Genomic DNA, 57,671 nt, shown 5'->3' with positions numbered 1-57,671 from the left:
AAGCGCTCATCATCACAGTCATACGAAGTAGCTGAGTCAGATAGCAATATCACGCTAAAACCCATATCTGCGAGTCGTGCCAAATTGGCGTTGATTGAAACGTTCCGTGATGTAGCATTGGCTGACAGTACCTTTGCAGCGCTCATTATGCCCACACTGTTCACCTTTACGCACTCGGCAGGCAAGATGGAGCGTCATGCGTGCTTAGTTGCCGTCACACGGTTATTGCATCGCTATCCTGAGCTATCTAAAAACCTGCAGCCAGTGGTCTCTGCTTGACGGCTTTGGCAAACAGATATAGATAAAAGATACTTAAAAAAATATGACGTCACCTCAACTGAGATAACACCATGAAAACAATAACACTCCCCTATTGGGGTCAAATCATTGGCTTAGTCAGTAAGGCCAACAGCACCCAAGCGGCAACTCAAAAGACAACCAAGCAAGATGGGCGCAGTCTTTTTATTACTCGCCAGCAGCAAGCATCTGCTACGGTCTTATACGTCCTTGATCAACAAGGTGAGCAATTTAGCTTATCGACAACAGCGCTGCCTTGTGCGATGCAAGCCATCACCAAAATAGATGACAGCACTATTGTTATGATTGGTGATGATGGTCATCTTTATCAAACGGATTGGCAAGCCAAGAAAGTTAAGAAGACCAGTGCCAAATCCTTGCTCGATGCACCTGAACATAATAATAATGATATAGGCCGTGCCGTAGCAATGGCACCGCTACAAGATGCACTGGCTATTCTATACCCCAAACACCTCGTGGTATGGCCTTATCAGGACAGTCAAGCCAGCAGTACTGTCATCATTAAGCCTTACTCGTCTTCTATAGCAACATCAAGTAAAGAATCCGCATTAACAGCGTTAGCAACGTCAAGTGATGGCTCGTGGTGGCAGATAAAACGGGAGATGTTAGTAGCTATCAATGGACCTCAGATAAAGCTCAGCTCAATCTAAGTAGCCGCAAACAGCTCCATCAAGGTAAAGTAAATGCGCTTTGTTTTGAGCCAGTCGGGCAGTACTTCTTCTCAGCAGGCGCAGATAAGTGCTTGTACCGTACTCATGTCCAAGGCGATCTGCATCCTGTTGATAGAGCCAAGTCTAGCCAACACAGCGAAATGATCACAGCGCTTTGTATCTCAGACACACGGTTATTTACCGCAGCAGATGACAAGAGCATCAAATCATGGGCATTTGATAAAGGTCAACCAAACAGCTGTAAGGAGGATCTAACCAAGGCTCGACAGATCGTCTTATCTTCTTACGCTGAACAACCAACGCTCATCGTCGTCAGTGCCGATCAGAGCCTACGTTTCATACCTATTGACCATACTCAAAGTACGTCACAGAATAGCACCTCACAAAATAGTACGGCAAAAAATAGCAAGCTACTGCCAGTTACTTATATCATCAAAGATGGCTATCAGAGAATCAGCCAGTTACTGACAGATACGTCAAACAATAATGATGTGTCGTTTAAAGAAGGCTTGGCCCTGCTACAGGCGCAAGCAGATAACCAAACGTTAGAGCTGGTTAAAAAATTACTTGCTGATAGTGACACACTTACGGCCAACCAAGCGTTGCAATTGGTACAGTGGATTGCTACTACTAATCTTGATAAAACTGCACACGTTTTAGAGCAGCAACTAAGCTCGGCGCACAGTGCAAAAGTACGCCTTGCTGCTTTTCATGCCTTGGCCGACCGCGCAAGTACGGCGAAGCGCCCGCTGCATTATTTAGAAGAAGCCTTTAAAAACCGTTACTACGAAGAGGTGGTGGCTTCTGCGTTACAAGGTTACCTAAAGGTCGCGATGAAGGATGCCACAAGCCAGCGCCGCATCTTGCCTATTTTAAGAGACGCTTTGTCACACAGTTTTGCGAATATTCGCAAGCAAGCATTGGCCTCACTTGAGACCTTATTGCCAGAGAACAGTCCGCAAGCAGATTTGATGGCATTAGACTGCAATCAGTCGGACATTGTCCAATCAGGGTTAATTCGTCTGTATCAGCGCGGCATGCTAAATCACCTTGAAGTCTCGCGTCAGTTGATGCTGCTACAGAATCATCGTAATACAGAGATTAGGCAAACGGCATTTTATGTCTCATTACTGTCTCAACCCAAGTTGATAGAGGCGTTAAAACAGCAAGGCGACACGCAAACATTGCGTACCCTGACTGATTTTGATGACTTTCGCTTACTACGCGGCACGCTACTAGATAACGCTAGTAGTACAGCGGCGAATAATAATGTTAAACAATCCGATGAGGCGATCCGTTTAACCTTATCCACGCAAGATTTTATCTCGCAAGTAGATAGTGCCCAAGCATCTAAGGGTAAGGCTAAAACGGCAAAATTCAAGAAGCCTGCTACTGAATCTATAAAGCTAAGCAATGACACGTTAGAGCCCTTATTACAAAGCTTAAGCAATAGTCATGAAGATATCAGTTTTCGAGCGGCTTATGCGCTGGCTTGCTTGCAAGACAAACGGGCGTTTGGCACCCTGATTAGTCTGATGAGCCATGATGACAGTGCCATCATCCGTGCTGGTGTCGCCACTGCGCTTGGCCACTTAAATATAGAAGACGCCAAAGCAGTCCTACCGACATTACTAGACGATAAGGACGCTGGCGTGCGCCAAGTGGCTATGCAAGCCTATGGCAAATTGGCAGACAATGCATTGTCTTGGGCAGCGACGGGTTTTGCTTCTAAACATCAAGATATTCACGAGCAGTCTTTAGCACTGTTTTTAAAGCATGTTGCAGCAGATAGCTCAAATAGTGGTAATAGCAGTGACAAAAGCGCTCAGATGTCGTCAGAGATGACAGACATACTGCTACAGGCATTGAATAATCCTTTTACCAGCATTCGGTTAGAAGTGGTTAAAGTTCTATTAAACCGCCAATTTAAGCATTCATCTGACAATATTTCTAAAAACACTTCTGACAGTGCCATCGTTGACATCATTGAGCTATTGCAGCAAAGCCTCTTTGAAGATGTGCATCAAGTTGCGATCGAAGAATGGCAACGACTGTTGCTGTCGATGACATCGAAGCATAAAACAAATAAAGTTGAAGAAACTGATAGTCAAAAGACCAATCAAGCTGTTTTAACCTTGTTTTTTGCAGATACGTTTGCCGCTATCCGTAAGCAAGCCTTTGATATCACACTTAAGCAAAGCAAGCATTTAGGGTTTGCTGACGTAATGCTGAACGCGCTTGCCAGCCCTTATGCGGATACCAAGCAACTGGCCCTTACGACAGTGCAAGCCAAAGCCAATACGACTCAGCTAACACAACTGATGCCAGCTATCGTGGCTATGTTCGCTGATGACAGTATTGAGCTACGTAAACAAGCTTTGACGGTCGCTTTGGCGCTGACAGACTTACAGCCTACTATTTTAGCGGATTACAGTAGCCTAGATGATAGTAGCACTGATGATCAACCGAATCATCACGAAGCATTGATTACCGCGGCCCTCAACAGTCCTTATCCTGATATTCAGCTGACAGTCGCTCAACTGCTGGCCAGCCAATCACGCTTATACACTGACGAAGAACAGGCAAAGCGAAGTGATGAGCAAGCGTACCAAGTCTTTAAGCATTACTTAGATCTACCAATACCATCTCAGGACAAAAAAAGTGAAACATATACTCAGTGGTACAGTCATGTAGGCCAAGCATTATTTGGTTTATCAAAGCTAGCTTATCCCTCAACATACAACGCGCTTAACTGGTACGATAAATATTTACACCACCCTGACGCCGATTTTAAATCACTTGCTCCAACACTCACGCTCATGGTGACTGTAAACGATATTGATCTGCTGCTCAAATGGCAAAAAGATGAGAGCCCCATTATTTGCCATTGTGCCAATTTTGGTTTGGCTATCCTAGGTGATACGCGTGGGCAGGCTTTGTTGACTCATGATATTTATGGCAATATCGACAATAGCAATCTGGTAGCATCAAAAATGCCTGTTTATTGGCTTCAAGCGCAGCACGGTTTAGGTATTACACATGCACGACAATTACAGCCTTTGTTTGAGTCAGAGTCCTATGCCCTAGCAGCCAGACTGTTATTGATATTTAATGATTTACAGAATGGCTTGCAAGGTGGCAGGCAAGCTCCTGAAAAGACCGCTACCAGCACTGTCAGGCCCAATCGACTGATAGAAACATTAAGCTTTGCTGATAATGACACGGCAGTAGTCTACGCCAATATACTCGCTCGTTACCCGAATGACGTACAACAACGCAATAACCAGCAAGCACTATCGTCAACGTGGCAGTACCTAAGTGATTATTTGTCACGTCAATTAGGCAGTATTTTATCTTCTCACTCTGAAGTCATTACGATGATGATAGATGCCATGCCAAACACGGCATATAAAGGTGGTGTTAAAGGACAGTCGCATAATACATCCTCTATCCGAGCAAGTATCCTGACAACCGTCAGTACCGAAAACTTACAACAGCTCGCCAACCTCAGTCGACATCAGCAGCCATTGGTACGCGCGCAAACCATTAGTGTCATTTGCCACTTATCTGAATTACTCGCCCATGACTACTATGACGATGAGGACGATGTTTTTGAGACATTACAAAAATGGCAACGCAGTTTACAGGCATTGTTAAGTGCTCACCCAGTTACGGCCACCGTTAATATGGCAGGCAATGCGCAAACAGTCGGTAGCTCTCCTACTGAACAACAAGATAGTCAGGAAGTGCATTATCCTTATCAGTCTCTTGCCTTTGGCGCTTGGATTGGTGTCATACGTGCAGGCGACGATTATTATGCTAATAGCAGCACCACAGACCAAGCCATTCGAGGGCTAATGTGGCTTGCTACTCAACCATCGCAGCTGAACACCAATAACAACACTAATAACGATGAGGACTGGCGAGACAGTACCAGTCGCGTGTTGTTGCCACTACTGAACCATAGTAGTTTTGACACTCGTGAGTTGGCTTGGGCATGCTTGTATAAGCTGGACATGCCTGCCAAAAAGCTGGCTGACTATGCAATGAGTACGCCCTACCGTGATATGGTCAAACGCGGCTTGGATCTATTGCTAAATACCGCAAATAACAATGCCGTACAGCAGCAAAGCAAACCATCGGATACAGCTACTGTCAGTAGTAGCGCTGATCAACAACTCATTGATTTGTTAAAAACCAATAATCACACCTTAGCAGAAGAGACCTATCAGCTGTTAAAAGGCCGACTAGGCCATCTGCCAGCCAGCTTGCTTGGGCTACAGACTTATTGTCAGTCGTTACTGCCTCAGATCGTTGCTGAATGGAAACAAGTCATCGTCACGCCCTTTGCAAACAGTCAATCGCCGTCAGTGCAGTGCCAAGAAAAGCTGACGTTTTTGCTGCATGCTGTGAAGAGTGATGATTGGAATGCAAAATATCAAGCACTGAGTCAACTGATCGAGTTTCATGACGTACTCTTTGCGGACAGCACGCTATTTGATAGCTTGTTTGATTTTGCTGAAGACGCTCAGTCCAGTAATGAGAGATATCGTAGCTGGAAATTACTTACTGAGGCACTCACGTCGTACCAATTCATCAATAAGAACACTTTAGAAGGTCAGTTAAAGAGTAGCTTTGATATTGCGACTGCTGAACAAGTTGCTAATGAAGCGCACTTACGATTATTAGCCTTACTTGACGATCCCCATATCAACAAACCCAAACAAGTTATCTACTCAGATATCGCTGACCTACGTAACACGAATCTCGTGGCGCCATTGCTACAGCGTTTAGAAAGTCTGTTTGAGCACACGCCGCAAAAAAATAAAGAAGAGCGTAAATATTTATTTGATACCTTAGTAAAAATCAGTGGTTACGATCAAAAAATTGAGGATTATTTGGACGAGCGTGAAGACACGCGCTGGTTACAACGTCAGCATCCTAGAGACTCGCAAGTCTTGTTATCACTGTTTACTACGCTTATGAATCATAGTGATTATGCGCTTGCCGCACAGCTATTACCGTCACTGACATGGGTACAATCGGGCGACAGCGATTTATCCTCGCGCATTGATACCGCTTTAGCGCTAGCCTACGAGCAGATACCAGCTAACTATACCTTTAAATTGGTAGAGGCACTGGCATATCGAGCCAAAAGACGACATAGCAGCATTACCTCATTACAAAACGCCCTGCGTAATAAAGACGCCGATGTGCAATTTGCCGCGGCTGAAGGATTGGCTAAGTGTGGTAACGCTGATGGGGTCAATATCTTGATGGCCACGATCGATTATAACCCTGATGCTGAATTCCGCAGCTGCAGTGTGTTAGCCATTGGCGAGCTACTAGGCAGCAATAACAATCAAAATGCTGACACGCCTAATGCTAGCTCGCCTGCGGACAACGCTGATAAAAACTTACAGGTTCATACCTTATACAAAGCCTATGATAAGTTAATCAAACTGGCCGAGGACGACGAGCACTACTTACAAGACGTGGCCAGTGAAGCCTTAGGTCGCCTTGCACAAGGTGGTGACTTTGAGCACAGTCCACATATCTTTGAGCTACTAAAATCACATCTGTCAGACCCCGCATTGACAACAACCAACCCGGCCATTATCCATTGGTTAAATGGACTGCGCTGGCTCAACACAACGCCTGCTTGGGAACAAATCCGCAGCTATATACGCCTTCATCTTGATAAAGCCATATTTTTCCGTCCGCAAAGGCATGCGGTATGGCTACTGCAGATGAATGATAGCGATGCCAATAAAGCGTTAATGTTAGATATCTTAAAGACAAGCAATCTAGACCGTGCTGTGCTTATGGCGGCTTACACTGCGGCGCAAAAAACTTGGGGCAGCCTTGCATCGCAGATTTATCCTTATGATTGGGCAGCCATTCAAAGCCATAATAATGACTTTGTAGAAGAAACTGAGCATTTGAGTCTAAAGCGTATCATTGATAATAGCAGCATCGATGATCTGGCAGCATTTATCACCCAGCATGGCGCGCACTTGCCAGCTGACACCTTGATGGCGCTGCAAAATGCCATTATGGCCAAGCAAGAAATGCCAACATCGCAGCTTACCGCATTGATTAGCAGTAGTAACACACTGACACAGCATATTGGACTGTGTTATCTGACCCAATATCCAACTAACTATTTAGACAAAGAAATGGTTGCGACGTTACAGCAGCGTTTTGATACAGCTAGCGAGCAATGGCACACGCTTATCGACACCATCAACCGCAGTCCAACGACCATCAATAATAGTCAGTGGATTGATATGGTTGAGCAAGTACGTACTACCATCTCGCAACTGGTGTGGTTAATCATGCGTCATATAGCCATTACAACTGCTAAAGGTGCTACCGATAAAGCGGCTACTAAGCAAATCTCGGCAATGCTTGATTGGCTCAATAATGCGCGTCAACCATTGACCATCACTTCCGTCCCACTGCTCTCTACGACTGTTAGCGGTTGGTGGCAGCAAGCGTTGTTGGCACTACTGGCTAGACCTGTCGCTGAAGATAAGGTGCTATCAAGTATCTTGCCAACGTTGAGCACTGTATCAGCTACAGCTCAACCGCAGCTCGCTTATGATAATCAGACTTTGTTAGAAAATTTGATTGCTCGTATTGAACAAAGCGATACATCTACCCAAAAATCCATAATAACTGTAGTAAGAAATGCGTTGAAAAACAATGCGCTAAAACCTAAGGGCTCGTCTACCGAGATACCAATCAATCAACAGCTGCTACAGTGGATCAAAGCAAAAGACGCTGACGCACTCTATCATTGTGCGAGTAATGACAACATGGAGCTGACGGTTCGTATCCGTGCCATCGAAGCGCTTGGGCAGCTACATGATCCAAATATTGAACAATGGCTGACGACGCTCATGGCACATGAAAACTCAGACATTCAGAAGCTTGCTTATAAAGTACTACGCCGCTGGCAACGTGCCATGATACGAGCACAGCAAAAGCGTCCGTTGTCATCTGGCAATATGGAGGCGCAACCTGGCTCGACCATCGCAGCACAAAATAGTCAGGACAGCAGTCAAAAAAGCAATCAGGGTGAAGGAGACAGTCAATGACTATAGACAATCAATTAGACCAAGCATCAGAAACAGAGTCAGAAGTAGCAAACACTGATGGCCTGATGATGCAGTTGGACTACGCCGCACCCAGCCAAATCAGTCAATCACTTTCGGAGGCGCAAACGACCGAACACACTCAGCATGTGGCACTATTTGCTCAGCTAAATCGATCGGAGGTTAACTTCCACGGTAAGGTCAAGTCTCCCCTTGTTTTTCGTGACAGTTTGCTAGCGCTGTTTGATGTGGTGAGTAGTGATTATCGCTATGTACCAAAAGACCGCTCAGCATATACGGTATTTATGCAGATGCGCCGTGCCAGCAGCAATAAAAACCTGTTTACTGCGCAGCGTGATTATTTCACGTGGCTATTCGATAACGACCCACTTGCCTTTTGTATTTTGGATCCGATTATTCAGGTGCATGAGCAAGGTGTCAGCTTTGAGGTATTTAGCCGTGATGAAGGCTGCTATGCTCAATTGACATTGACCAATGAGATGTTTGAGCAAAATACCAAACCTACCCTTGGTACGACAAGCATTGACTATAGTGCGGCCTTGTTTAACGGTATTGAGAAAATACGAGATCATCAACAAACGATATTAGACATTGGTCATGAAGCGGTCGGCTTACAATTACTCGAAACCATGCCAGAGACAGCTGAAGCAGATACTGACAGTACAGTAACCACGCCCACCGTAAAAAAACAGATCATAGAAAAGCGCATCAATGTGCCCAAAAGCTGGGTCAGAGCATTGCTACAAGTTCAATCCGCAGGTCAATTACCACAAGATACCATCCATCTTGATCCAATCGCATTGTATAACGTGCTATTTGAGCTGCGCATGCATGCTGATATCAAAGGCAAACGCCGTGGACTATTAATTGAGCTTAGACCGCAGCAGCTGCCGGTGATTATATTAGAACCTTTTGATATTACTGTCACCAGCCAAATTAGCCAACAGCAAAAGCCTTATCAAGGTCAACAAGCAAAGCTGATTCGCTTATGGGGTCGCCGTCGTCTCAGCCTATTAAAATGTCTATTGCCACATACTGACAGCGTTTCGGTGTCGCTACTGGGGCAAGGCATGCCAAGCTACTGGACACTAAAAGGCAAAGGCTTTCATTTTACCTTTGCTATGACAGGCTTTAGCCAAGCCAACTGGTCACAGTCATTAAACTTTGACTTGTTACTGCCAAAGCGCCCACTGCAAAATACATTAGCTGCTATTGAAGGGTTATCAGACAGTAGTAAAGCAACCTTAGATGATAGTAATAATGATAATAACGATGAGCATAATGGCTTGTCTGTATTAATTAAGACACTGGAAAATACCCCTAGTACGCTAGAAGATTTGGTAAAGTCGCTATCAGCAGATGCTTCATTAACGTCTGTGCCTGTTTCTCACTCACAAGTACAGCAGTGGTTACTGTCAGGTACTCAGCAAGGCTTAATTCGCTATGATGTGGCGACGCAGCTGTATCATTACAGACCATTGACCCAAGTGCCGCTTGATATGGCACAGTTCGCTTATCACAACGAAGCAGAAAAGCAGGCTTTTGATTTGATTGGCCGTACAGATGCTGTGCAGAAATTCACAGTTGAGACTGTCGCTGTCAAAGGTATTACTATTCGTGCAGATATTCATGTCGAAGAAGACAGACGTACTTATCACAGCCAGCTGCAATTAGGCGATGAAGGGCTAGTTACCAAGGCGGAATGTAGCTGTCCGCAGTACTTGCAACATCGTCTCACTCATGGCGTGTGCGCGCATCTTATTGTGCTACGACTTAGATATAATCAATACGACCCAAACAATACGGGCAATGATAGTTGGCATGACACTCGTGTCTTGAGTAAACGCGTACCGAGTAAGCGCTTTAATCAACCTAAGAATAAAAAAGAAAGCGTACAAGTAGCAGCCCATAGCTCGTTAATGACATTACCTGTTGCAACGACACTTGATTTGACGGCCTTAGCTCAACCAGTTGCCCAGTCACATGCAACTGCAACTGCAAGCGATAAGACACAAGCGTTAACCGCACAAGAGACCGCTATTGCTTATGTTTACATCACCATTGCCCATAAGAAGATTACCATTGAACAAACAATAGGTGACAAGGATACGCGCCAGCAGCTGGTGTTCAATCAGCCTGCCCAAGCCAAAGCCGCATTTTTACAACATATTGCCAGATTTGAAGCCAAAGGCTTTATCGAAAACCAAGGGATGTAATGTATGACCACACACACAGCCAACAATAACGATTACATCAGCCCTGAGCCAGTACCCACTCCTTTTGAGCGTCAGTGGCAGCAACTATGGCAAGATATTGAGCTGGCGGGCGGACGTTACCAATATGTTCAGCAGCAGCTGGTCAGTCAAGGCTTTATGGTCGATCGTCAACCTGTCGACAATATGAGCCCAAAAGAACGGGATCGCTATAAAAGAGCCTTAAAAAAGGAAGCAGCTGAAGAAAAAAATCTCAAAAAAGCTGCTTGGCAAGCATATAAAGCGCATCACATGGTTTACCTTGGTCGTCATGTATATTGGACGGACGATACCAGTATCGATAAGTGGGACGTAAAAGACGCGGCCAATCGGCTGATTGAAAACAAGCTGCCACTGCTGCGTAAACATAATGAGTTAGCAGAAGCGGTTAACCTTTCCATTCCGCAGTTAAAAGGATTGTGCTATCAAAGGGACGTCGCAACCAATCTGTCTTATTCGCATTTTACTATTGCCAAACGCAATGGGACAGCACGTCAAATATGGTCGCCGATACCACGTTTGAAGTTTGTACAACGCTGGATTTTGCATAATATTTTGAATAACTTAACGACGCATGGTGCCGCCCATGGCTTTGTACGCGGCAAATCTATCGTGACCAACGCAGCAGTACATAGCAATAGCGAGCTCCTTATTAAGCTTGATGTCAAAGATTTCTTCCCTAGCGTGAGCTGGCGCCGTGTCAAAGGCGTATTCCGTCATGCCGGCTACCCAGAGCAAATTTCGACATTACTGGCATTACTCTGTACGGAGTCGCCTAGGCAAGTGGTACAGCAAGATGGCATCACCTATTATGTGGCATTGGGTGATAGAGCCTTGCCACAAGGCGCACCCACCAGTCCAGCATTAACGAACATCGTTTGCTTAAATCTGGATCGCCGCTTGACAGGATTGGCAGAACAATTGGGCCTACGTTATAGCCGTTATGCCGATGACTTGACCTTTAGTGTGCCCGCTATTGAAGTCACTACACCCAAATCGAAGGCTAAAACAACGATTAAATCCACGACCAGCACTGCAAAAAAACAAGCCGATACGCAGCACAATAAGCTAATCGGACAACTGCTCGGCTCAGTCCATAAGATATTACGCGAAGAAGGTTTTGCGTTAAATAACGACAAGACACGTGTGATTCGTAAAGGCAATCAGCAACAAGTGACAGGCATGGTGGTCAATGGACAAGGCGTACCTAGGGTATCTCGTCAGATCAAAAAAATGTTACGAGCAGCCGTTCATAACTTAGAGGCAGGCGGCAAATTACGCGCGGATGAGACTTTAAATACGTTGTCAGGATATGCCGCTTGGATAGCCTCGGCAGAGCCGGAGCTAGGACATGCTTATCTAGATAGAATTGAGCGTTTGCAGGTGCAGCAAGAGACATCTGTATAGATATTTATTTATATTTATAAAAAATGAGTATTAGAAAACCCCATTTCTAATACTCATACTTATTTTAATGACGCGTACTAATATAAATATATTTCTATTATATCAATAAAAACGGTGCAGTACGGCTGTCTTTTGAGTGGGCAACGTCATATGGCGTACCTTGAGCGATGATTACCCCGCCCGCATCCCCTGCTCCTGGCCCAATATCGATAATCCAATCGCTATTGCTAGCTACTTGCATATCGTGTTCAACCATGATGACGGTATTGCCCGCATCGACAAGACCGTTCAGCTGCGTCATAAGCATAGACACGTCAGCAGGGTGTAGGCCAGTGGTTGGCTCATCCAATATATATAGCGTGTCGCCTCGTTGCACACGCTGCAGCTCAGTGGCAAGCTTAATACGCTGTGCCTCACCGCCTGATAACTCAGTGGCAGGCTGACCCAGACGTAAGTAACCAAGTCCAACTTGTAGCAACGCCTCTAATGCACGCAAAATAGGTGCCTCATCAGCAAAAAACTCATGTGCCGCTTCAACTGTTAAATTCAAAACTTCAGCGATGTTTTTGTCTCGATAAGTGATTGCTAGCGTATCCTCGTCATAGCGTTGACCATGACAAACCTGACAAGGCGCATAGACGCTTGGCAGAAATAACAGCTCAACACTGACAAACCCTAACCCTTCGCAATTTGGGCAGCGGCCTTTGGTCGTGTTAAATGAGAACCTGCCAGCATCATAGCCATGAGATTTTGCTTGCTTAGTCGCCGCAAAAATCTTACGCACATCATCAAACAAGCCAGTATAGGTTGCCAAATTAGAGCGCGGTGTACGTCCAATTGCTTTTTGATTGATATTAATAAGGCGACGGACGTGCTCCATACCAGCGACAATTTCACCGCCAGTTACTGACTCAAGCTCTTGCTCAAGTAAATCTGCTTCACCGACAGGCGCTTCTGTGACTGTCTTTTGCCCCAACGCTTCATTGATAAGCTCTACCAACGCTTGACTGACGAGACTTGATTTGCCTGATCCTGATACCCCTGTGACGCTGGTCATGACCCCAAGCGGAAACTCAACATCTAATCCTGTAATATTATTTCGCTCAATGTTGGCAAGTTTGAGCCAGGCTGCCGGCTGCCTTGTATTAGATTTTGACTGTGCGTTAGACGTCGCATTGGCAAATAGGTATTGACCAGTATGCGACTGCGCTACCTCACGAAGACCATCTACAGGACCACTATAGACAATCTCGCCACCATGCGTACCTGCCTTTGGTCCGACATCGACTATCCAATCAGCATGTCTAATGACACTCACATCATGCTCAACAACAAACACAGAATTACCAGCTGCAATCAGCTCATCCAAAGACCCTAGCAATGCTTGAGTATCAGCAGGATGCAAACCTGCCGATGGCTCATCAAGGACATACACCACGCCAAACAGCTGCGAGCGAATTTGAGTGGCCAAACGCAGTCGCTGTAGCTCGCCAGGAGAGAGAGTCGGTGTGGTACGCTCAAGCGAGAGATAGCCTAACCCTAATCTTGTCAACGCTTCAACACGAGAGAGAATATCACTGGCGATACGCTGGGCGACGATGGCTTTTTCGCGGTTTGGTGTGTTATCGGCTACCTTGGTACAAGCGGTTACTTCTAATTTTTCCGCCATTTCTGTTAGCGTTAGCTGTGATAGCTCGCCTATATCCAATCCTGCAAACTTAACCGATAGCGATTCTTTCTTTAGTTTTTTTCCGTGACATTCTGGGCACTCAGATATTTGCATAAATTGCGAGACACGTTTTTTGGTACGCGGGCTTTGGGTCGTGGCAAAAGAGTGCAAAATGAAGTTTTTGGCACTGATAAAAGTACCCATATAATTTGGTTTCTCACCGTTTTCTATCGCATCGCGCGTTTGCTCAATATTGTATTCAGGATAGACAGGCACTGTCGGCGTATCATCTGTAAACAAAATCCAGTCGCGTGTTTTTTTAGGTAGTGTGTGCCATGGTTTATCAATATCATAGCCCAATGTGGTCAATATACGACTGAGGTTTTGACCTTGCCACGCTGGTGGCCACGCTGCAATCGCACGCTCACGGATGGTCTTGGTATTGTCTGGCACCAACAGCTTTTCAGTGACTTCAAAGACACGGCCGATACCTGAGCAAGTCGGACAAGCGCCATCTGGGGTGTTGGGAGAGAATGCATCAGCGTATAGAATCTCTTGATCTGCGGGATACTCTCCTGCTCGTGAGTACAGCATACGCAGACCATTGGATATCGTCGTTACGCTACCCACGGACGAGCGCACTGAAGGCGTACCTCGCTTTTGCTGCAAGGCGACTGCTGGTGGCAACCCTTCTATGGTATCAACATCCGGCTCATCGACCTGATCAATGAGTCGTCTGGCATAAGGCGATACAGAATCAAGATAACGGCGTTGTGACTCGGCAAATAGTGTACCGAATGCTAATGACGACTTGCCTGAGCCTGAGATACCGGTAAAGACCACCAATGCATTACGAGGTAAGTCAACATCAACGTTCTTCAAATTGTGTACGCGCGCACCTCTGACCTGAATATTATCTTGGTCAGGGTTATAAAGGGTATTTCTCACTGTGCTTGTTTTACTTGTTTTTTCTTCTAATTTTTCTGAATTTGCCATAGCGTTATTGTTCCTATCGAATCGTTGTTTATTCCTAACGTGCTTAGTTTTCTTTACTTGATTAGTTGTCTTTATTTAATTAGCAGAAAGGTTAACACGTACTCATGTGTGGCCATGGCTAGGCTTACATATCAATAGCATAGATAGACAAAACGATAACTCAAGTCACCCAATCATTAATAATAAAAAACCCGCATCAAGGCGGGTTTTGTTTAGCAAGAACTGAAAATTTAGACATTAAGACACAACCAAGCGCATCAATTGGGTGCTGATATAACCACCAAATGTCCCTACTGCGTAACCTAAAATACCCAAGAACACGCCAACAGGCGCTAGCGATGGATGAAAAGCTGTGGCGACAATCGGTGCAGAAGAAGCACCGCCCGTATTGGCATTAGAGCCAACTGCCAAAAAGAAGAACGGTGCTCGAATGATTCTAGCAACGGCAAATATGATAACGACATGGATGCTCATCCATAGTAAACCGATAAGCAATAGTCGCCACTGTGAGACGATTCCAGCCAGATTGATTTGCATACCAATAGCAGCAATCAATATAAAGATAAATACGGTGCCGATTTTTGATGCACCCACATGGTCAAGCCGACGAATCTTAGTAAATGAAAAGATGACGCCTATTAAAGTGATAATCACCACCATCCAAAAGAACGAGCTGGCAAAGCTATACTGAACGGCCCAACTATAAGGGGCAAAGAAATCTGCAATCTGGCCACCGACAAAGTGCGCCACTCCGACCATGGCAAAGCATAAACCAAACATCACCATCAAATCATTAATGGTTGCTGGGCGGGCATGATCACGCTCATAGCTTTCAACTGCTTTGACTACTTTATCAATACTACTCGTATCAGCTCGCAAAAAGCGGTCTATCTTATCGCTATGTTTTGCCATTAACAAAATAGCCAGCAGCCACAATGAGGCATTGGTAGTATCAACCAAAATCATCATACCAAACAAATCATCACTGACCCCAAACAGCTCCTTCATCGCTGCTTGGTTGGCCGCGCCGCCTATCCAGCTGCCTGCTACGGCCGAGAACCCACGCCATAACGTATCATCGGTAAACATCGCAGGCGATATCCACTTAGCGACTCCCAAACTGATCGGGCCACTGATGACGATAGCAATACTGGCAGCAAAAAACATCGCGATTGCTTTCCAGCCTAAGCCCAGTATTTTAGGCACATCCATGGACAAGGTCATCAACAGCAAACTTGCTGGCAGTAAGTAAGTGGCAGTAAAACCATAAATCTGCGAACCAATACCATCGGCAAACACGCCTAAGCTATTTAGAGTGGCTGGTATAAAGCAGCAAAGCACAATACCAGGCAATATGGCATAAAATCGACGCCAAAATTTACCCGGTAATCCTTGGGTATAAAAAACCAGACCAATAATGGCCATGATGATGCCAAAGGCTAATGGCAAATTATCAATTGCTAAGTTTGAGGTGGCAGGCATCAAGGCGCTCCAAGAGTTACAACGGGCAAAAGTAAATCAGTATAGACAAGGCAAAAAACTCCTGCAAGCAGCCATCGACTATTAGCTAGGATTTGCCGAGTAGTATTTGACGGAATAAATAGCAAGGTAACGGTTAGGCAAGTAAGGGCATAAAGTAATCATGGCGCCATACAAAACAAGTAAACGCAAAAAAGCCAGATAACAAGTATCTGGCTTTTTTAGTGCTATCTTTAGACGATTAATGAATCAATGATTTTAATCGTCAAATATAGCTGTATTACGAGTTGTTACCACGGTTACCGCCGTTTGGACGACCTTGACCACGGCTGTCAGAACGACCAGCTGGACGGCCTTGGCTGCCGCTTGGACGACCGCGACCAGTTGCAGCACGCTCACCACGTGGAACGCCATTGCTATCACCGCGGCTTGGGCCACCAGTGCGCTTACCTTGATACGGCTTACCACCTGAACGCTCATTTGGTTTGCCAGATGAATCACGTGGCTTACCTTGATAACCACTGTCGTTGCTAGCGCGTTGACCAGTTGGAGCGCTGTCGCTTGAACGACCGCGGCCTTGACCACCACCGCTAGATTTACCAGCATAGCCACCGCCTGAACGACCACGGCCTTGACCGCCACCGCCGTTAGAACGACCACGACCACGGCCACGACCATTACCTTTGTTTTCGCTAGGTACGTAAGTTTTCTTAGGCTCCATACCTTCGATAACACATACTTCCATTTTGCGATCTAAATAACGGTTGATAGCGTTAAGCTGTGGACGATCATCCATGCTACATAGGCTGATAGCAACACCAGTACGACCAGCACGACCACAACGACCGATACGATGGACGTAATCTTCAGTCTGACGCGGCAAGTCATAGTTGATAACGTGCGAGATAGCTGGGATGTCTAGACCACGAGCAGCAACATCAGTCGCTACTAGGATTTTTACTTTACCATTACGCAAGTCTTGAACGATACGGTTACGCTTGCTCTGTGGCAAGTCACCATGTAGGAAGCTTGCTTTATGGCCTGCTTCTTGTAACTGTTTAGCCAGTTTTTCAGTGCTACGTTTGGTAGCAGCAAAGATAATGATCTGTTCCATATCTTGTTGGCAAACGATTTTGTCAAGTAAACGGTTTTTGTGATCAAAATCATCACAGTAGTACACTTTTTCTTCGATGTGTGCAGATTCTACTTTGATTGATACGCGCTCAGGGTTCTTAGTGAAACTGGCAGCGATTTTACCTACTGGGCCATCCCAAGTTGCTGAACACATGATCGTTTGACGATCGATTGGCGCTGCACGAAGGATGTCACTGATGTCATCAGCAAAACCCATGTCTAGCATACGGTCAGCTTCGTCAAGTACCAATACTTCTAGGTTTGACAAATCAACGCGACCTGCATTGATATGGTCAAGTAGACGACCAGGAGTTGCAACGATTACTTGAACGCCCTTTTTCAAAGCAGTGATCTGACCGTTGTATGGTGCGCCGCCAACTAGTGGTACACAAAATAGACCGCGCATATCTTTAGAATAAGTGCGAACGCTGTCATGTACTTGCTGAGCAAGTTCACGCGTTGGCGTTAGGATAAGTGCTTTGGTTAGTTTGTCAAAGCTAGTAGCACGGCTCAAACGGTCAAGTACAGGGATAACGAAAGCCGCTGTTTTACCACTACCCGTTTGCGCTGACAATAAAAGGTCACGACCAGCTAGAGCAAAAGGAATGGCTTGTTCTTGAATAGGGGTTGGATTGGTATAGCCACTGCGATCAAGCGCAGTAAGAATTGGCTTAGCAATGCCAAGATCAGTAAAAGTGATTTTGTTTTCTTCAGTGGCGTCAGTAGCAGCCGCTTGAGTATTGTTATCAGTATTTGGAGTGTCAGTGCTTTCGATGATGCCGTTTTCAGCGGCGATTGCAGATAAGATGTCAGTCATAAGAATCCTTGGTAAGTATAAGTTGCTGTAAATTCAGCAAACTTGATGCATACCACTGATAACCGTTCACCACGCTGCTCTTATTAGCATTACCGAGCAATATAAAATTGTCGATAATTAGAAACCAAGCCAATAGAGCTTAGCGTCTTTATAATAAATGCGTTCGTGCTGTCTGACGTATTTTGGTGGTAGTGCCGAGTGTCTTATCCTTGCTTGATATACGCTCATTATCAATGCTTTGTCCAAAGCAGATAAAGGCAAACAGCAACCAATCTAGACCCTAGTTATAGGCCAGTAGATAAGATATGAGTCAAAAATAACTGATATTTTTAAAGGTTATTTAAGTACACAAAATCATCGGCAACAATTACTTATGGTCATCCTAGACCCAAAATCGCAGGCGATGTTATCAATCTCATAATTCACGAAAGCCTAAGCTAACGTGGCGACGCAGTATAGCACAATAAAAAAATATATGTACCTATTTCTTCAATTACTGAGTAAATAAGCACTAACAGTGTTGATAATAAACAAGTTTAGTTGTTTTATTTAATAACTACAGCAGAATTGAATAACTAAAGCAAATGAGCTATTCACTATTTATCTATCGTACTACTTTGACTTCTGTTACATAAGTAGGTAGCTGCCATGCCCCGCCCGCCTCGATTAAGCGGCAAAGTCCAGTGGTGCTTTCATGGCTTTTTTCAAATGCACGGCCCGTCCATAGCCAATCGGTTTTGCTCATGCAATCACCGATGCCGCGACCTTTTTGTACAGAGGTAAGCTTGCCTTTATCGTAGCCAGTAGCATTGGTCGTAACCAACGTTGGCTTATAAGGTTTACTATCATTGAGCACCCAAACCCCTGCTCCAGCGTTATAAGCGCCTGTCCAGCACTCATGCTGTGCCAACAGCTGAGAGCCATTTAGACGACTGATACGCCAAGGTGATTTGTCTGAAAGGTTGGGACAAACGCTGTCTGCATCTTTCATTGTGCCTTTTACCAACGCTGCCAACTGAGAGGACCTCATTACAAACTTTTTGTCATTACCATCGTCCGCTTTGGCGCTTGGAACGATGAACTGCAGTACTGGCGCGGCTTTGGGAGGTAATATACCACCACTAGATTTAGCAGCATCGTCATTTTTGATAAAAGCACTGGATGTACCAACGCGACCTTGGAACTCATCGGCTTTTAGCATAGCAGCACTGGCACCTTTGTCAGAGAGCTGCCAACGTGAATTGCGCAAGGCCAACGTAATCTTGCTAGATTTGGTCAAAGCTTCTAACAATGCAGTTACCTGCGCTTGAGTAAGCTCAGCGTTACCTGCAGCGGCTGAATATGGCTTCGTCTCACCATAATCCTTGTCATTAATAAACAACGAGATGCGATGACGATTACCAAGCTGCATTAAGGCTTTAGACGAGCTGTCCTTTGCTCCGCCAAGCTTTACTTTACCATCCACGCCAGCATTCGCACCTGCGCGGCGTACGAGCAATATAGAAACCGGGAACTCGCTGTTATTCTCTGCTTGATACCCTGCCAGCCGGCACGTACGCGTATTATCACAAGCGACTTGCCAGTCTTGACTGGTAAACTCAGTCGATGTACTGGCCATACTGGTGGTACTAAATAAAGCGGTACTAAGCGCTACAAGTACAGGCAGTAATATTTTATTTTTTATCATATAGGTGGGTTGTTCTTTTATTTTTTTAGGTATGTTTTCTGAATAATGCTCTACAGTGATGTTTTTGGGATCTTTATTAGACTGGGCACTATCTTCATAGCTATTGTCATCATAATTATTATCGTCATAGATAATGCCTGACCTACTAACACCAGTTAAATCAGCGCCTCTTGATAGCGACATATCGTTTATATAATTATTGTCTTTCATAATCATCACCTTTCAGTAGAAGAAGTATAAACACCTGTCTATTGTAATGGTGCTCGGCTATCTTAACGCACTAGTGTTTCTATCTGTTGTACTAATGTATCATTGTGTAAAGACAAAGGGAAGACCTAGCATACGTTATATTCATTTTTATGAATATATAAAAAGGCTGATAAGCTATTTGCTTATCAGCCTTGCTGCTGTGTTTAAGGTTTATTTATGCTTAAAATGTACTGTTAGATCTAAACTGTATTGAGTACTTAGTTTAGTCGATTGGTTTTAGCTCTAGCGCTACTGCACGTTTGACCGCAGGACGTTCAGCGATTTTCTTAGCCCAACGCTGCAAGTGTTTGTAGTCTTCTACTTGTAAAAATTCTGCTGCATCATAGAGCTTACCTAGTGCCAACTGGCCATACCAAGACCAGACAATCATATCCGCAATGTTGTAATCAGATTCATTATTGCCGCATAGGTACTCATGATCTTTTAAATGCGTGTTTAATACATCGAGCTGACGCTTGGTTTCCATCGTATAGCGGTTGATTGGATACTCTAAAGGTTCAGGCGCATACGCATAAAAGTGACCAAAGCCGCCACCTAAGAAAGGCGCGCTACCCATTTGCCACATAATCCAAGACAGACAATCTGCTCGCGCTTTGCCAGTAGCCAGTGGCAGAAATTTATCAAACTTTTCTGCTAGATACATTAGGATAGCGCCTGACTCAAAGAGTGCTATCGGCTCCCCCGCTGTATCAGTAGAATGATCGACCAAGGCTGGAATCTTTGAATTGGGGTTTATCTCTACAAACCCTGAGCCAAACTGCTCGCCTTTAGAAATATCGATTTTGTAGGCATCATATGCTGCCCCATCAATACCAAGCTCTGCCAGCTCTTCTAATAGTATGTTTACCTTGACACCATTTGGTGTATTTAACGAGTACAGCTGTAACGGGGCATCACCAACGGGCAGCTCTTTATCATAGCGAGCTCCAGACGTTGGACTATTAATACTAGCAAACTTGCCGCCGTTGTCTTTATCTTGCGTCCAAACTTTTGGTGGTACGTATTTATTATTATCTTGACTCATAATTTATCCTAGGTTTGTATTTATGACTGCCGCGAAGGTTTACTATAACGAGAACTCGTAACGATATTAAAGTCCTCTCTTGTAATCAATGTTGTGTTTCTACTGCTAAAGTAAAAAGAGACGAGCTATTAGCACGCATCGAATTTCTTGTCTTATTTCGCCTCTTTTCCTTTTTAGCAATCCTTCGCATCGTTGCTCTTATATAAGTTATCTTATATCAGTTACTTTGAGTCACTTTTATTATGAGTTAAGCTTTCTTATACTACTCAGCTTGCATAGTGATCTGTTCGCAAATCCGCTATTTTCTTACTTCATAACGAGACGTTCAATGGGACTCACATGGTAACGCTCACCCCGACTCAAGATAAATATCTGCCTTATGTACTAGCGGTAGCGCTATTTATGCAAATTTTGGACGCCACTATTTTAAACACCTCGTTGCCACAAATGGCACAGGCGTTGGGTGAGTCGCCACTAAAGATGCAGTGGGCTGTCATCAGCTATGCATTGACCTTGGCGATTTTTATCCCTATCAGTGGTTTTTTAGCGGATAAATATGGCACACGCCGCGTATTTTTATCCGCGATCATCATTTTTTGTATTGGCTCATTACTGTGTGCTACATCGCAAACGCTAGATTTTTTGGTTGCCTCACGTGTGGTACAGGGTATCGGCGGTGCCATGATGACGCCTGTCGCTCGTTTGATATTGGTTAAGTCTTATCCGCGCAATAAACTGCTCACTGTGATGAATTTCGCTGTGATACCTGCATTGGTTGCACCATTAGTCGGTCCAGTATTAGGCGGCTATATCGTGCAATATGCCAGCTGGCATTGGATATTTTTGATCAATATACCGATGGGCGTGGCAGGTTTTATTATGGGCAAAAAACTGGTGCCAGCGCTATATGAAGATACTAAGCGCCTTGATTGGACAGGGTTTGTATTGTTTGCCGCCGCTGCTTGCGGGTTCACACTGGCTGTCGAGTTTGGTTCACAGACAGGTCGCGGGGTTTATGGGCTATTACTCGGGTTGGGCGCAAGTCTATTGATCGGTGCGTACGTCTGGCATGCCAAACGGCGAGCAGCTCCACTATTTCCACTGAGCTTGTTTGATATTCGCACTTTTCGAATTGGTATTACAGGCAATTTGTTCACGCGGCTTGGTATCAGTGCAGTACCATTTTTGCTACCTCTACTACTACAGGTGGTATTTGAATACTCACCTTCGCAGGCAGGTTGGCTACTTGCCCCGATTGCAGTGGGTGCTATAGGCATCAAACCTTGGGTTAGCAAGATTATTCAACGGTTTAGCTATCGCAAAGTACTGGTCTACAATACCTTGTTTATGGGTTCGCTTATCATTGTACTAGCGCAGTTTAACGATGCGTCGCAGTGGCTATGGTTTATACCCATCTTGACCGTCATGGGTGCCTGCAACTCTATGCAGTTTAGCGCGATGAATACGATTACTATTGGCGATTTACAGGGCACACAGACTAGTAGCGGTAATAGCTTAATGGCGGTCAATCAGCAGTTGGCGATTAGCTTTGGTATTGCGTTCGGTGCTGCTGTGTTGAATCTATTACGTGAGCGTCTACAGATGGATACGTTAGTGGCGTTCCAAACCACTTATTGGATATTGGGCATTTTGACCATTCTCTCGGGGCTGTATTTTTTACGTCTAAAACCTGAGGATGGCCGCGGTTTATACTAGGGTGTGTCTTCAATCGAGATAAGCTTTCTATTGAGTGAGATTTTACGTACGGCAAGTCTCTATTCTGTATAGCCAAGATGTTAGAAATGTCTTATCTATAGACAGAAAAAAGCCAGTATGCGATTGGATTATCAATCTCATACTGGCTTTTTTTATTATGACTTACATTAATAGCAAATACTATTATGCGTCATCATCACTCATTTGCGATTGGATGTAGCGTTCTACACCAATACTTTCTATCAAGTCTTGCTGCGTTTCTAACCAGTCTTCATACTCTTCATTGCCATCTTTTAGCGTGACTAATAGCTGGCGGGAGACATAGTCAGACTTTGTCTCACATAAGGTGACAGCATCAGTAATAATATCGAACTTTTGTCTCTCAAGACGTAGATTGCACTCAATGATTTCTGGTACATCTTCGCCAACCAATACTTTGCCCAGTTCCTGCAAGTTTGGCAAGCCGCCCAACAGTAAAATACGAGCGATCAGGTCGTCTGACCATTTCATCTCAGCAATAGATTGCTTATATAATGAGTCATTAAGCGCTTCTAGCCCCCAATGACGTGCAATACGGGCATGCAAAAAATACTGGTTGATGGCAATCAATGACTGCCCAAGTACTTTGTTTAACGCGCGAATAACTTCTTTATCCCCTGTCATTACCTTTCTCCCTTAATCTCTGTTATTTATGCTAAATACTGTGAATGCTACTTATATGTAGGATGATATCAGACAATATTAGGAGTGACTTCAGCCATTTGGCTTTGTAGGTAATTCGGTAGACCAATCATGTCGATGAGACGGAGCTGCTGCTCAAGCCAATGCGCATGATCTTCTTCGGTATCTTTCAACTGCTCGACCAACATCTCACGCGTGACATAGTCATGCTCTGCTTCGCAAAGTGCGATGCCTTCTTTTAGATGCTTTTGTACTTGGTACTCTAAATCTAGGTCAAACTGCAACATCTCAGGGACAGTCGCACCAATATGGATAGCGTCGACCGACATCTTTGGCGTGCCACTCAACATCAAGATACGGCGAATGATATTCTGTGCGTGTAGCGTTTCGTCTTCCATTTCATGATGGATACGGTCGTATAACTTGCCATAGTGCCACTCAGCGTACATCTCTGAATGAATAAAATATTGGTCACGAGCGGCAAGCTCACCACCTAGTAAGAAATTCAAATAATCAATGACTTTCTGGCTACCTATCATAACGCGTACTCCCCTATTTATTTTTACCGATCACCATACATCCACAATTTATCATATAAAGATAGCATAATTGGCAAACTGATCAGTAAAATCAAAATCAATAAAATGGCTTCTAATCTTAGGTAAATATAGTAGCATACAGGCGCAGTATAGGGTGTAACGTTATGAACTAAGAATAAGATGCTAATTGAGAATCATAATTAGCTACAACTAGTATTGATATGTGTTATGTAACATGTTGGCGTTTGAGTGAGATTATATGGACGCTTGCACCCGACCCTTTAGGTATAATAAAGTTAGATGCAGAATATTGAATATATTTTATCGTATTATATTACAAGGTATATAATTGATAACATTTAAACAGCGTATGCTAGATTGTCGAGTTTTGCATGGTGTTCGTCTAGGTAGTCATTGACCATCGGCTCACAACAGCCACAGCACGTTGCTACATCGAGCGTATCTTTTAGACCATCGAGCGTATCAACACCTGCAGCAATAGCTGCTTTGATTTGCTTTTCTTTTACGTTGTTGCAGATACATACGTACATGGATTGGCTCCTCGGAATACCACTATTCGATAATGACGGCATACGACACTTATATAAAAAACTTTTGTGATAAGTGTCATTGATAAACGGATAATTTACTGTTTTCTAGCAATTGAAAAGTAGTCGTTGAAATCACGTTTATCGCTTGCAGTATAATAACGATAATTATTATCATTTTCAATAACATTCGGAATATTTTTTGGTAGAAAGATTACTCATATATCACAAGCAGTTCATTTGTGTAAGTGGATATAAGAGTGCGTGTAACCGAATATTGTCAAAGGTAGTAAATTGACGATGAACTGTAAATTTGCTTATTTTTTAATCGATTTTATAGATGACTGCTGTTATATTGAACCCCTATTAACGAAGCCCATTGGAATTCTCCTATGTCTGATAATAATTTTACGATACGACCTATCGATTTATTCAAAGTCCTATCTGATCCGACACGTCTAAAAATATTTCAAATTCTTTTTAAAAAAGAAGCACGTTGCGTGGGTGATTTGGTAGATATGCTTGACCAGCCACAACCGACAATATCACGCCACCTAAACCATTTGAAAAAACTGGGTATTTTGAGCTGTGTACGTGATGGTACTTGGATGTGGTATGAGGTCGCTGATGATTTACCAGATTGGTGTCAAGATATCTTAGACATCACCTACGAGCAAATCACTCCTAGAGGCACTAGTAGAGATGTATCGGATCTTGCTTAGAAGCTATTGTCCGCTTGGATTTTTAGCTCTTTGACTGCGCTTTATAAAAGGCGCTTGAGACAATAGATCTGCGGCAATGCTCCAGACCAAAAAAGACCTACTTTCGTAGGTCTTTTTTTTGCTCAACTATTGATAATTCGACCTAAATTGCGCTAGGTCAAATACTTATACAAGATCTAAGAAGTCACTAATAAAGGCATTGGCTGGCTGGTGTATCAGCTCCTCTGACGTTCCTACCTGCTCTACTCGGCCCTGATTCATCACGACGATCTCATCTGATACCGCACGTGCTTCTTCTTGATCATGCGTTACCATGATACTGGTGATACCAAGCTCGTGGTGGATGTTCTTTAGCCATGTGCGCAGCTCTTTACGGACTTTGGCATCTAGTGCACCAAACGGCTCATCTAGCAGTAGTAGCTTTGGTTTAACAGCTAGTGCACGTGCTAGTGCTATGCGCTGGCGCTGACCACCTGATAGCTGATGTGGATAAGCATTGGCAACTTGTGGTAGCTGTACAAGGTCTAAGAGCTCTGCCACACGCTTATTAATATCAGCCTTGCTCGGGCGTTCGTTTTTTGGCAATAAGGTCAATCCAAAGGCTACATTGTCCGCGATGTTCTTATGGCGAAACAAGGCGTAATGCTGAAACATAAAGCCAATATGGCGCTTTTGAACTGGGGTATTGGTCACATCCAGCTCATCAAACAATACCTGTCCCGAGTCAGCATACTCTAGACCCGCGATAATACGTAGCAAAGTGGTCTTACCGCAGCCTGATGGACCTAGTAACGTCGTCAGCTTGCCAGTTGGCACAGTGATATTGATATTATCTAAAGCGGTAAAATTGCCGAATTTTTTATTAACGTTGCGAATCTCAATGCTCATAATCGTATCTCTTATTATATCTTTTGTCGTATCGTGGCAAGTAGCTGAGTAGCGACTGCATCCGTAGTATTAACATCATTTATTAGCTAATGGCAGTTATACCTTGCCAGTACTGTCCGCACTCGTCGATTCAGTGGCGGCAGTGGCATTAGCACTCACTGGCAGCTCAGGTGCGCTGGAAAGCCGCTCAGACTTGGCAAATTTACGCTCTTGTATCTTGGTCATGACTTGCTGAATCAGTAGCGTCACTAAGGCAAGTGCAGCCAATATGCTCGATAAGGCAAACGCAGCGGTAAAGTTATAATCGTTATAGGCAATCTCAACCAATAGCGGCATGGTGTTAGTCTCGCCGCGAATGTGACCAGATACCACGCTGACCGCACCAAACTCACCCATCGCGCGAGCATTGGTCAAAATCAAACCATATAGCAGCGCCCATTTGATATTAGGCAATGTCACATGCCAAAAAGTCTGCCAACCAGTCGCACCTAAGGTTAACGCTGCTTGCTCTTCAGAGTCGCCTTGAGTCTGCATCAATGGGATCAGCTCACGTGCAACAAAAGGAAAGGTCACAAACAACGTTGCCAAAATGATACCAGGTACTGCATATATGACCTGAAAACCCATACTCTCAAGCCAGCCGCCTATAGTAGAGTTTAGTCCAAACAGTAGCACAAACATCAAACCTGCAACCACTGGTGATACCGAAAATGGCAAATCAAGCAAAGTAGTGACCAGCTGCTTACCTTTAAACTGGTAACGCGTGACCAACCATGCAATTGCGATGCCCATTACCATATTAATCGGTAAGACAATGCCTGCCGTGATAAGCGTCAGCTTGATGGCTTGCAAGGCTTCAGGGTCTACTAATGAAGCAATATATAACTGCCAGCCATTTTTAAAGGCTTCGTAAAACACAGCCAGTAATGGAATGACCAACATGACAATCATAAATAATACTGCAATGGCAATAAAGGTGCGACGTATCCATGGCGTATCTTTGGTCGCGGCGTTGCTTTGGTAGTCGTAGCTATTAGATATTTGCATATTAGCGAGCTCCTACACGGCGCGACAGTTTCCACTGCATGATATTGATGGTCAACAAGATAACAAATGATATGAGTAGCATAAATAGTGCAACCGCAGAAGCCCCTTGAATATCAAACTGCTCAAGCTTACTGATAATAATGAGCGGCAAAATCTCAGACTGCATCGGAATATTGCCTGCGATAAAGATAACTGAGCCATACTCGCCAGTGGCACGGGCAAACATCATACCTGCACCCATCAACAAGGCTGGCAATAACTCCGGCAAAATCACTTTACGAAAAGTCGTCAAACGATTGGCGCCCAATACTGCAGCGGCTTCTTCAAACTCTACTGACAGCTCAGCAAGTACTGGCTGCACCGCACGGACAATAAAGGGGAAGCTCACCACAACCAGTGCTAGCCAAATACCTATCGGCGTAAAGGCAACCTGAATATCGAACTTGGCAAACCATTGACCAATCAAGCCATTAGGTGCATATAAAGTGGCAAGCGAGATACCTGTAACGGCCGTTGGTAGTGCAAATGGCAAATCGACTAAGGCATTAATCAGTGACTTACCCCAAAACTCATAGCGGACAAGTACCCATGCCACCAACGTACCAAATACCATATTGGTCAGCATCGCCAAAAACGACATCCATAAGCTTAGCTTGATAGCAGTAGTGACTTGCGGCTGGGTAATGGTTTCCCAAAAGCCCGTCCAACCCATCTGCGTCGTGGTATAGGCCATCATGGCAAACGGTAGTACCACCAATAACGACAAGCTAAAGACAGTAATACCCATGCTCAGACCGAACCCGGGTAACACATTGCGCTGACGCAAACGGGTCAGCCAACCTTTTTTGTTGCCGGGCTTACTGGCAGAAGAAGATGTTGCACTCATAGTGATGTCCTATTGCCTAACTGATGGTACTTAGCGAGGGTGCTCACTGTAAGACCATTATTACCATTGTTATCAAAATTATTATTGGTCGGCTTATGATATAAAGGACATAGTGCGTACGACCATGTCCTTTATGGGGTGCTTCATGACTGACTGTACGATTAACTGAGTTAATCCGTTTCAGTGTTTAGCGCAGTAGCTAATCTAAGTACTCAGCAAGTGATTACTGAGGCGCGTTAATTGCTAATTGGTCAAATACACCGCCATCACTGAAGTAAGTGCTCATGATCTCATCCCATGTGCCAAAGGCATCGTTCGGGCGGAAAGTCTCAACAGGCGGTAACTTGTCACCGTTTTTGTCAAGCACGCTCTTAACGCTAGGACGTAGATATAGATTGGCCGCTAGCTGCTGAGCAGGCTCACTCCATAAGTAATCAAGATACGCTTTGGCAGCGTCTGTAGTGCCTTTTTTGTCTGTTACCGTCTTCACAACTGCCACAGGGCTTTCTGACTTAATTGAGTATTTTGGATAAACGATGTCTACTTGACCAGCACCAAAATCAGTTGCTGCAAGGTTGGCTTCGTTCTCAAACGTGACCAACACATCGCCGATACCGCGCTGTACGAAAGTCGTTGTCGCGGCACGTCCGCCGTTTTCATAGACTTTGACATTTTTTAGCATGTCTTTTACGTAGCCTTTAGCTTTCGTTTCATCTTTATTAAAAGCATGTAGACCGTAACCGTATGCACCTAAGAACGCATAACGACCGTTACCTGTGACCTTTGGATTGGCCATGACGATCTCAACACCATCATTGGTCAAGTCTTCCCAGTCTTTGATGTTTTTTGGATTGTCTTTACGTACCAAAAATACGATCGTACTGGTAAACGGAACCGCATTGTCTGGGAATTTACTTTCCCAATCTGACTCAACCAAGCCTTTTTTCTCAAGCAGCTCAATATCAGACCCTTGGTTCATAGTGGCAACATCGGCTTGTAGACCGTTGGCAACAGACAGTGCCTGTTTGCTTGAGCCGCCATGTGACTGTTTGATTAGGATATTGCTGTCTGGGTTTTCAGCTTTGTAGTGCTCAACAAACAACGGGTTGTAGTCTTTATAGAAGTCACGTGCCACATCGTATGAGACATTAAGTAGCTCGATATTTTGCCCTTCTGTCGTCGCTGAACCATCAGCTGCGGCCTCAGTAGTCTCACTGTTGCTACAGCCAGCTAGACCCAATGTCAAAGCAACGCTAGCAATACTCAAGGCACTAAGAGTTTTACTTTTCTGTTGATAACGAGCTACGTCTGTCATAAATACCTCAAAGATGTCTGTTGTGTAATGCAAGTATGCTAACAGCGCCATCTTATTATGTTTAATGATGAATATGCGTATGTTATTGCCAAAAGGGAATAACCAGTAAACAAAGCCAGATATATCAATAAGTTGTTAAAAGAATCTATATGTATAACTGACTGTTTGTTTATTGATGGTTTTAATACTGGCATGCGCTCTATCTATCTTGTCCGTGTTTTACTGAAAGCAGCTAAGATAGATAGTTTTATAAATCAAAAACCAATGGCTACTTTGTGCTTGCCAGCTGATCGAAACGGCCACCATCTACAAAGAAAGCATCCATAATCTCTGCCCATGAGCCAAACACTGCCACAGGTTCAAACGTCTCAATATCAGGCAAAGTATCTTTATGAGCAGCTAAAATTTGCTCATCACTTGGACGCATATACATTTTTGCCATGAGCTCTTGGGCAGGCTTGTCCCATAAGCCTTTCAGATAAGCATTAGCTGCTTCTGTCTTACCAGATTTTTCAGTCACTGCCGTTACGACCGCTACTGGGTTGGCAATCGTAATTGAATAGCTCGGATATACGATGTCGACGTTACCCTTTGCAAATTGCTCTGCAGTCAAATGTGCTTCGTTTTCGGTCGTGATCAGCACATCACCTAGACCACGTTGAGTAAAGCTGGTCGTTGCGGCGCGTGCGCCATTGTCATAAGTGACCACATTTGCCAGCAACTTCTTGATAAAACCATTGGTTTTTATAGGGTTTTCATTACTGCTTTCTTTGAACTGGTGCAAGCCGTAGCCATAAGCACCCAAGAAGGCATAACGCGCCGTACCACTGGTTTTCGGGTTTGGGATGACCACATCGATATCATTACGGGCCAAATCCGACCAGTCTTTGATATTTTTTGGATTACCAGCGCGAACCAGTAGCACCATGGTACTGGTGTATGGCACGGCATTATTTGGTAGTGCTTGTTGCCAGTCAGCAGCGACTAAGCCTTTTTCCACCAACAGATTCATATCGCTCTCTTGGTTAAAGGTCACCACATCCGCTTGCAAACCATTGGCAACAGAGAGCGCCTGCTTACTAGAGCCGCCATGTGACTGATTGATATTTACTTTGCTGTTTGGGTGAGTCTTCTGATAGTCGGTACTAAATAAAGTGTTGTAGTCTTTATAAAAGTCGCGAGACACATCATAGGAAACGTTGAGTAAATTTACATCTTGCGTCTCGCCACTTGCATTATTCGTCGCGTCATCTTGCGTCGCTTCTGTTGGACTGCAGCCTGTCATTATCATCGCTGCTGCGAGCATGCCGCTGGTGGCAAGTACACGCGCTTTTACAGGCTTGTTATTAGTTGATTGAATGCTAGCAATGCTGATTTGTTGGAATTTTTTTTGCATGATGCTCTCGATAAAAGTATTAGAAGCGTTTTGTCAAAATCTTGACCATCATCACAGAGCCTACAATCTTTTGAGTTCGGTTGTCGGGATGATGCAAGCTATGCTAGCAGCATAAATAGCAAACGCTTAGTGACGAATTAGCTTATCGACTAGTGAAGTTGGCATAAGTGATAGGAGCAATCGTTTTGCATCGTTAAGAATAAAAAGAGTTGAATAGTTGCTGACAGGTTTATTAAGTAGACTATGATTTGGGTAGGCTGTACCATTATTTTTACGTCATAAAGTTTGCTGTATCAATGATACTTTCATTATTACGATACTATGCAAACCTTACCCTCCTACTTGACCAAAGGCCCTTATATGAATACTTCATACCATCAATTTCGTTCTATTGTAGGGCTAATAATGATGACCTCTACCCTAGCTGCTTTAACAGGCTGTAATAGCATGTCGCCTACTTCGAATAGCGCTAACCACAGCACGGTTAAATCAGTTGCCAGTACAACATCTGCTTTGTCAGCTATTCAAAATAATGATTTTGGTGATAATGTCTCAGCAGACAAATTTTCAACAGATAAGGTTTCAGCGGATTACGCTACTGCCGACTACGACAAACGAGCACAAGGCTATGATTGGGTTGGCGTGATGGTAAGAGCAGATGGTGATCGACAGATTGACATTAAAGTTCGCTCACGCAGCGATATCAAAAAACCTACTTGTCATTTCGATGGTAAGGCAACACTCATGGGACAAGATACTGCTCACGGTACGATTTTCCAGGCAAAGGTAAATGATAGCACTGCTTTTTTCCAATTTAAAGACGACTCCCTCATCATCGACAGCCCAGATAAGTATGCACTGAACTATTTTTGCTCAGGTGGCGGCTCGCTTGCTGGAGAATATAAAAAGCTGGCAACAAATTTGGAGATTTAATAGACAGCGCTAACATGAGTTAAGGCGTGTTTTTCATTTCAAAAGTAGTGATAAAAACAAAAAGGTGCCAGACAATAAGTCTGACACCTTTTTTATGATTGGCTTAGTACGAGTTATTTATACTGATAATCTGCCCTTATACCGCAGATGCACCCGTTAATTTAACTTCAGCACGCTCTTCTTTTGCAATGCCAGCATAGTAGTCACGCAAAATTTGTAGTACTTCTGGACGGCTAAAGTTTTCTGGTACATCTTCGTCTTCTGATAGTGCTTTACGCAGCTTAGTACCTGACACTTTAACGTGCTCAGACGCGTCATGTGGGCAAGTCTTGTCAGAAGCCATCGCATTACAAGCATTACACCAGAACGTCCAGCCAATTTTGAGCGGTTGGGTGATAAGATCATCTTTACCAACGTGTTCAAAAATAGTTTGCGCATCAAACGCACCGTAGTAATCGCCGACACCCGCATGGTCACGACCGACAATCAGATGGCTACAGCCATAGTTTTGACGGAATAGCGCATGTAATAATGCCTCACGTGGGCCAGCATAGCGCATATCCAACGGATAGCCTGCTTGTATAACGGTATCTTGTCTAAAGTAGTTGTCGATCAAGGTTTTGATGGCTTCTTGACGAACTTCTGCTGGGATGTCGCCAGGTTTCAATGCGCCTAATAATGAATGAATCAGTACACCATCACAGATTTCAATCGCAATCTTGGCCAGATACTCATGTGAGCGGTGCATTGGGTTGCGCGTCTGGAATGCCGCCACTGTTTTCCAGCCTTTAGCATCCAAAATTGCGCGTGTTTCTGCTGGCGTTTTGTAGATTTCTGGATATAGTGCTGGGAACTCACCTTCGCTCAGCACTTCAACACTACCGGCAATATTGACGGCTTCTTGGTTTAATACTTGCTGTACGCCTGGATGCTCTGAATCCGTGGTCGTAAATACTTGCTGACACTCATGTTCTTTATCGATGGTATAGGTCTCTTCTACCGTCAAGATACCCATGACTTCGCCATCTTGAGCGACCAATGCTACTTTGTCGCCTTGGCTTAAATTATCTGCAGTCTCTTTTGGCGCAGACAAAGTGATAGGAATTGGCCAAAACAAGCCTGCGTTTTCACCGCTTTGCAAGCGCATGTTGTCTACCACACCCTGCCAGTCCGCTTGATTCATAAAACCATTTAACGGAGTAAAACCACCGATACCGAACATGATTAAATCGCCACGCTCACGTGAGCTTAAGGTGATGGTCGGCAATGTGCTGGCAAGCTCTAATGCTTGATCACGTGCTGCACCGTTTAATAATAGTGGCTTAAGCTCTGCACTACCATGTGGTGGAACCAGCTTTGATTTGAATTGGGATTGGGATTGGGTTTGGCTTTGAGTTTGAGACATATAGTTATTAAAACCTCTTATAAAAAGAATGGTTGGAAGAGATGAGCAAAAATGCAAAAGCGATTAAATGTACAAAACTGAGAAGAAAGCCGTCGCTAGATAATAAGTAGCGTACTAGCGACTGGGCATTAAATTTGATACGCATAGGCTACCTAACTTTCGTTATGAAAATTTATGCTGTGTTTGGATATGGATATGTCTGAAAGGAATTTATGTTTCTGGCTACAAGCTTATATGATGTATAGCTGAATTATTTACATTGCGAACGGCAATAAAACCTATTACACACGCAAATCATTTTCGTCGCTGATTTTAAGATTAAAAACAAAACTGAGATTACGTCATGTATCAATATAATTACGCTGACCAGACTTTGGTAGAGGAACGAGTTGCCCAATTTCGCGACCAAACCGAGCGGTTTTTGGCAGGTGAGCTTGCCGAGGAGCAGTACTTACCACTGCGATTGCAAAACGGCTTGTATATCCAGCGTTATGCGCCTATGCTCCGTATCGCCATTCCTTACGGCTTGCTTGCCAGCTATCAGCTACGCAAATTGGCTGAGATTACCCGTAAGTATGATAAAGGCTATGGGCACATGACCACCCGTACCAATATTCAGCTGAACTGGCCAAAACTAGAAGAAGTGCCAGACATTTTGGCTGAGCTTGCGACAGTACAGATGCATGCCATCCAAACCTCAGGTAACTGTATCCGTAATACGACAACGGATCCTTATGCGGGTATCCATAAAGAAGAAATTGCTGACCCACGCCCTTATTGTGAGATTATCCGTCAGTGGTCAACCTTCCACCCTGAGTTTGCCTTTTTACCACGTAAATTTAAAATTGCAGTCATCGGTACCGAAGCGGATCGAGCTGCGACGCAAGTCCATGATGTGGGTCTGCACGTCGTTACCAATGACGCAGGCGAGCTTGGCTTTGAAGTGATCGTTGGTGGTGGCCTCGGGCGTACCCCTATTATCGGCAAAACGATTCGCAAGTTTTTACCTCGTGAGCATTTACTCAGCTATCTCGATGCCGTTTTGCGCGTTTATAACTTGCATGGTCGCCGTGATAACAAGTACAAAGCCCGTATTAAAATTTTGGTTGATAGCTTAGGTGGCGATCAGTTTGGCAAATTGGTGGAGGCTGAGTGGGAAGCACATACTAAAGATGGCCCGCTTACCTTGACTGAAGAGAATTTTGACACCGCTGCTAGCTACTTTAGCATGCCTGATTATCAGTCATTTGATGCGCTCGCAGTACAATCAGAGTTGCAAGCACAATTGGCAGACAATAAAGATTTCGCTGATTGGTATAAGCAAAACACCGTGGCACATAAGGTGGACGGTTACCGTGCGGTAGTGATCTCTTTAAAAGCCGGACTGGTGGACGGTCGTTATGTGCCATCAGGTGACTTGAGTGATGCGCAAATGGATGCGCTTGCCGATTTGTCTGATCGTTATAGCTTTGGTGAATTGCGCGGTACGTATCAGCAAAATCTGGTATTCGCTGATGTGCAAACCAATGAGCTTTATGAATTGTGGCAGCAGCTATCAGATTTGCATTTAGCACGCGCCAATATCAACACCTTAACCGACATGATTGTCTGCCCAGGTTGGGATTATTGCTCGCTTGCCAATGCAACGACGCACAATATCGCTGAGCAAATCGAAAAGCAGTTTGATGATTTAGATTACTTGTATGATCTTGGTGATATTCGCCTAAACATGTCAGGCTGCATGAATGCTTGCGCCCATCATCACACAGGTGATATCGGCATCTTGGGTGTGGACAAAAAAGGCGAGCACTGGTATCAGATTAGCCTTGGCGGTAACTCTAGTAATGACGCCAAATTGGGCAAAATCTTAGGAAAAGCGGTGCCAGCGGATGATGTGGCCAGCACGCTACAAACCATTTTAGATGTGTATCTCGATATACGCGGCACTAACGAACAAGATGTTGAGGGTTTTGGTGACGTGATTGACCGCGTTGGTATCGCCCCCTTTAAGGAGAAGGTCTATGGCTAATCATCATGTGCTTGATAGCCATGGCGCAGACATCAGTGGCGAAGATACTTGGCAAGCGCTAGCGACAGCGCAGCTGCCTGACGGTATCGCGTTATCAAACCTGACCTTACTTGAGCTGTTACACAAACAAGAAAAAGTTGATGTACTTGTCCCACTAGCAGATTTATTAAATGCTGATGGCAAACTGGCAAACGGTTTGCTCGCGCAAGTATTGGATATCCTCAAGCAGCACAGCAGCCGATTGGGTGTGTGGATCACATCCAACACCGATGCTGATGATCTGCCTGATGTAAAAGAATTTTTATTGACGCAAGACTTGATCGTCATTCATGTCCCAAGTTTTGTAGACGGTCGCGGTTTTAGTTTTGCACAGACCCTGCGTCAGCTTGGTTATGAAGGTGATATTCGCATGGCAGGCGCGTTTGGTCGTGATCAAATCGCTTATTTGCTGCGCGCTGGTGCGACCAGCTTTGTACTCAATGAGCATGATGCTAAATCTGATATTAGCCAAGCCTTCACTGCCCTAGCCAGTAGCTATGATGGTCGAGACGCTTCAGCATTACCGATGTTCTCAAAAAACTGATTTTATTATTCACTATCAAATCGCTATTTTTATATTAACAATTATTAAGGAATGTATTATGAGCCAATTACACCCAAACCTAGATATCGACCAAGCAAACCAAGATTTGCAAGGTAAATCACCTGAGCAAATCGTTGAGTGGGCATTGACGCAAGCCAAAAACCCAATCATCACCACCAACTTCCGTCCTTATGAGTCAGCGATCTTGCATTTGGTTGCCAAGCAGCGCCCTGACATCACGGTATTGTGGGTAGATTCAGGCTATAACACCGATGCGACCTATCAGTTTGCCAACAAATTGATTCGTGATCTTGATCTCAACGTCGTGACGTATATTCCAAAACAAACCGCTGCCCATCGTGACGCCACCATGAATGGCATCCCAGGCATTGACAACCCGCAACATGGCGAGTTCACTGAACAAGTGAAACTTGAGCCATTCCGCCGCGCCCTTGCTGAGCTAAAACCAGATGTGTGGTTCAATGCTATTCGTAAAGACCAAACTGAGTTCCGCCAAGGTCTTGATGTACTTAGCTTATCAAAAGACGGCGTACTAAAGGTAGCGCCATTGTTTGAAAAAACAGATGCAGATTTGGATGTATACTTAGATGAGCACAACTTGCCAAACGAGCATGACTACTTTGATCCAACGAAAGTAGAAGAAAGCCGTGAGTGTGGCTTGCATACTCAGCTGTAATTTCAGCTGTTTATGCATTTGAAAAGCCCTTTCTTTTATTTAAGAAAGGGCTTTTTTCAGTTTTTCATTGGACTTAAAACTTTTTTTCTACACGTTTACCTTGTCTATTAATGTAGAACCATTCACCATCTTTTTTGACATAGGCGGTACCATCTTTAAAAGGATCAATAAATGGAATGTCATCATAGTCTAATTCAATTGCTACATCACCATTTTTGTCAATAAATCCATGCTTACCGTTATCATAGACAAGTGCTAATCCGTTAATGAAGGGGAAGACCATTGCATAGTCTAGCTCTTTGACTACTTGATTCGACCTATTAATGATCATAAACTTATCATCATTATTAACGACGGCTAAACCACCTGAAAACCAAGTCGCACTATAATATTCAATGGGTATCACGATATTATTTAGCCTATCTATAAATCCGAACTTTTCATTTTTTTCAACTGCTGCTAGGCCTTCTGTAAAGGAAATAGTAGAATCATATTCATAAGGAATAACTAACTTATTATTAATATCAATGTATCCATACTTCCCTTCGTTCTCAACTGCAGATAAACCTTCATTAAAACCCATTAAATCATCGTATATTATCGGAATAATTATCTGTCCCTGTTTATCAATGACTCCTCTTCTATTATCTACCCCAACCACAGCTAAACCATCTTCAAATGGATAAGTAAGGCTGTATTTGAGAGGTATAATAACTTCACCCTGCATATTAATGTATCCGGATAAGTTGTCCTTATGAACACTTGCTAGACCTTCTACAAAAGCAATTGGAAAGTCATACTGTGTTGGTATTTTTATCACACCTTGCTTATCGATGAATCCATACTTACTACCTTTTATTACGGGCGCGAGTTCACCATCAAACTCACAGTGTTCATCAAATACAACCCCATTTGGTAACTTATAACCTTCAGCCAACGCGCATTCTGCTAGTACATCTGAACTAACTAGCAACCCTAAAATCAGTCCGAAAAAGACAGTACTTGATTTTTTTAGTCTATTAAACGTATTGTTTTGACTCATTATGATGCCTTCATAATTGTTCTGAATTAAAAAATATAAAATTATGCCCTTCTAAACCTCTAGTACGCCTATCATGTCTTATAAAACCTATTCCCTTTCTCACAAAAAACCATCATTAACATGACAAAAACGAATATACTAATGCCAATTCACTAGGTGAGAGTGTGCTTGTGATACCTCATAATGGCGGCATTCCTTATATCTTTTCTACCTTTTATAATAAACAATTAAATATATGGTGACATTATGAACACCTTCCCGCTATTTTTTAAATTAGAAGACCGTAAAGTGCTCATCGTGGGCGGCGGCGAAGTGGCACTGCGTAAAGCGGATTTGCTCAGCCGTGCAGGCGCCTGTATCACTATACTTGCACCTGATATCAGTCATGAGCTACAAGCCTTGCTCACTGACAGCAAGCATGAATTTATCTATGAGAATTATAATAAAACATATATGTCAGGCGTACGGGTCATCATTGCCGCGACTGACGATGAAACGCTTAATCACCAGATTCATGCAGATGCGACTGAGCTAAATATTCCAGTCAATGTGGTCGATACGCCGCATTTATGTGACTTTATTTTTCCAGCTATTATCGATAGAAATCCTATTGTTATTGGTATTTCATCAAATGGTAAAGCGCCAGTATTGGCACGTCTATTACGTGCACGTCTTGAGACATTAATCCCGCAAGGCTATGGAAAATTGGCCAAGCTGGCAGGTGAATTCCGCAGTGAGGTAAAAGCCAAAATACCAACGCTTACTGGACGTCGTCAGTTTTGGGAGCGCGCGTTTGAAGGTCAAGTCAGTCAGCTCATGTTTGCAGGTAATGAAACTGAAGCGACTGCACAGTTAAAGGCTGATTTGGATAGTACTGCCGCTGCTATCAGTAAGAAAAGCGACGATGCAAATGCGGTAAAAGAGACAGACACGATTGCTTCTACTCTATCTGATGAATCAGAAAAAGAGTTACCAGCCGTTGGCGAAGTTTATATCGTAGGCGCAGGCCCGGGTGATCCAGAGCTGTTGACCTTCAAAGCTTTGCGTCTAATGCAACAAGCAGACGTGGTGTTTTATGATGCGTTAGTCTCACCGCAGGTCTTAGACTTATGTCGCCGTGATGCTGATAAAGTATTTGTCGGTAAAAAACGCAGCAACCATACGGTCGCGCAATTAGGCATCAATGAGCTACTTGTCACCCATGCCAAACAAGGTCGCCGTGTGGTGCGTTTAAAAGGTGGTGATCCATTTATCTTTGGACGTGGCGGCGAAGAGATCGAAAGCCTGCGAGCGCATAATGTACCTTACCAAGTCGTACCAGGCATCACCGCTGCCAATGCTGCCGCTAGCTATGCAGGCATTCCGCTAACTCACCGTGACCATTCACAGTCAGTGCGTTTTGTGACAGGATTTTTGAAAGCTGGTGCACCTAACAGTAACTTTAAGAGTTTCTTAAATACTGATGAAACGGTCGTATTTTATATGGGTCTGCACTCGCTAGCACGTTTGACTGAAGGCTTGGTTGACGCTGGTCGTAGTAGCGAGACACCGATTGCTATCGTCTCTAATGCGAGTATGCCCAATCAGCAAGTATTGACAGGTACGCTTGCAACGATTGTTGCCAAACAAGAGCAAGCACAATTGCCAACGCCTGCCCTTCTTATCATGGGTGATGTGGTCAGCTTGCATCATGATTTGGCTTGGTATAATTTGCAAAATCAGCAGCACAGTCAAAACAGCGATGACATAGCTAAAAATTGGTTGCGTGAAGGGTCGAGAGGTGAAGCAGTAAAACAACCGATAGACCAACAAGCTCATGCCCTATCGATGGTCGCAAATCTTGCAACGCAGCAAGGAGATGGTCTGGAGCAATTGATTATTGACTAGCGCTTACCTTTAATCTGAAAAACGCTGAGTCTTGAATAAGAAGAAAACCCTACCAGTATATTATTGGTAGGGTTTTCTTTTGGCAACAGCGCAAATCTCAACGATTCTTGCTAGAATGAAGACTTTCTACTGCTCATACTTATAGTCTACTTATGCCCATACCTGATGCTAGCTTGCCTTCTTTAACCACGCAAATAAAACCTTTGACCATACTGCACACATCCGACTGGCATTTAGGGCGCAGGCTTTACGGGCACATGCGCTATAACGAATTTGAATCGTTTTTAGGCTGGCTTGAGGAGACAATAACTGCCCAAAAGGTAGATATACTCATTGTGGCTGGTGATATATTTGATACCATGACGCCCAGCAATAAAGCCCAAGCGCTGTATTATGAGTTTTTGGGTAAGGTCTCACGCTCCTGCTGTCAGCATGTGGTTATTGTCGCAGGTAATCATGACTCACCGACATTTTTAGACGCACCAAGCAATGTGCTTAAGTTTTTGAACGTCCATGTGATTGGCACTGCTTGTGATGACTTGGAAGATGAAGTATTGGTCTTGGGTGATGACGACAACAACAACCCTCATTGTATTATTGCTGCTGTACCCTATTTGCGCGATCGGGATGTACGTAGCAGTAGCGCTGGCGAGTCCGCAGATAGCAAAGACGCCAATGTTATCGCTGGTATTTGCGAGCATTATGACAATGTCGCAGACATTGCGAAAGCTAAGCAAGCCGACTTAATCAAAACGCATCAGCGATATATTCCTATCATCGCCACAGGGCATCTATTCGCGTCTGGTGGCAAAACAACTGAGGATGACGGTGTACGCGAGCTCTATGTCGGCTCACTAGGTAAAATATCTGCCGATATGTTCAATGATGGCTTTGATTATGTCGCTCTTGGGCATTTGCACGTACCGCAGCGCGTTGGCGGTCGTGAGAGTATTCGCTATTCAGGCTCACCCATCGCGATGGGTTTCGGAGAGGCCAAACAGCAAAAGCAAGTATTGCTGGTACAGTTTGGTGCCGCAGAGCATTTTGATAACGACATTTTAGGGTTAAACGTCGCACCTGATAGTATTACTCCTCATGCTATCGATACAGCTGCTGACATTGAAGTCGCCCAAGTGAAAAAATCAGTAGATAAATTAGCAGAAAAAACCGCTAAAAAAGTGTCTAGTCAGGAACTGCCTTTCATGGATGACTTGTTTGGCTTTGATGAGCCATTAGAAGATGAGGAAGTTAAAAAATCTACTGTCGTAGAAAATACTCCTATTCAGCCTGAGCAATATAAAAGCATTCGAGAAACTTCTACTGACGCCGTGAATAGCAATAAAATTCTACATCGCGATGACGCTAATCAGATGCAAGTAGTATCCCTACCCATTCCAAAGTTCCAACAATTGGCGCAAATATCTGGTGACCTAACCACGATTGATCAAACCATTCAAGCGCTTACACAATCGGACTCTATTTGGCTAGAGATTGTCTATACAGGTGACGAAATCGTCAGTGATTTGCGTGAGCAAGTGCAAGCAATGGTAGAAGGGTTGCCATGCGAAGTGCTTAAGATAAAAAACACTCGTACTTATAACAAAGTGCTTAATCAGCAGCAAACCTCAGAGAACTTGCAGGATTTAAATGAGATGGAGGTTTTTGAGCGCTGCTTGACGCTCAATGACATACCTGACTCACAAAAAGACTCGTTACGCGATGCCTATGGTCAGATACTTTATAACTTACGTCATGAAGACAAACAGGCAGAATAATAAAAGTGATATTTCATACCATACTTCCTTATCTTTCTCAATTTTTCGCAATTGCGGCTATTACCAATATTAAGACTTATCCATGCGCCTAATCGAACTCAGACTAAAAAACCTCAACTCCCTAAAAGGCGAATGGCATATTGATTTTGCTGATACTGCCTTTACCAATGAAGGCATCTTTGCTATCACTGGGCAAACAGGCGCTGGCAAGACCACCATATTGGATGCTATTTGCTTAGCGCTATATGGTGAGACGCCAAGGATTAATAGTATCAGTAAGAGCAGTAATGAGGTGATGACGCGGCAGACGGCAGAATGTTTCGCTGAAGTAGTGATTGACTTAAATGGCGAGCAGTATCGTTGCCGCTGGGGACAGCGCCGTGCTTACAATAAAGCGGATGGCAATCTGCAAGATGCCACTCACGAAATTGCTAAAATAAACGCTGATGACTCGTCAAAAGAGGATGAGCTGTTAGAGAGCACCTTAAAGCATACCAAAAATAAAATCATTGAACTGACTCGGATGGATTTTCAGCAGTTTACTCGCTCTATATTGCTGGCTCAGGGTAGCTTTTCAGCATTTTTAAAGGCAAAGGCTGATGAACGCGCAGATATTTTAGAAAAAATCACTGGCACTGATATTTACGCGACTATCTCAACACAGGTTCATGATAAGAAACGTACCGAAGAAGAAATTCTCAGCAAACTGCAATACGGTTTAGACGGTTTGATGCTTTTAGATACCGATGAAGAAAGTCAGTTAAAGGCTGACTTGCAGTCATATCAAAGTGCCCAAAGTGAGCAGCAGCAAACCATTCAAGATTTGTCCGAAAAGATAAAGTGGCTAGATAGCGTGACAGAGTCAAAAGAAAAACTGAATACTTATCAAAATGATCTAGCGCAGGCTCAGCAGGCTCAGCAAGACTTCATCCCTAGTGCCAAACGCTTAATCGCTGCTAATAAAGCGTTGGAGATTGATAGTCAGTTTGGTGAGTTATCATCTACCCGCAAGCACGTTAACGAATTAAGCCGAGAAAAAGCGCAGCTCGAATATGACTTACCTAAGCAGCAAGCACTCACAAAAAGCGCTCGCACACAGCTAGAGAAGCAACTAACACAGCGTCAAGATGCAGAAAACACAATGCAAATTGCACGGCCTAAAATTCAGAAAGCACGTGACCTCGACAACGAGATTGACCAGCAACGTCGCGCTTTAAACGATACACGTGTCAGACATGACACACTTCAGGCAGACGCTGAGCAACTGCTTGAAAATATTGCCGCGCAAAAAAGTATTGCCATAGATAAAGAAAACCAAAGCGCGCAATTGACCGAAAAACTTACCGGTACGGATAATTTAAGCTATTTAGACGGCGATATTGCCATTTTTGATGAAAAGTGCAGTCGCCTAAAAGCGGTAATACATCAAAATTCAGTGCTTTCGCAAGACAAGATACGCCAAACACGTGAATTAGAAGAATACAAAACCGCATTGGTAGTACAACAGCAACGCCAACAAGCACAAAGTGATAAAAATGAAGTCACCCAAAAGCAATTAATCGCACTAAAAAAAGCACAAAGCGAGCTGATTCAAGCGCAATCGGTCACACAGATGCGTGAGACACAAGAGCAGATAGACAGCACTAGCCAGCAGCTCGATCAGCTGCGCTTTCATGACCAGCAGCGCCGTGACCTTAACGCACAAGTGATACAAATCACCAGTCACATCGAGCAGCTAGAGAGTGAAATCAATGGCTATGAAAAGTTGATTACAACGAAAAAAGCAAGTCTCAAAAGTACGCAAGAAAAGCACCAAGACAAATTGAATCAGCTACAACTACAACAAAAGGTTGCGGCGCTAGAGAACTATATTGCCGATTTACAAGACGGTACACCTTGTCCTCTATGCGGTGCGCTTGAGCACCCTTACGCTCAAAATCACCCGCACCTTTTACCCGATGACGAAAACTCCCAATTAGCGCAGTATATTAGTGTTTTAGATGAACAAATTACCGAGCTGAATAAAAGCATCACTGCCCAGCAGATTGAGCAGGCAAGTAAACAAAGTACGCTTGCGAGTAAAAAAAATCAGCAAGCCGAACTCACTGCGCAAATACAGCAGCATGATACCGCCATAACAGAACTGCTGTATGTCATCAGCCAGCAGATGAATGATGAAAACTTAGCTGACAGTACTATTGCCAACTTGATACAACCGTTACTGGCGTTGGGTAGTGATAACGATATCGTGCCAGTGCTTACCGCCAGCAAAAACAAATTAGCGACATATAAAGACCGTATCAAAGATTCGTTAGCACTCTACGACAGACTTCTTGAAGATATGAGCCGTTTGCGTAAGACGCTAGAGACGGCGTCACAAGACCAGCAAGTACTAGCAAATGATATCACTGAGCAGAGATACAAAATCACCATTACCGAAAGTAATATAACGGGTATTGACAATAAAATCACAGAGAACTTTGCTGAACTACAAACGCTCATTACCGCCATTTTGCAGCGTATTGACCCTTATGCTGCCAGTAGCTATCCGACAGAGGCGCTGAGCACCTTGCAACGTGCGCCCGAGAACCTACAGTTGTTATCGGCTAGCATTAAACAGCAAAAAATTCTGAGCAATGCAGATTATGATAGTTATCTTGAAGAACTACGTCAGCAGCGTCGCGCCCTCGTACAGCTAAAAGACGCTTTCGCTGAAGATAAGGACAAACAGGAGACAATACAGAGCGACCTTGAACGCATAAAAGCATATATTGAGAATAAAGAAGCACAGCTAAAAAAAGATACCGATTCGCTTAACAGTCTAATGCAAGCGAAGAATAAACAAATAGCTGCACTAACCCAGTTTCAAGACGAACGCGCAGAGGTTTTTGAGGCGGCCGACCTAGAAGCAGCTGAGCGTACGCTTAGAGACACTCTAGAGCAAGCACAAGAGGCGCACAGTGTTGCCCAACGACAACTGGATAAAGAGACGTATAATTTGCAACAGCTCATAAAGCAGCAAGAAAACTTAGCCAATCGTATCGAAGCAGCTACGCAAACCTTAGAAACGCAACATACTGCATTTAATAACACACTTGCCACCTCTAGCTTTGATACGGAAGCAGAATTTTTGGCGGCGCACCTGCCCATAGATGAGCGTAACGCACTTAGACAGCAGCAACAGCATATCGATTATGCCCTAAAGCAAGCGCAATCTTTATTGGATGCAACACAAAAAACACTTGCAGATAAACAAGCCAATCCGCTGACAGTAGACGATAGAGAAACGCTTACCCAACAGCAATCACAAGCCCAAGATGAATTTAACAAACGAATTGAGTCAATCGGTGCAATCAGTCAGCGTTTAAAGGACAATGAAGACAAAAAAACCACCCAACAGGCACAGCTTGATGCTATCACTGCTCAAAAGGACAAACTGCAAGTTTGGCAACAATTGCATAAATTGATTGGTTCATCTGATGGCAAAAAGTTCCGTACTTTTGCTCAAGGGCTAACCTTTGACCTTATGGTCACTCACGCCAATACGCAGCTGCAAAAAATGAGCGATCGCTATTTGCTGGCCCGTGATGATAATAGTCCACTTGAGCTGAATGTCATTGATAATTATCAGGGCGGTGAAATTCGCAGCACTAAAAACCTCTCAGGCGGCGAAGGTTTTATCATTAGCCTAGCATTAGCACTAGGGCTATCACAGATGGCCAGCCAAAATATACGTGTGGATTCGCTATTTTTGGATGAAGGGTTTGGTACGTTGGATGAGGAATCTTTAGACATTGCACTTGATACGCTGACCAATCTACAGCAAGAAGGTAAATTAATCGGGGTGATATCCCATGTTCAGGCGCTAAAAGATCGCATTTTAACCCAGATTAAAGTCGAGAAGCTCTCGGGCGGATTTAGCCGAATTAGTGGCCAAGGGTGTCATAAAGTCGTCAGTGAAAAAATATCATAAGTTAGGTTAATCACTTTACTACTTAATACTTTTAAACCTTTTCTTTTAGGCAAAAAAAAACCACCGAACATTAAGGACGGTGGTTTTTTTTGAGACAGTTTGGGAGTGATATTACTTCATTACTTAGTAACTAAGCCACTAAGCTCACTCATCAATACGGACAACGTTGAAAGACCGATTTGACCTTCTTCATCGTTGCTATGCAGCTCATCCAACTTATTCATCTCTGTAGTGACTGCAGCAAGCTGATCGACGTGTCTTGCTCTCCATTCACTAAATGCTTGCTTAGCATCTGGTTTTGAGAGTACCGCATCCATCAATAGACGCAAGCTGCGTGACAACTCGTTCACTAACGCATGGCGTGCACGGCGATCCCAATAGTCTTGTTGTGGTAGGCTGGCAATATTTTCCATCATCCAGTCTAATTGCAATACTTGATAAGCTTCAAAGTATAAAGTTGCAATCTCATCAACAGGACGCTCGTATTGCTCAGCAAGCAATGCAGCATCAAGCGCATCGACATGATACGGTAGCATCGCAAATAGCGTAGCGTCATTATCAGACAGATCCTTTTGCATCAAGCGTTTGGTGTCTTCTTGCAGATACTGTGCAAATTGCTGCTCGATAAAACCACTTGGCTTGGTCAGTTTTTCTACGCTTTCACTGAAGCGGCTAATCATATCAGCGACTTGCAAGTTTTGGCCAAAGGCATTGATGAACCAGACCACACCGCGCTCAAGTGAATCACGTAGACGTAGCTCAAGGTTCAGTAGTAACGTCGCCTCAACTTGATTGTCTAGAGCTTCAAGGGCTTTCCAAGCACGCGATACGTTGAATACATCACGGCTAATCGCATAACCACGTACGATAGTGGCTAGTGATTGATCGGTTTCCTCAAAGAGACGGAATAGCGCTTCAATACCTAAGCGGTTGACCACACTGTTGGTCAAGTAAGTACTGATAATCTCGCGATGCAAACGGTGTTCAGTCATCTCGTCAAAGAAGCGTGACGCAAGCTCATCTGGGAAGTACTTACGTAGCTCATTGATAAAGTATGGATCATCTGGTAAATCAGACAATAATAGATTGTCATAGACCCACATTTTGCCATAAGCCAAGACCACTGCCAGCTCAGGATTGGTCAGACCAGTATCCGCTTTTTGACGCTTCGCAATCTCTTCATCTGATGGTAGATACTCAATCGCACGATCCAGACGCCCTTCACTCTCTAGCATCTGAATAAAGCGCTGATGATCGCTCAGGTTGGCTGCGGCACGGATATGGCTCAGCTCAATCGCTTGTGGTTGCAAGTAGTTTTGACGTAATACCAATTCTGCTACGGTGTCAGTCATACTCTCAAGCAGCTCATTACGTTGCTTCAGTGTCATATCACCTTGCTCGACCACTTTGCCAAGTAGAATTTTGATATTGACTTCATGATCCGAACAGTTAACACCGCCTGAGTTGTCGATTGCATCTGTATAGATACGTCCGCCCGTTTGAGCGTACTCGATACGACCTTGCTGGGTTAGACCTAAGTTACCACCTTCACCAACGACGGCTGCACGCAGCTCATTACCATCGATACGCAACGAGTCATTCGCACGGTCGCCCACGTCAGCATGTGTTTCGTTTGCACTTTTGACATAAGTACCGATACCACCATTCCAGATAAGATCAACAGGTGCACGTAACAACGCACTGATCAAATCATTCGGTGCAAGGCTATCTTCACTGATATCGAAGAGCGACTTCATCTCAGGACTGATAGCGATGGTTTTGTCTTGGCGCGAGAAGATACCACCACCTTGACTGATCAATGATGCTTCATAATCTGCCCATGATGAGCGTGGTAGCTCAAACAAGCGTGCACGCTCAGCGTATGAGGCGGCCGTATCTGGATTAGGATCAATAAAGATATGCAAATGGTTAAAGGCAGCAACTAGCTTAGTATGCGTTGATAGCAGCATACCATTACCGAATACATCACCACTCATGTCACCAATACCGACAACGGTAAAGTCATCACGGTTTTGGATGTCCATACCGCGCATACGGAAGTGACGTTTGACCGACTCCCAACCACCGCGAGCGGTGATACCCATTGCTTTATGGTCATAACCTACTGACCCACCTGATGCAAAGGCATCATCTAGCCAGAAGTTGTACTCTGCTGCTAGCGCGTTGGCTATATCAGAGAAAGTAGCTGTACCTTTGTCTGCTGCGACAACCAAGTACGGGTCGTCCTCATCATGACGTACCGTGTTGGCTGGCGGGACGATGTTGCCATCTACAATATTGTCTGTGACATCAAGCATGCCGCGTAAGAATGTCTGATAACAAGCGATACCTTCTGCTTGGAATGCCTCACGGCCATCAGCCATGCTCTTGGTTTTTACAATAAATCCGCCTTTAGAGCCAACAGGAACGATTACTGCGTTTTTGACCATCTGCGCTTTGACAAGGCCAAGTACTTCAGTACGGAAATCTTCCATACGATCTGACCAGCGCAGACCACCGCGAGCGACTTTGCCGCCACGTAAATGAACAGCTTCGACGCGTGGTGAATACACAAATATCTCAAACATTGGCTTTGGTTTAGGCAAGTTTGGAATGTCTGCTGCCAAGAATTTAAATGACAGACGATCTTTGCGCTGACCATCACTATCCACTTGATAGAAGTTGGTACGTACCATCGCATTAATCAAATCTAAGTACCAGCGCAAGATACGATCTTCATCCAGGCTATCGACATCTGCTAACGCCGCTGTGATTTGCTCTTGAATGGTAGCAGCCTTTTCTTGACGTTCTTCTTCGCTATACTTAGGATTCATACGTGCGTCAAACAAACTACCTAACGCGACACTGATATCACTGTTTTTGACCACAGTTTGCTGAATATAAGCACTCGAGAATGGCGCACGTGCTTGCAGCATGTAGCGAGATAGTGCACGCAATACGACGACATCATAAGTATCGAGCTTGGTCGTTAGTACCAATTCATTAAATGAATCGCTTTCAACGCGACCTGCCCAGATTTGCTTGAGACTGTCTTCGAACTGACCACGCACGACTTGCATATTGACCGTATCGACATGCTCTAGGGTCAGCTCATACTCTTGCATCCAGATAGGCTGCTCTGGCAAGTCAAACTCATAAGTCTGTGCTGAGATAACTGACACACCAAAGTTTTCAAGTATTGGTAATACTTTTGACAAGATAACCGGCTGCTCGCGACCGTATAGCTTTAGGTGAAGCTGGTTACGTGCATCGCCTGTCGACTGGTATAAATGCCAAAGCATCGGTTGCTCTGCAGTTAGTCCCGCCAAACGTTTCGTATCTTCGACTGCGGTACGAGCATCAAAACGCTCTTGGTAGGCAGCAGGGATATAGTTTAAGAAGCGACGATTCAAAGCGTTGGCTTGTTGCTCACCCACATTGTCGAGTAGCATTTTTTGATAATTATCATCCCATGATTGCATGAGTGCTGATAATTTGGCTTCAAGTGTGGCGATATTGACGTCATTTACTTGACCAGGCACAGTACGTACGTGGACGTGCACGCGAGCATGCGCAGATTCATTGAACTCAGTAGTAAACCCTGAAGACATACCGTTATAGGCGTCTTTTAGGACGTTTTGTACTTTAATACGTAGCTCGGTATTGAACTTATCACGCGGGATATAGACCAAGCACGAGACAAAACGCTGATAATGGTCAATACGGCTAAATAGACGTAAGCTCTTTTTGTCTTGTAATTGAGTAATGCCCGAAACAATTGGGTATAGCTCTTCGACGCTGGCTTGGAACAAATCATCACGCGGTAAGGTGTTAATCACATGCATCATCTTGTGATGAGCGTGGCCGTCACGTGGTAAGTCTGCCATCGCCATAATCTTATTGGCTTTTTCGCGCAATAACGGTATTTGCTGTACAGTGAGCTGATAGGCTTGTGACGTAAGCAAACCGATAAAGCGGTATTCACCAATTAGGTTACCGTTATCATCGAACTTATGAATGCCTAAAAAGTCCATATATACTGAACGATGCACAGGTGATACACGGCTTGATTTAGACAGCATCAACACGCGCGGCTCAGTCAACAGTTGCTTTAAACCTCTAGGCAATTGGCTGAAGCTTTCTGATAGCTTGTCTTTTTCAGAACCACGTAATAGACCAAGGCCACTGTTACCAATCGCAAATAAATCCAAATCGGTCGGTTCAGAAGTCACTTCGATAGACTGACCACCTTCCAAGCGGTATTCACGATATCCTAAGAATATAAAGTGATCGTCTAAGATCCAATCTAAAAATGCTTGGATTTCTTGTTGTGAGTAGAATACTTCTGGTAACGGCTTATTCGAAAGCTCAGTTTTGATATCATTCAACTGCGCACGCATCTGTTTCCAGTCGCCAACGACCGTATCAAGCGTGTCAATTTTTGACATAAGCATCTGTTGAAGTGCTTCCAAGTCTTCGTTGTCTTGGTAAGCAATTTCGCAATGAATCAATGACATATGTGAAGTGGCACTTTCATGTGCGCCTTCGATATGGGTAATATCACCATTGTCATCACGCTCAACACTGATAATGATGTTGTAAGTACGATGAACATCGATACCTTCAGCTTCTAGGCTCATCAAAATCGTATCAACTAAGAATGGTCTATCATAAGCTGCGATTTGAATGACAGTGTGCGAGCTGTGAAAGTGCTGCTCTTCTGCTGCTGGGTTTAGTACTGTCAGCTGCGGCTTGCTGCCGTCGTAAGCTTTGAGTAGTGTAAAGTGATGTAGCGCCATGCCCGCCAAGTCAGCATTACTAATCGCCTCTGCAGTTTCTTGATGCAGCGGCTGATAATAGCTATGAATAAAATGATCAAATAGCGATTTGTCTTTTTGTACATAACTGGTAGCAATATCGCTTATCTGGCTAATGCGCTCTTTTGCGATACTGAGGGAGTTTGGCATTTCCTGCGTCCTTTTTTTATAGATTTGGTTTAACATTTATTTATTTAAGTTTATCGATTTAGATTGACTACTGTTACTGCATATTCATCATTGGTGCAACGGTGCAGTATTTCCATTCACGCGACTTATTTTATTTTTATAACAGTTAGAAATTTTCTCCTTTTTTGCTCTTATTTTTTATTAATATGTAGCCATCAGAATTTAATACTACCAATATAGTGAAGTGTAACGCACATAAGGCGCGAGCTAAAGTGTACAACATCATTTCATGAATCAGCGATGTGTCGATAACCTTTACTAATGAGATAATGCGGTTTTGGACATCGATATTGATGATTCGGTGCTGGCAGGCGGATACTCATGGTAATCAAGGCACTTTTTTTGTTAGAATACGGCTATCTCTCAGAGTGTATGACTAACTCATTATTAACTTTAATGCTAAGGGCAAGACGTATGATGAATATTTTGGTGATTGGCTCAGGTGGTCGTGAACACGCGCTAGCATGGCAATGTGCAAAAGATAACAACGTCCAACACGTCTACGTCGCCCCAGGTAATGCTGGTACTGCCCTTGAACCCAAATGCCAAAACGTTGTTCTCGAGTCTACAGGTAGCGGAACTGATGAACACAATGCTGTCATTGAGTTTTGCCAAAACAACGCCATCGATATGGTAATTGTTGGTCCAGAAGCGCCTTTGGTTACGGGTATTGTTGATGCTTGTCGTGAAGCAGGTATCAAAGCATGGGGCCCAACAGCTTACTGTGCACAGTTAGAAGGCTCAAAAACTTTTGCTAAAGAGTTCATGGAGCAAAACAACATTCCAACCGCTGCTTATCAAGGTTTTACAGACGCAGTCGCTGCAAAAGCCTATGTCGATGAGCAAGGCGCGCCTATCGTTATCAAAGCAGACGGCCTCGCTGCAGGTAAAGGCGTCATCGTTGCTGAAACGATCGAACAAGCACATGAAGCTATCGACGATATGTTAGCGGATAATAAGTTTGGTGATGCTGGCAGCCGCGTGGTTATCGAGCAGTTCTTACAGGGTGAAGAAGCCAGCTTTATCTGTATGATTGATGGTGATAACATCTTGCCAATGGCAACCAGCCAAGATCATAAACGTGCTTTTGAAGGTGATACTGGTCCAAACACTGGCGGTATGGGTGCCTACTCCCCTGCTCCAGTTGTTACCGGCGATGTTCATAACAAAGTCATGCAGCAAGTGATACAACCAGTAGTCGATGCCATGAAAAACGCAGGCCATCCTTATACTGGATTCTTATACGCTGGTCTTATGATTGATAAGGCAGGCGATCCGTATGTCATCGAATTTAACTGCCGCTTTGGTGATCCAGAAACACAGCCTATCTTGATGCGTTTGCAGTCATCAATGGTCGATTTGGTCGCACAAGGTTTGGTAGGTCAATTGCCTAGTGAAGCAAAATGGGATGCGCGCCCTGCTCTAGGTATCGTTGTCGCATCAAAAGGCTACCCTGAAACTTCATCTAAAGGCGATGTAATTGCTGGCTTGCCAGAACTAGATCCTAATAACGACGAAGCTGTGAAAGTTTTCCATGCTGGCACGGCATTTTCTAACGATAATGATAAAGAAGTCGTCACAAATGGCGGGCGCGTCTTATGTGTAACTGCGCTAGCAGATAGCATTTCTGATGCTCAGCAAGCCGCATTAGCAGTCACCGCTGCTATTAGTTTCGATGGTGCGCAGTATCGCCGTGATATTGGACACCATGCCATCACTCGCGAAAATGCTTAGCAGCTAAGGCATCCTAAAAACATATTGAGTAACGTCTTGGACAATGTTTTAGATAATGCGAAGGTTTTGCTCAATGTGTTTGATTAATAGTATTTCTGTATTTTATGGCTCTACATCACTATTTGACCTAGCATCATGCTAGGTCTTATTTTTTTAGTATTAAGTTTTCATAACAAGTGAACTTGCTAAAAAATTCTAGCTATTTATTAATCATACTCAAATTAGTAAGTACTTATTTATCAATAGTTACCGCTAGATATTGGCTTACAAAGTAACTATCAATGGCCAGCTCAGGCTCATAAAACCAACGCGCTTTATATGATACAATTTTGTACCTGTGCATCACGTCTCCCTTGTATTGTAGGTTTCGAACCCGCAAATCAATACCAATTGGATGAATGATTATACTTATGGCAAATGATACGTCTAAACCTTTTAGCAACAAGCAATCAATCGATAGCCTAAAAACCTCAGGGTTTGATCGTCGTATGTCGATTGCAAAAACTTCTTTGAATATTGGTCGTCGTTGGGCGGGTAATAGCGTGTCTGGTATGTTCTTAAATAAAGAAGCACGTACTGCACGTAATCAGGCGTTTATGGAAACTCAGGCAAATTATCTGGCATCAGAGCTGGGTAAATTGAAAGGTTCGGTCGTCAAGATTGGTCAAATGCTAGCGATTTATGGTGAGCACATACTGCCGCCAGAGATCACGCGCGCTTTGCAAACCCTTAATGATGATACGGCGACATTGACTTGGCCGACGATTGAGCAAACATTACGCCAGTTACTGGGCAACAAACTAAACGAGCTAGACATTGATCCTGTTCCTATCGGAACCGCTTCTCTTGCTCAAGTTCATCGTGCGACCGTACTCGCCACTGGCGAACAAGTCGTCTTAAAAATTCAGTATCCGGGTGTGGCAGACGCTATCAACTCTGATCTTGCCTTGTTCAAACGATTGTTAAAAGTAAGTAATATCGTCCCTCAAACACGCGCACTCGATGCTTGGTTTGAGGAAATACGTGACCTACTCCATCACGAAGTCGATTATGAAGCGGAAGCGGCTACGACGGAGCGTTTTTACGAGCGTTTAATTGATGATCCGCGCTATATCGTGCCTAAGATTAATCGTACTTATTCTAAAAAACGTCTGCTATGTATGTCATACGAGCCAGGTATCACTGTGGTATCGGAAGCATTGCAATTACTACCTCATGAACGCCGTAATGCCATTGGTCAAGCGGCCATAGAAATCATGATGCAAGAGATTTTTGTATGGGGTGAAATGCAGACCGATCCTAACTTTGGTAATTATCTGGTGCGTGTGAGCGAAAACGAAGAAGATATCGATAGATTGGTTTTGCTAGATTTTGGAGCGATTCGTCAGTTTGATGGTAACTTATTAACGATTGCCCGTGGTTTACTACGCGCAGGATATCGCCATGATCAGCAAGCAATGAGCCTTGCTATGAAAGGATATGACTTTTTCGATAGCATGAGTAACAAAGTACGTTCAGATATTGCCTCGTTATTTTTACTGGCGACAGAGCCTTTTAGTGACCCTGAGAAAAACACCAATATCCCTAGCGAATGTTTAGATGAGCAGGATCGCTATATTTGGGCCAACAGTAAATTACATTCACGCTTATCTACTACGGCGACACGCGCAATGCAGTCCTTTGAATTTAATCTGCCACCAAAAGAATTTATGTTTATCAGCCGTAAGTTTATCGGTGCATATACCTTTTTAACTGTTTTAGATGCGCATACCAACTCTAATAGTCTTGTAAAACCTTATTTATAAACCGTGCAAATTTTGAGCCGTCTTTCAGTGACGGCTTTTTATTGTTTTAATTTTATTTGCTTAGGCTATTTTGTATTTAATCCTACTACATTTATTGTATATCATTGATATAAGCTTTATATTTTTACTTAGGCTATTATTTTTCGTTCATAGTATTTACCTGCCAATCATCAAATCTTGTTTTATACCACTTCGGCTTACGAATACTTAGCTCCCAACACACCTCTTGTCGGGCAAGGTATTTCACTTCGAAATGAGTGCGCTGACTGGTCACTGGTACTCGAGAACGTGTTGATGGTAGACACCATACTTTGGTTGCTTGGTGTTCTGCATTGTCCATATAGGATTCAATATTGGTCACTAATATCACTTCTCCACCCACTTGCAAGCGTGATAATAGAAACTCAAAAAAAGGCATATTCAGCCATTGCTGATTTGGATTGTGCTGTTCAGGATTGGGATAAAGAATGAAGATTTTAGCCAAGCTGTTTGGTTTAATGGCATGCACTGTCCATGCAATCGCATCCGCATGAATCGCATCTAGGTTTGATAGATTTTGTAGAGTGGCTAATTTTGAGAACGCTTCAAATTTATTACGTGTGCGTTCAATGGCTATCAGATGCTTATCAGGATTTTGTGCGGCAAAACCAAGTGCATGCTTACCCTTCCCTGCTCCAATCTCTAGCATTAACGGTTTTTCATTTTTATTGTCATTGAAGATATTTGTAATAATAAAGTCACGCGGTGCTGACAGTTTTTGTGGTTGAAAGGCACGCTCTTGCTGATGCGTGAGATCAATATTGTCGGTCATCTACTATCCTTAAAGCATTTGTCTTTTGTCATTATTCGGCCCCATGCTATTATATAGTCAATCCAATTGAATAGTAATATAGCGATAGCAAGTACGCCTCGTTTCGTCGTAATTTAAATGACGGATGCGTTTTATACTTGTGCCGTATGCAACCGATAATAACAACATTTAGGACATTGCTCTTTTCTTATGACTGACTCTACTGCAAATACGCCCCCAAAGACCTACCCTTGTCCACGTTGCGGCACTCAGACGGCTTGGCAAGACAATAAACATAAGCCGTTTTGTAGCAGTCGCTGCAAGCTGATCGACTTAGGTGCTTGGGCAAACGAAGATTATACCTTACCTGCAGAAACCACGCCTTTTTCTGACGAGCTATAACCCACACTTTTACTCAATTATTATACCAAGGATGCTTTACATGTCTGCTACTTACCTGATGCCCACTTATAATCGTCAACCAATCAGCTTTACACGCGGTGCAGGCAGTTGGCTCTATACCAAAGATGACACGCCTTACTTAGATGCCTTAACTGGTATCGCGGTATGCGGCTTAGGACACTGTCATCCACAAGTCACTGACGCGATTCAGCAGCAAGCAGGTACGTTAATTCATACGAGCAACTTGTTCGGCATTGACTGGCAAGAGCGTGCTGGAGAGATACTGTGTACCGCCGCCCAAATGGACAGCGTGTTTTTTGCCAATAGCGGCGCCGAAGCCAATGAAGCTGCATTAAAACTGGCACGTTTATACGCGTACAAACAAGGTTTTAAACGTCCAAAAGTTATCGTAATGGAGCAATCGTTCCATGGTCGTACGTTATTATCTTTGTCAGCTACTGCAAATCCAAAAGCACGTGAAGGATTTTATACGCTAGATGAGGACTTTATTCGTGTGCCATTTGGCGATATCGCTGCCGTCAAACAAGCTGCTCAAGAACATGATGATATCTGCGCTATTTTTGTAGAGCCGATTCAAGGCGAAGGCGGCCTGAATACTGCAGCCAATGGCTTTACTTATCTTGAAGAGTTGCAAGCAGAATGTGACGCTCATAACTGGCTATTTATGCTGGATGAAGTACAAACAGGTAATGGCCGTACGGGTAAATATTTTGCTTATCAACATAGTAATACTCGCCCTGATGTGTTGACGACAGCCAAAGGCCTAGGTAATGGTTTCCCAGTCGGTGCGTGCATGGTACGTGGCCGTGCCAATGGTCTGTTTGGTGCTGGTAGTCATGGCTCTACTTATGGTGGCACGCCATTGGCTAGCCGTGTGGTACATAGCGTTTATGACGTGCTAGCAAATAGTAACATTATGGAAAACGCAGTGACTGAGGGCTTATTCATTAGAGAAAGCATTGTTGATACATTTGGCCAACATGGCGTTAGCAGTCGCGGTGCAGGTATGATGATTGGTATCGCGCTACCTGAAGATATGGATTGTAGCCAACTGGTAGATCGTGCCCGTGATGAGCAAAATCTAATTATCAATGTGACGGGTGGTCATGTTGTACGTTTGCTACCACCGCTTAACATGAGCCGTGATGAAAGCACACAAGTCGCTGAGCGTTTAATCAATCTACTAAAGCCATCATTTTAAAGTATGCTTCAACGTTAATAATAGACAATAAAAAAGCCTATAGATGATTCATTATCTATAGGCTTTTTGCTAACTGTTTACTGCTAACTAAAAACGTTTTGTGCATAGTGAGAACAACACTTAATTCGCATGGAAGTATTTTTTCAGTACTTCTAGACAACGAGTGATTTTGGCTGGCTGTTGGTCTCGATTTAAAGTGACCGCATATAGCACAAAGCTTGGTAATTGATAGCCAGTCAACACTTCTACCAGCTCCCCACTCTCAAGCTCTTTTTTTATGTCCATCTCCATCATTCTAACCAAACCGTGACCTTCTTTAGCCAGCGTCGTTGCCATAAACACATTATTGGTATAGATACGTGAATTCATCTTTATACGTGTCTTTTTACCAGTTTCAGTTTGAACCATATCAACCTGATTGGCATCTTTCATAATCTCAATACAGATTAATTGATGCTCAGCCAAGTCTTTAGGCGTATTTAGCTTACTGTGCTGACGCAAATACTGAGGTGAGGCAACCAATAGTTGGCGCACATCAGTCAATGGATGACTGCTCAGACTAGAATCATTAATCGATGGACTCATGCGAATGGCAATATCAATACGCTCGTCAATCATATCAATATAATGATTGTCTGCTAGATAGGTGACGCTAAGATCATCATGTGCCGCCATCCAAGTAGAGAGTGCTGGCAATATGTGATTAACACCAAGCTCAGGCGTGGTCGATACACGCAAGCTACCTGCTAGCTCATCACGCAATTGATTAACTTTGATACGCCCTTGCTCCGCTGCACTGACGACGTCTTTTGCCGCTTCATAAAAGCTCTCACCAGCTTCTGTTAAGCTTAGCTTACGAGTTGAGCGATGTAGCAATACCACGCCAAGCTCGTTCTCTAATGAACGAATTTGCTGACTGACTGCACTGGTTGTAATACCTAGCTCACGTGCTGAGCCACTAAAAGAGCCATGTCCGACCACACTGGCGAACACAGCCATACCGCGTAAATTATCCAACATATTCTCACCTAAACGTCATTTCAGTTTTTAATATAACTTAACCATTATAACGACTTTACATTCATCTTATCGTTATCAAATGGTTCTCTCTTGTTTGATAAATATATTTTGACCCGTAATAAAAACAAAAATATCAAGGTGATATATTGCTATCACCTTGATATTTAATATAAAACTACGTTCAATATATAAATATACTTTTAGATATTTTGAGCAAACACTGCTCCAAATCTCAATACAGCTGTACTTTACCCATTTTCCCCTCACCGCGTTCAGTTAAATACTGCATTACTGGTGTTTTTAGTAATTTCGTTTCAGCAACGGTTTTCGCTTGCTCTAAACGTTTTTTCTGTCGGCGCTCTGGGGTTTTATCTTCGGTCTGCATGATACTACTATCAATTTTCAAGTCAATGTCAGCTTGCGTAAATTGCTGTTGTAGCTTAGCTGCCAATTGCTGAAAAGTGACCTGCAAATGCTTACTATCAACACTGGTCAAAAACATGGCTTTGCCATTGCATTGACCAGTCATCGTACCTTGTCGTGCCAATGCTAGCTCATCTTGAGCTAATACCTCGCTTTCACGAGCCGTCTGTAACCAGTAGTCCCACTTTTCTGGGTTCCACTCGCCTGTCAGTTCTTGAGGTGGACAACGCAATAATGTGCGTGGATCTTCATCAGAGTGGGCTGTTAATTGAGAATCATTTGCGCCAGGCTCAACAACTGGTTCAGGCTCAACAACTGGTTCAGGCTCAACAACTGGTTCAGGCTCAACAACTGGTTCAGGC

General features: G+C 43.9%; 36 protein-coding genes and 1 pseudogene (1 of these 37 running past the window's edge). 18 read left to right on the top strand and 19 right to left on the bottom strand.

Annotation, left to right across the window (positions count from 1 at the left end; translation table 11 throughout):
- The 5 genes from JMY00_RS11375 to JMY00_RS11355 all read left to right on the top strand — a co-directional run.
- Positions 1–279, top strand: partial view of a BRCT domain-containing protein gene (locus JMY00_RS11375; protein ID WP_201580226.1) — the end only. The gene continues 3,126 nt to the left of window position 1, outside the view; the window shows 279 of its 3,405 coding nt (coding positions 3,127–3,405); the start codon falls outside the window, past its left edge; its stop codon occupies positions 277–279.
- Between the two features lie 71 nt (positions 280–350).
- Positions 351–968, top strand: coding sequence for a hypothetical protein (locus JMY00_RS11370; protein WP_201580225.1), 618 nt, complete (start codon positions 351–353; stop codon positions 966–968).
- On the top strand, positions 902–8,092 hold the full coding sequence (locus JMY00_RS11365; protein WP_201580224.1) for a HEAT repeat domain-containing protein: 7,191 nt from the start codon (positions 902–904) through the stop codon (positions 8,090–8,092). The genes JMY00_RS11370 and JMY00_RS11365 overlap by 67 nt, the downstream gene beginning before the upstream one ends.
- Positions 8,089–10,326 (top strand): hypothetical protein, encoded by a 2,238-nt coding sequence (locus JMY00_RS11360; RefSeq protein WP_201580223.1) that lies wholly within the window; start codon positions 8,089–8,091, stop codon positions 10,324–10,326. The genes JMY00_RS11365 and JMY00_RS11360 overlap by 4 nt, the downstream gene beginning before the upstream one ends.
- 3 nt (positions 10,327–10,329) lie before the next feature.
- Entirely contained in the window at positions 10,330–11,769 is a 1,440-nt protein-coding gene (locus tag JMY00_RS11355; RefSeq protein ID WP_201580222.1) for a reverse transcriptase family protein, read from the top strand.
- A gap of 97 nt (positions 11,770–11,866) precedes the next feature.
- Here JMY00_RS11355 and uvrA read toward each other — a convergent pair whose 3' ends face one another.
- The 5 genes from uvrA to yghU all read right to left on the bottom strand — a co-directional run bounded on the left by uvrA (position 11,867) and on the right by yghU (position 20,845).
- The gene (gene uvrA / locus JMY00_RS11350) at positions 11,867–14,434 is read right to left on the bottom strand and encodes an excinuclease ABC subunit UvrA (protein WP_201580221.1); all 2,568 of its coding nucleotides are present in this window, start codon (positions 14,432–14,434) and stop codon (positions 11,867–11,869) included.
- Between the two features lie 237 nt (positions 14,435–14,671).
- Entirely contained in the window at positions 14,672–15,916 is a 1,245-nt protein-coding gene (locus tag JMY00_RS11345) for a DUF819 family protein (protein ID WP_201580220.1), read from the bottom strand.
- A 277-nt stretch (positions 15,917–16,193) separates the two neighbouring features.
- Entirely contained in the window at positions 16,194–17,864 is a 1,671-nt protein-coding gene (locus JMY00_RS11340) for a DEAD/DEAH box helicase (protein ID WP_201580219.1), read from the bottom strand.
- A gap of 604 nt (positions 17,865–18,468) precedes the next feature.
- Positions 18,469–19,761: a DUF1176 domain-containing protein gene (locus JMY00_RS11335; protein ID WP_240990738.1), complete on the bottom strand. Its 1,293-nt coding sequence runs from the start codon at positions 19,759–19,761 to the stop codon at positions 18,469–18,471.
- Positions 19,762–20,023: 262 nt separating this feature from the next.
- Positions 20,024–20,845 carry a glutathione-dependent disulfide-bond oxidoreductase gene (gene yghU / locus JMY00_RS11330; protein ID WP_179799168.1) on the bottom strand — a complete coding sequence of 274 codons (822 nt, stop codon included), beginning with the start codon at positions 20,843–20,845 and terminating at the stop codon, positions 20,024–20,026.
- A 339-nt stretch (positions 20,846–21,184) separates the two neighbouring features.
- Here yghU and JMY00_RS11325 point away from each other — a divergent pair, with 339 nt between their 5' ends.
- Positions 21,185–22,561 carry a DHA2 family efflux MFS transporter permease subunit gene (locus JMY00_RS11325; RefSeq protein WP_201580218.1) on the top strand — a complete coding sequence of 459 codons (1,377 nt, stop codon included), beginning with the start codon at positions 21,185–21,187 and terminating at the stop codon, positions 22,559–22,561.
- A gap of 183 nt (positions 22,562–22,744) precedes the next feature.
- On the opposite strand, the gene bfr (JMY00_RS11320) is transcribed toward JMY00_RS11325, so the two are convergent.
- The 3 genes from bfr (JMY00_RS11320) to JMY00_RS11310 all read right to left on the bottom strand — a co-directional run bounded on the left by bfr (JMY00_RS11320) (position 22,745) and on the right by JMY00_RS11310 (position 24,332).
- The gene (gene bfr / locus JMY00_RS11320; RefSeq protein ID WP_057760255.1) at positions 22,745–23,224 is read right to left on the bottom strand and encodes a bacterioferritin; all 480 of its coding nucleotides are present in this window, start codon (positions 23,222–23,224) and stop codon (positions 22,745–22,747) included.
- 68 nt (positions 23,225–23,292) lie between these two features.
- Positions 23,293–23,781 (bottom strand): bacterioferritin, encoded by a 489-nt coding sequence (bfr, locus tag JMY00_RS11315; RefSeq protein ID WP_057760257.1) that lies wholly within the window; start codon positions 23,779–23,781, stop codon positions 23,293–23,295.
- A gap of 359 nt (positions 23,782–24,140) precedes the next feature.
- Positions 24,141–24,332: a (2Fe-2S)-binding protein gene (locus tag JMY00_RS11310; protein ID WP_101205900.1), complete on the bottom strand. Its 192-nt coding sequence runs from the start codon at positions 24,330–24,332 to the stop codon at positions 24,141–24,143.
- Between the two features lie 389 nt (positions 24,333–24,721).
- On the opposite strand from JMY00_RS11310, the gene JMY00_RS11305 reads away from it, so the two are divergent.
- Entirely contained in the window at positions 24,722–25,051 is a 330-nt protein-coding gene (locus JMY00_RS11305) for a metalloregulator ArsR/SmtB family transcription factor (protein WP_057760261.1), read from the top strand.
- A 165-nt stretch (positions 25,052–25,216) separates the two neighbouring features.
- On the opposite strand, the gene cysA is transcribed toward JMY00_RS11305, so the two are convergent.
- From cysA to JMY00_RS11280, 5 genes are all read right to left on the bottom strand, one after another.
- The gene (cysA, locus tag JMY00_RS11300) at positions 25,217–25,939 is read right to left on the bottom strand and encodes a sulfate ABC transporter ATP-binding protein (protein WP_082624600.1); all 723 of its coding nucleotides are present in this window, start codon (positions 25,937–25,939) and stop codon (positions 25,217–25,219) included.
- Between the two features lie 96 nt (positions 25,940–26,035).
- Positions 26,036–26,986: a sulfate ABC transporter permease subunit CysW gene (cysW, locus tag JMY00_RS11295; RefSeq protein ID WP_201580217.1), complete on the bottom strand. Its 951-nt coding sequence runs from the start codon at positions 26,984–26,986 to the stop codon at positions 26,036–26,038.
- 1 nt (position 26,987) lies between these two features.
- Positions 26,988–27,872, bottom strand: a complete 885-nt coding sequence (gene cysT / locus JMY00_RS11290; protein ID WP_201580216.1) for a sulfate ABC transporter permease subunit CysT — start codon at positions 27,870–27,872, stop codon at positions 26,988–26,990.
- 223 nt (positions 27,873–28,095) lie between these two features.
- Positions 28,096–29,187, bottom strand: coding sequence for a sulfate ABC transporter substrate-binding protein (locus tag JMY00_RS11285; RefSeq protein ID WP_201580215.1), 1,092 nt, complete (start codon positions 29,185–29,187; stop codon positions 28,096–28,098).
- A 268-nt stretch (positions 29,188–29,455) separates the two neighbouring features.
- Positions 29,456–30,583 carry a sulfate ABC transporter substrate-binding protein gene (locus tag JMY00_RS11280; RefSeq protein WP_201580214.1) on the bottom strand — a complete coding sequence of 376 codons (1,128 nt, stop codon included), beginning with the start codon at positions 30,581–30,583 and terminating at the stop codon, positions 29,456–29,458.
- 405 nt (positions 30,584–30,988) lie between these two features.
- Here JMY00_RS11280 and JMY00_RS11275 point away from each other — a divergent pair, with 405 nt between their 5' ends.
- The gene (locus JMY00_RS11275; protein ID WP_240990737.1) at positions 30,989–31,516 is read left to right on the top strand and encodes a hypothetical protein; all 528 of its coding nucleotides are present in this window, start codon (positions 30,989–30,991) and stop codon (positions 31,514–31,516) included.
- Between the two features lie 136 nt (positions 31,517–31,652).
- Here JMY00_RS11275 and sat read toward each other — a convergent pair whose 3' ends face one another.
- On the bottom strand, positions 31,653–32,921 hold the full coding sequence (gene sat / locus JMY00_RS11270; RefSeq protein WP_201580212.1) for a sulfate adenylyltransferase: 1,269 nt from the start codon (positions 32,919–32,921) through the stop codon (positions 31,653–31,655).
- Between the two features lie 343 nt (positions 32,922–33,264).
- On the opposite strand from sat, the gene JMY00_RS11265 reads away from it, so the two are divergent.
- The 3 genes from JMY00_RS11265 to JMY00_RS11255 are packed head-to-tail and all read left to right on the top strand — an operon-like array spanning position 33,265 to position 36,230.
- Positions 33,265–34,950, top strand: coding sequence for a nitrite/sulfite reductase (locus JMY00_RS11265; RefSeq protein ID WP_102093565.1), 1,686 nt, complete (start codon positions 33,265–33,267; stop codon positions 34,948–34,950).
- Positions 34,943–35,533 (top strand): DUF934 domain-containing protein, encoded by a 591-nt coding sequence (locus tag JMY00_RS11260; protein WP_201560870.1) that lies wholly within the window; start codon positions 34,943–34,945, stop codon positions 35,531–35,533. Before JMY00_RS11265 ends, JMY00_RS11260 begins: the two co-directional genes overlap by 8 nt.
- 58 nt (positions 35,534–35,591) lie before the next feature.
- Positions 35,592–36,230 (top strand): phosphoadenosine phosphosulfate reductase family protein, encoded by a 639-nt coding sequence (locus tag JMY00_RS11255; protein WP_101205909.1) that lies wholly within the window; start codon positions 35,592–35,594, stop codon positions 36,228–36,230.
- A 73-nt stretch (positions 36,231–36,303) separates the two neighbouring features.
- On the opposite strand, the gene JMY00_RS11250 is transcribed toward JMY00_RS11255, so the two are convergent.
- The gene (locus JMY00_RS11250; protein ID WP_201580211.1) at positions 36,304–37,272 is read right to left on the bottom strand and encodes a WG repeat-containing protein; all 969 of its coding nucleotides are present in this window, start codon (positions 37,270–37,272) and stop codon (positions 36,304–36,306) included.
- Between the two features lie 246 nt (positions 37,273–37,518).
- On the opposite strand from JMY00_RS11250, the gene cysG reads away from it, so the two are divergent.
- The 3 genes from cysG to JMY00_RS11235 all read left to right on the top strand — a co-directional run bounded on the left by cysG (position 37,519) and on the right by JMY00_RS11235 (position 44,907).
- Positions 37,519–39,159 (top strand): siroheme synthase CysG, encoded by a 1,641-nt coding sequence (gene cysG, locus JMY00_RS11245; RefSeq protein WP_201580210.1) that lies wholly within the window; start codon positions 37,519–37,521, stop codon positions 39,157–39,159.
- A 152-nt stretch (positions 39,160–39,311) separates the two neighbouring features.
- Positions 39,312–40,934 (top strand): exonuclease SbcCD subunit D C-terminal domain-containing protein, encoded by a 1,623-nt coding sequence (locus tag JMY00_RS11240; protein ID WP_201580209.1) that lies wholly within the window; start codon positions 39,312–39,314, stop codon positions 40,932–40,934.
- Positions 40,935–41,016: 82 nt separating this feature from the next.
- Entirely contained in the window at positions 41,017–44,907 is a 3,891-nt protein-coding gene (locus tag JMY00_RS11235) for an AAA family ATPase (RefSeq protein ID WP_201580208.1), read from the top strand.
- 119 nt (positions 44,908–45,026) lie between these two features.
- Here JMY00_RS11235 and JMY00_RS11230 read toward each other — a convergent pair whose 3' ends face one another.
- A complete protein-coding gene (locus tag JMY00_RS11230) occupies positions 45,027–49,874 on the bottom strand; it encodes an NAD-glutamate dehydrogenase (protein WP_201580207.1) in 4,848 nt (1,615 codons plus the stop codon).
- A 456-nt stretch (positions 49,875–50,330) separates the two neighbouring features.
- Here JMY00_RS11230 and purD point away from each other — a divergent pair, with 456 nt between their 5' ends.
- Both purD and JMY00_RS11220 read left to right on the top strand, forming a co-directional pair.
- Positions 50,331–51,647 (top strand): phosphoribosylamine--glycine ligase, encoded by a 1,317-nt coding sequence (purD, locus tag JMY00_RS11225; RefSeq protein WP_201580227.1) that lies wholly within the window; start codon positions 50,331–50,333, stop codon positions 51,645–51,647.
- Between the two features lie 410 nt (positions 51,648–52,057).
- Entirely contained in the window at positions 52,058–53,452 is a 1,395-nt protein-coding gene (locus JMY00_RS11220) for an AarF/ABC1/UbiB kinase family protein (protein WP_201580206.1), read from the top strand.
- Between the two features lie 136 nt (positions 53,453–53,588).
- On the opposite strand, the gene JMY00_RS11215 is transcribed toward JMY00_RS11220, so the two are convergent.
- The gene (locus JMY00_RS11215; RefSeq protein WP_201580205.1) at positions 53,589–54,263 is read right to left on the bottom strand and encodes a DUF938 domain-containing protein; all 675 of its coding nucleotides are present in this window, start codon (positions 54,261–54,263) and stop codon (positions 53,589–53,591) included.
- A gap of 189 nt (positions 54,264–54,452) precedes the next feature.
- Between JMY00_RS11215 and JMY00_RS11210 the strand changes: the two genes are divergently transcribed.
- The gene (locus tag JMY00_RS11210; RefSeq protein WP_201580204.1) at positions 54,453–54,644 is read left to right on the top strand and encodes a DNA gyrase inhibitor YacG; all 192 of its coding nucleotides are present in this window, start codon (positions 54,453–54,455) and stop codon (positions 54,642–54,644) included.
- Positions 54,645–54,684: 40 nt separating this feature from the next.
- Positions 54,685–55,866 (top strand): aspartate aminotransferase family protein, encoded by a 1,182-nt coding sequence (locus JMY00_RS11205; RefSeq protein ID WP_201580203.1) that lies wholly within the window; start codon positions 54,685–54,687, stop codon positions 55,864–55,866.
- Between the two features lie 120 nt (positions 55,867–55,986).
- On the opposite strand, the gene JMY00_RS11200 is transcribed toward JMY00_RS11205, so the two are convergent.
- Together JMY00_RS11200 and JMY00_RS11195 are read right to left on the bottom strand one after the other, a co-directional pair.
- The gene (locus tag JMY00_RS11200; protein WP_114700038.1) at positions 55,987–56,886 is read right to left on the bottom strand and encodes a LysR family transcriptional regulator; all 900 of its coding nucleotides are present in this window, start codon (positions 56,884–56,886) and stop codon (positions 55,987–55,989) included.
- Between the two features lie 232 nt (positions 56,887–57,118).
- Positions 57,119–57,671 (bottom strand): annotated as a pseudogene (locus tag JMY00_RS11195) (DNA polymerase III subunit gamma/tau); the annotation flags it as partial.

Source organism: Psychrobacter sp. Pi2-52, assembly GCF_904846705.1.
GTDB lineage: Bacteria > Pseudomonadota > Gammaproteobacteria > Pseudomonadales > Moraxellaceae > Psychrobacter.
Note: the sequence above shows the minus strand (reverse complement) of the source record. Positions and strands in the feature narration are given on the sequence as shown.

Coding starts and splice junctions, on each gene's coding strand:
- JMY00_RS11210 (WP_201580204.1), top strand. CDS start 54,453: ATGACTGACTCTACTGCAAATACGCCCCCAAAGACCTACCCTTGTCCA.
- JMY00_RS11335 (WP_240990738.1), bottom strand. CDS start 19,761: ATGAAAGACAATAATTATATAAACGATATGTCGCTATCAAGAGGCGCT.
- cysA (WP_082624600.1), bottom strand. CDS start 25,939: ATGAGCATTGAGATTCGCAACGTTAATAAAAAATTCGGCAATTTTACC.
- sat (WP_201580212.1), bottom strand. CDS start 32,921: ATGTCTCAAACTCAAAGCCAAACCCAATCCCAATCCCAATTCAAATCA.
- cysT (WP_201580216.1), bottom strand. CDS start 27,872: ATGAGTGCAACATCTTCTTCTGCCAGTAAGCCCGGCAACAAAAAAGGT.
- bfr (WP_057760257.1), bottom strand. CDS start 23,781: ATGATAGGTAGCCAGAAAGTCATTGATTATTTGAATTTCTTACTAGGT.
- JMY00_RS11265 (WP_102093565.1), top strand. CDS start 33,265: ATGTATCAATATAATTACGCTGACCAGACTTTGGTAGAGGAACGAGTT.
- JMY00_RS11250 (WP_201580211.1), bottom strand. CDS start 37,272: ATGAGTCAAAACAATACGTTTAATAGACTAAAAAAATCAAGTACTGTC.
- JMY00_RS11305 (WP_057760261.1), top strand. CDS start 24,722: ATGTCTGATAATAATTTTACGATACGACCTATCGATTTATTCAAAGTC.
- uvrA (WP_201580221.1), bottom strand. CDS start 14,434: ATGGCAAATTCAGAAAAATTAGAAGAAAAAACAAGTAAAACAAGCACA.
- JMY00_RS11215 (WP_201580205.1), bottom strand. CDS start 54,263: ATGACCGACAATATTGATCTCACGCATCAGCAAGAGCGTGCCTTTCAA.
- yghU (WP_179799168.1), bottom strand. CDS start 20,845: ATGAGTCAAGATAATAATAAATACGTACCACCAAAAGTTTGGACGCAA.
- JMY00_RS11240 (WP_201580209.1), top strand. CDS start 39,312: ATGCCCATACCTGATGCTAGCTTGCCTTCTTTAACCACGCAAATAAAA.
- JMY00_RS11230 (WP_201580207.1), bottom strand. CDS start 49,874: ATGCCAAACTCCCTCAGTATCGCAAAAGAGCGCATTAGCCAGATAAGC.
- JMY00_RS11355 (WP_201580222.1), top strand. CDS start 10,330: ATGACCACACACACAGCCAACAATAACGATTACATCAGCCCTGAGCCA.
- purD (WP_201580227.1), top strand. CDS start 50,331: ATGAATATTTTGGTGATTGGCTCAGGTGGTCGTGAACACGCGCTAGCA.
- JMY00_RS11205 (WP_201580203.1), top strand. CDS start 54,685: ATGTCTGCTACTTACCTGATGCCCACTTATAATCGTCAACCAATCAGC.
- cysW (WP_201580217.1), bottom strand. CDS start 26,986: ATGCAAATATCTAATAGCTACGACTACCAAAGCAACGCCGCGACCAAA.
- bfr (WP_057760255.1), bottom strand. CDS start 23,224: ATGACAGGGGATAAAGAAGTTATTCGCGCGTTAAACAAAGTACTTGGG.
- JMY00_RS11345 (WP_201580220.1), bottom strand. CDS start 15,916: ATGCCTGCCACCTCAAACTTAGCAATTGATAATTTGCCATTAGCCTTT.
- JMY00_RS11255 (WP_101205909.1), top strand. CDS start 35,592: ATGAGCCAATTACACCCAAACCTAGATATCGACCAAGCAAACCAAGAT.
- JMY00_RS11260 (WP_201560870.1), top strand. CDS start 34,943: ATGGCTAATCATCATGTGCTTGATAGCCATGGCGCAGACATCAGTGGC.
- JMY00_RS11325 (WP_201580218.1), top strand. CDS start 21,185: ATGGTAACGCTCACCCCGACTCAAGATAAATATCTGCCTTATGTACTA.
- JMY00_RS11340 (WP_201580219.1), bottom strand. CDS start 17,864: ATGACTGACATCTTATCTGCAATCGCCGCTGAAAACGGCATCATCGAA.
- JMY00_RS11200 (WP_114700038.1), bottom strand. CDS start 56,886: ATGTTGGATAATTTACGCGGTATGGCTGTGTTCGCCAGTGTGGTCGGA.
- JMY00_RS11275 (WP_240990737.1), top strand. CDS start 30,989: ATGATGACCTCTACCCTAGCTGCTTTAACAGGCTGTAATAGCATGTCG.
- JMY00_RS11235 (WP_201580208.1), top strand. CDS start 41,017: ATGCGCCTAATCGAACTCAGACTAAAAAACCTCAACTCCCTAAAAGGC.
- JMY00_RS11285 (WP_201580215.1), bottom strand. CDS start 29,187: ATGACAGACGTAGCTCGTTATCAACAGAAAAGTAAAACTCTTAGTGCC.
- cysG (WP_201580210.1), top strand. CDS start 37,519: ATGAACACCTTCCCGCTATTTTTTAAATTAGAAGACCGTAAAGTGCTC.
- JMY00_RS11310 (WP_101205900.1), bottom strand. CDS start 24,332: ATGTACGTATGTATCTGCAACAACGTAAAAGAAAAGCAAATCAAAGCA.
- JMY00_RS11220 (WP_201580206.1), top strand. CDS start 52,058: ATGGCAAATGATACGTCTAAACCTTTTAGCAACAAGCAATCAATCGAT.
- JMY00_RS11360 (WP_201580223.1), top strand. CDS start 8,089: ATGACTATAGACAATCAATTAGACCAAGCATCAGAAACAGAGTCAGAA.
- JMY00_RS11370 (WP_201580225.1), top strand. CDS start 351: ATGAAAACAATAACACTCCCCTATTGGGGTCAAATCATTGGCTTAGTC.
- JMY00_RS11280 (WP_201580214.1), bottom strand. CDS start 30,583: ATGCAAAAAAAATTCCAACAAATCAGCATTGCTAGCATTCAATCAACT.